The 56,511-nt window shown below is 67.6% G+C and carries 52 protein-coding genes and 1 riboswitch (2 of these 53 only partly in view); of the genes, 22 read left to right on the top strand and 30 right to left on the bottom strand.

Features of this window, described 5'->3' with window-relative positions:
• Positions 1-2,587, bottom strand: partial view of a preprotein translocase subunit SecA gene (gene secA / locus ACIQCS_RS07020; RefSeq protein WP_345851333.1) — the 5' portion only. Its footprint begins 155 nt before the window's first position; only the first 2,587 of its 2,742 coding nucleotides appear in the window; it begins with the start codon at positions 2,585-2,587; its stop codon lies beyond the left edge, outside the window.
• Positions 2,588-2,700: 113 nt separating this feature from the next.
• Positions 2,701-2,961, bottom strand: coding sequence for a hypothetical protein (locus tag ACIQCS_RS07015; protein WP_345851332.1), 261 nt, complete (start codon positions 2,959-2,961; stop codon positions 2,701-2,703).
• Positions 2,962-3,284: 323 nt separating this feature from the next.
• Between ACIQCS_RS07015 and ACIQCS_RS07010 the strand changes: the two genes are divergently transcribed.
• Entirely contained in the window at positions 3,285-4,265 is a 981-nt protein-coding gene (locus tag ACIQCS_RS07010) for a right-handed parallel beta-helix repeat-containing protein (RefSeq protein WP_345851330.1), read from the top strand.
• A gap of 107 nt (positions 4,266-4,372) precedes the next feature.
• Here ACIQCS_RS07010 and ACIQCS_RS07005 read toward each other — a convergent pair whose 3' ends face one another.
• Together ACIQCS_RS07005 and ACIQCS_RS07000 are read right to left on the bottom strand one after the other, a co-directional pair.
• Entirely contained in the window at positions 4,373-4,678 is a 306-nt protein-coding gene (locus ACIQCS_RS07005) for a hypothetical protein (RefSeq protein ID WP_345851327.1), read from the bottom strand.
• A 71-nt stretch (positions 4,679-4,749) separates the two neighbouring features.
• Positions 4,750-5,541: an energy transducer TonB gene (locus ACIQCS_RS07000; RefSeq protein WP_345851326.1), complete on the bottom strand. Its 792-nt coding sequence runs from the start codon at positions 5,539-5,541 to the stop codon at positions 4,750-4,752.
• A gap of 56 nt (positions 5,542-5,597) precedes the next feature.
• Between ACIQCS_RS07000 and argJ the strand changes: the two genes are divergently transcribed.
• Positions 5,598-6,824 carry a bifunctional glutamate N-acetyltransferase/amino-acid acetyltransferase ArgJ gene (argJ, locus tag ACIQCS_RS06995; RefSeq protein ID WP_345851325.1) on the top strand — a complete coding sequence of 409 codons (1,227 nt, stop codon included), beginning with the start codon at positions 5,598-5,600 and terminating at the stop codon, positions 6,822-6,824.
• A gap of 138 nt (positions 6,825-6,962) precedes the next feature.
• Here the strand turns inward: argJ and trxA are convergent, their stop codons facing one another.
• The 9 genes from trxA to ahcY all read right to left on the bottom strand — a co-directional run bounded on the left by trxA (position 6,963) and on the right by ahcY (position 23,524).
• Positions 6,963-7,283, bottom strand: a complete 321-nt coding sequence (gene trxA, locus ACIQCS_RS06990; RefSeq protein WP_345851324.1) for a thioredoxin — start codon at positions 7,281-7,283, stop codon at positions 6,963-6,965.
• Positions 7,284-7,337: 54 nt separating this feature from the next.
• Positions 7,338-10,760: a double-strand break repair helicase AddA gene (gene addA / locus ACIQCS_RS06985; protein ID WP_345851322.1), complete on the bottom strand. Its 3,423-nt coding sequence runs from the start codon at positions 10,758-10,760 to the stop codon at positions 7,338-7,340.
• A 146-nt stretch (positions 10,761-10,906) separates the two neighbouring features.
• The gene (addB, locus tag ACIQCS_RS06980; protein ID WP_345851321.1) at positions 10,907-13,840 is read right to left on the bottom strand and encodes a double-strand break repair protein AddB; all 2,934 of its coding nucleotides are present in this window, start codon (positions 13,838-13,840) and stop codon (positions 10,907-10,909) included.
• A 165-nt stretch (positions 13,841-14,005) separates the two neighbouring features.
• Complete coding sequence (locus tag ACIQCS_RS06975) at positions 14,006-14,767, bottom strand: nucleotidyltransferase family protein (protein WP_280281807.1); 762 nt, start codon at positions 14,765-14,767, stop codon at positions 14,006-14,008.
• On the bottom strand, positions 14,764-15,756 hold the full coding sequence (locus ACIQCS_RS06970; RefSeq protein ID WP_345852091.1) for a phosphotransferase: 993 nt from the start codon (positions 15,754-15,756) through the stop codon (positions 14,764-14,766). The genes ACIQCS_RS06975 and ACIQCS_RS06970 overlap by 4 nt, the downstream gene beginning before the upstream one ends.
• Positions 15,753-16,196: a tRNA (adenosine(37)-N6)-threonylcarbamoyltransferase complex ATPase subunit type 1 TsaE gene (gene tsaE / locus ACIQCS_RS06965; protein ID WP_280281806.1), complete on the bottom strand. Its 444-nt coding sequence runs from the start codon at positions 16,194-16,196 to the stop codon at positions 15,753-15,755. The genes ACIQCS_RS06970 and tsaE overlap by 4 nt, the downstream gene beginning before the upstream one ends.
• A gap of 137 nt (positions 16,197-16,333) precedes the next feature.
• Positions 16,334-18,673 carry a HAMP domain-containing sensor histidine kinase gene (locus tag ACIQCS_RS06960; RefSeq protein ID WP_345851318.1) on the bottom strand — a complete coding sequence of 780 codons (2,340 nt, stop codon included), beginning with the start codon at positions 18,671-18,673 and terminating at the stop codon, positions 16,334-16,336.
• Between the two features lie 150 nt (positions 18,674-18,823).
• A complete protein-coding gene (locus ACIQCS_RS06955) occupies positions 18,824-21,793 on the bottom strand; it encodes a TonB-dependent receptor plug domain-containing protein (protein WP_345851317.1) in 2,970 nt (989 codons plus the stop codon).
• A 330-nt stretch (positions 21,794-22,123) separates the two neighbouring features.
• Positions 22,124-23,524, bottom strand: coding sequence for an adenosylhomocysteinase (ahcY, locus tag ACIQCS_RS06950; RefSeq protein ID WP_086129168.1), 1,401 nt, complete (start codon positions 23,522-23,524; stop codon positions 22,124-22,126).
• 140 nt (positions 23,525-23,664) lie between these two features.
• A riboswitch (cobalamin riboswitch) is annotated at positions 23,665-23,862 on the top strand.
• A gap of 108 nt (positions 23,863-23,970) precedes the next feature.
• On the opposite strand from ahcY, the gene metE reads away from it, so the two are divergent.
• From metE to ACIQCS_RS06935, 3 genes are all read left to right on the top strand, one after another.
• Entirely contained in the window at positions 23,971-26,271 is a 2,301-nt protein-coding gene (gene metE / locus ACIQCS_RS06945) for a 5-methyltetrahydropteroyltriglutamate--homocysteine S-methyltransferase (RefSeq protein ID WP_345851314.1), read from the top strand.
• Positions 26,271-27,014, top strand: a complete 744-nt coding sequence (locus tag ACIQCS_RS06940) for a hotdog domain-containing protein (RefSeq protein WP_345851313.1) — start codon at positions 26,271-26,273, stop codon at positions 27,012-27,014. Before metE ends, ACIQCS_RS06940 begins: the two co-directional genes overlap by 1 nt.
• A gap of 147 nt (positions 27,015-27,161) precedes the next feature.
• On the top strand, positions 27,162-27,620 hold the full coding sequence (locus ACIQCS_RS06935) for a hypothetical protein (protein WP_345851311.1): 459 nt from the start codon (positions 27,162-27,164) through the stop codon (positions 27,618-27,620).
• Positions 27,621-27,679: 59 nt separating this feature from the next.
• On the opposite strand, the gene ACIQCS_RS06930 is transcribed toward ACIQCS_RS06935, so the two are convergent.
• The gene (locus tag ACIQCS_RS06930; RefSeq protein WP_345851310.1) at positions 27,680-28,240 is read right to left on the bottom strand and encodes a YqgE/AlgH family protein; all 561 of its coding nucleotides are present in this window, start codon (positions 28,238-28,240) and stop codon (positions 27,680-27,682) included.
• 103 nt (positions 28,241-28,343) lie between these two features.
• On the opposite strand from ACIQCS_RS06930, the gene ACIQCS_RS06925 reads away from it, so the two are divergent.
• The 4 genes from ACIQCS_RS06925 (at position 28,344) to ACIQCS_RS06910 (ending at position 30,941) form a co-directional block, all read left to right on the top strand.
• A complete protein-coding gene (locus ACIQCS_RS06925) occupies positions 28,344-28,826 on the top strand; it encodes a peroxiredoxin (RefSeq protein WP_345851309.1) in 483 nt (160 codons plus the stop codon).
• A 77-nt stretch (positions 28,827-28,903) separates the two neighbouring features.
• On the top strand, positions 28,904-29,158 hold the full coding sequence (locus ACIQCS_RS06920) for a hypothetical protein (protein ID WP_345851308.1): 255 nt from the start codon (positions 28,904-28,906) through the stop codon (positions 29,156-29,158).
• 111 nt (positions 29,159-29,269) lie between these two features.
• Positions 29,270-30,715 (top strand): AMP nucleosidase, encoded by a 1,446-nt coding sequence (locus tag ACIQCS_RS06915; protein WP_345851307.1) that lies wholly within the window; start codon positions 29,270-29,272, stop codon positions 30,713-30,715.
• 94 nt (positions 30,716-30,809) lie between these two features.
• Complete coding sequence (locus ACIQCS_RS06910; RefSeq protein ID WP_256924113.1) at positions 30,810-30,941, top strand: hypothetical protein; 132 nt, start codon at positions 30,810-30,812, stop codon at positions 30,939-30,941.
• A 116-nt stretch (positions 30,942-31,057) separates the two neighbouring features.
• Here ACIQCS_RS06910 and ACIQCS_RS06905 read toward each other — a convergent pair whose 3' ends face one another.
• The 5 genes from ACIQCS_RS06905 to ACIQCS_RS06885 all read right to left on the bottom strand — a co-directional run bounded on the left by ACIQCS_RS06905 (position 31,058) and on the right by ACIQCS_RS06885 (position 35,469).
• The gene (locus ACIQCS_RS06905; protein WP_401530407.1) at positions 31,058-31,798 is read right to left on the bottom strand and encodes an SIMPL domain-containing protein; all 741 of its coding nucleotides are present in this window, start codon (positions 31,796-31,798) and stop codon (positions 31,058-31,060) included.
• A 19-nt stretch (positions 31,799-31,817) separates the two neighbouring features.
• Positions 31,818-32,390: a hypothetical protein gene (locus tag ACIQCS_RS06900; RefSeq protein WP_345851304.1), complete on the bottom strand. Its 573-nt coding sequence runs from the start codon at positions 32,388-32,390 to the stop codon at positions 31,818-31,820.
• Positions 32,384-34,219, bottom strand: coding sequence for a M2 family metallopeptidase (locus tag ACIQCS_RS06895; RefSeq protein WP_345851302.1), 1,836 nt, complete (start codon positions 34,217-34,219; stop codon positions 32,384-32,386). The genes ACIQCS_RS06900 and ACIQCS_RS06895 overlap by 7 nt, the downstream gene beginning before the upstream one ends.
• 61 nt (positions 34,220-34,280) lie before the next feature.
• Entirely contained in the window at positions 34,281-35,045 is a 765-nt protein-coding gene (locus tag ACIQCS_RS06890) for an alpha/beta fold hydrolase (RefSeq protein WP_345851300.1), read from the bottom strand.
• Complete coding sequence (locus tag ACIQCS_RS06885; protein WP_345851298.1) at positions 35,026-35,469, bottom strand: GFA family protein; 444 nt, start codon at positions 35,467-35,469, stop codon at positions 35,026-35,028. The genes ACIQCS_RS06890 and ACIQCS_RS06885 overlap by 20 nt, the downstream gene beginning before the upstream one ends.
• A 97-nt stretch (positions 35,470-35,566) precedes the next feature.
• Between ACIQCS_RS06885 and ACIQCS_RS06880 the strand changes: the two genes are divergently transcribed.
• The 3 genes from ACIQCS_RS06880 to ACIQCS_RS06870 are packed head-to-tail and all read left to right on the top strand — an operon-like array spanning position 35,567 to position 38,733.
• Positions 35,567-36,013: a MarR family transcriptional regulator gene (locus tag ACIQCS_RS06880; protein ID WP_345851296.1), complete on the top strand. Its 447-nt coding sequence runs from the start codon at positions 35,567-35,569 to the stop codon at positions 36,011-36,013.
• Positions 36,006-37,109: an HlyD family secretion protein gene (locus ACIQCS_RS06875; protein ID WP_345851295.1), complete on the top strand. Its 1,104-nt coding sequence runs from the start codon at positions 36,006-36,008 to the stop codon at positions 37,107-37,109. The genes ACIQCS_RS06880 and ACIQCS_RS06875 overlap by 8 nt, the downstream gene beginning before the upstream one ends.
• A 1-nt stretch (position 37,110) precedes the next feature.
• Complete coding sequence (locus ACIQCS_RS06870) at positions 37,111-38,733, top strand: DHA2 family efflux MFS transporter permease subunit (protein ID WP_345851294.1); 1,623 nt, start codon at positions 37,111-37,113, stop codon at positions 38,731-38,733.
• Here the strand turns inward: ACIQCS_RS06870 and ACIQCS_RS06865 are convergent.
• On the bottom strand, positions 38,657-40,045 hold the full coding sequence (locus ACIQCS_RS06865) for a DUF418 domain-containing protein (RefSeq protein ID WP_345851293.1): 1,389 nt from the start codon (positions 40,043-40,045) through the stop codon (positions 38,657-38,659). The genes ACIQCS_RS06870 and ACIQCS_RS06865 overlap by 77 nt on opposite strands.
• 154 nt (positions 40,046-40,199) lie before the next feature.
• Here ACIQCS_RS06865 and ACIQCS_RS06860 point away from each other — a divergent pair, with 154 nt between their 5' ends.
• On the top strand, positions 40,200-40,850 hold the full coding sequence (locus ACIQCS_RS06860; RefSeq protein WP_345851292.1) for a hypothetical protein: 651 nt from the start codon (positions 40,200-40,202) through the stop codon (positions 40,848-40,850).
• Between the two features lie 124 nt (positions 40,851-40,974).
• Here ACIQCS_RS06860 and ACIQCS_RS06855 read toward each other — a convergent pair whose 3' ends face one another.
• Both ACIQCS_RS06855 and ACIQCS_RS06850 read right to left on the bottom strand, forming a co-directional pair.
• Positions 40,975-41,445 (bottom strand): GFA family protein, encoded by a 471-nt coding sequence (locus ACIQCS_RS06855; RefSeq protein WP_345851291.1) that lies wholly within the window; start codon positions 41,443-41,445, stop codon positions 40,975-40,977.
• A 1-nt stretch (position 41,446) separates the two neighbouring features.
• Positions 41,447-42,475 (bottom strand): aspartate-semialdehyde dehydrogenase, encoded by a 1,029-nt coding sequence (locus tag ACIQCS_RS06850; protein ID WP_345851290.1) that lies wholly within the window; start codon positions 42,473-42,475, stop codon positions 41,447-41,449.
• Positions 42,476-42,636: 161 nt separating this feature from the next.
• Here ACIQCS_RS06850 and ACIQCS_RS06845 point away from each other — a divergent pair, with 161 nt between their 5' ends.
• The 3 genes from ACIQCS_RS06845 (at position 42,637) to ACIQCS_RS06835 (ending at position 44,687) form a co-directional block, all read left to right on the top strand.
• Entirely contained in the window at positions 42,637-44,079 is a 1,443-nt protein-coding gene (locus ACIQCS_RS06845; protein ID WP_345851288.1) for a patatin-like phospholipase family protein, read from the top strand.
• Between the two features lie 56 nt (positions 44,080-44,135).
• A complete protein-coding gene (locus ACIQCS_RS06840; RefSeq protein WP_345851287.1) occupies positions 44,136-44,372 on the top strand; it encodes a hypothetical protein in 237 nt (78 codons plus the stop codon).
• 87 nt (positions 44,373-44,459) lie between these two features.
• Positions 44,460-44,687, top strand: coding sequence for a hypothetical protein (locus ACIQCS_RS06835; RefSeq protein ID WP_401530400.1), 228 nt, complete (start codon positions 44,460-44,462; stop codon positions 44,685-44,687).
• 52 nt (positions 44,688-44,739) lie between these two features.
• Here the strand turns inward: ACIQCS_RS06835 and ACIQCS_RS06830 are convergent, their stop codons facing one another.
• On the bottom strand, positions 44,740-46,962 hold the full coding sequence (locus tag ACIQCS_RS06830; protein ID WP_345851283.1) for a S9 family peptidase: 2,223 nt from the start codon (positions 46,960-46,962) through the stop codon (positions 44,740-44,742).
• 195 nt (positions 46,963-47,157) lie between these two features.
• On the opposite strand from ACIQCS_RS06830, the gene ACIQCS_RS06825 reads away from it, so the two are divergent.
• Positions 47,158-48,648, top strand: coding sequence for a S41 family peptidase (locus ACIQCS_RS06825; protein ID WP_345851281.1), 1,491 nt, complete (start codon positions 47,158-47,160; stop codon positions 48,646-48,648).
• A gap of 84 nt (positions 48,649-48,732) precedes the next feature.
• Here the strand turns inward: ACIQCS_RS06825 and ACIQCS_RS06820 are convergent, their stop codons facing one another.
• A complete protein-coding gene (locus tag ACIQCS_RS06820) occupies positions 48,733-49,596 on the bottom strand; it encodes an OmpA family protein (protein ID WP_345851280.1) in 864 nt (287 codons plus the stop codon).
• Positions 49,597-49,742: 146 nt separating this feature from the next.
• Entirely contained in the window at positions 49,743-50,210 is a 468-nt protein-coding gene (soxR, locus tag ACIQCS_RS06815; RefSeq protein ID WP_345851278.1) for a redox-sensitive transcriptional activator SoxR, read from the bottom strand.
• 79 nt (positions 50,211-50,289) lie between these two features.
• Here soxR and ACIQCS_RS06810 point away from each other — a divergent pair, with 79 nt between their 5' ends.
• Together ACIQCS_RS06810 and ACIQCS_RS06805 are read left to right on the top strand one after the other, a co-directional pair.
• The gene (locus ACIQCS_RS06810; RefSeq protein ID WP_280278625.1) at positions 50,290-50,667 is read left to right on the top strand and encodes a VOC family protein; all 378 of its coding nucleotides are present in this window, start codon (positions 50,290-50,292) and stop codon (positions 50,665-50,667) included.
• Positions 50,668-50,751: 84 nt separating this feature from the next.
• The gene (locus ACIQCS_RS06805) at positions 50,752-51,204 is read left to right on the top strand and encodes a PA2169 family four-helix-bundle protein (RefSeq protein ID WP_345851277.1); all 453 of its coding nucleotides are present in this window, start codon (positions 50,752-50,754) and stop codon (positions 51,202-51,204) included.
• A 178-nt stretch (positions 51,205-51,382) separates the two neighbouring features.
• Here the strand turns inward: ACIQCS_RS06805 and rplS are convergent, their stop codons facing one another.
• Genes rplS through ACIQCS_RS06785 form a run of 4 tightly spaced genes read right to left on the bottom strand, consistent with a single transcriptional unit; the run spans position 51,383 to position 53,158 of the window.
• The gene (gene rplS, locus ACIQCS_RS06800; protein WP_086129120.1) at positions 51,383-51,769 is read right to left on the bottom strand and encodes a 50S ribosomal protein L19; all 387 of its coding nucleotides are present in this window, start codon (positions 51,767-51,769) and stop codon (positions 51,383-51,385) included.
• Positions 51,766-52,503, bottom strand: a complete 738-nt coding sequence (trmD, locus tag ACIQCS_RS06795) for a tRNA (guanosine(37)-N1)-methyltransferase TrmD (RefSeq protein WP_345851276.1) — start codon at positions 52,501-52,503, stop codon at positions 51,766-51,768. Before trmD ends, rplS begins: the two co-directional genes overlap by 4 nt.
• Positions 52,500-52,874, bottom strand: a complete 375-nt coding sequence (locus tag ACIQCS_RS06790; RefSeq protein WP_345851275.1) for a type II toxin-antitoxin system VapC family toxin — start codon at positions 52,872-52,874, stop codon at positions 52,500-52,502. The genes trmD and ACIQCS_RS06790 overlap by 4 nt, the downstream gene beginning before the upstream one ends.
• A complete protein-coding gene (locus ACIQCS_RS06785; protein ID WP_345851274.1) occupies positions 52,871-53,158 on the bottom strand; it encodes an AbrB/MazE/SpoVT family DNA-binding domain-containing protein in 288 nt (95 codons plus the stop codon). Before ACIQCS_RS06785 ends, ACIQCS_RS06790 begins: the two co-directional genes overlap by 4 nt.
• Positions 53,159-53,242: 84 nt before the next feature.
• Between ACIQCS_RS06785 and ACIQCS_RS06780 the strand changes: the two genes are divergently transcribed.
• From ACIQCS_RS06780 to ACIQCS_RS06770, 3 genes are all read left to right on the top strand, one after another.
• Positions 53,243-54,145: an NAD(P)/FAD-dependent oxidoreductase gene (locus ACIQCS_RS06780; RefSeq protein ID WP_345851272.1), complete on the top strand. Its 903-nt coding sequence runs from the start codon at positions 53,243-53,245 to the stop codon at positions 54,143-54,145.
• A 114-nt stretch (positions 54,146-54,259) separates the two neighbouring features.
• Positions 54,260-54,907, top strand: coding sequence for a hypothetical protein (locus ACIQCS_RS06775; protein ID WP_345851271.1), 648 nt, complete (start codon positions 54,260-54,262; stop codon positions 54,905-54,907).
• Complete coding sequence (locus ACIQCS_RS06770; RefSeq protein WP_345851270.1) at positions 54,904-55,812, top strand: hypothetical protein; 909 nt, start codon at positions 54,904-54,906, stop codon at positions 55,810-55,812. The genes ACIQCS_RS06775 and ACIQCS_RS06770 overlap by 4 nt, the downstream gene beginning before the upstream one ends.
• A 53-nt stretch (positions 55,813-55,865) precedes the next feature.
• Here the strand turns inward: ACIQCS_RS06770 and ACIQCS_RS06765 are convergent, their stop codons facing one another.
• A protein-coding gene (locus ACIQCS_RS06765) for a TIGR04222 domain-containing membrane protein (protein WP_345851268.1) crosses the window boundary here: on the bottom strand, positions 55,866-56,511 show its 3' portion. 182 nt of this gene lie beyond the right edge of the window; only the last 646 of its 828 coding nucleotides appear in the window; the start codon falls outside the window, past its right edge — the gene reads right to left on this strand; its stop codon occupies positions 55,866-55,868.

Genomic DNA, 56,511 nt, shown 5'->3' with positions numbered 1-56,511 from the left:
TCAGCCCGGCCGCGCCGCCGTCATAGTCATAGGTATCGTCCTCGCCGGTCAGCGGATCGATATGGGTGGTCAGGAAATCGGGCAGCTGCGGCAGCTCGGGCGCCGGCTCCATGCGGAACTGGGCAAAGGCGAGCGTGCGGGTCACGTCCTCGCGGATCTGGCCGAGCATGCGCTCGAACATCGCGAACGCCTCGTGCTTATACTCGTTGATCGGCGTCTTCTGGGCATAGGCGCGCAGGTGCACGACCTGGCGCAGCGCGTCGAGCATCGCGAGATGCTCCTTCCAGTGATGGTCCAGATTCTGCAGCAGGATCGACTTCTCGATCTGGCTCCAGGTCTCGGGCTCCAGGTCGACGGCCTTGGCCTCGACCAGCTTGTCCGCGGCCTCGCGGACGCGCTCCTCGACCATCTCCGGCTCGATCTGCGCCTCGTCCCGGATCCACTGCTCCACCGGCGCATCGACGTTGAGGGTGCCGAGCACCTTCTCCTTGAGCTCCTCAACCTTCCACTGCTCGGGATAGGAGCCGTGCGGGCAATATTCGCCGACGATCGCGTTCACCGTCTCGGCGCGCATGTCGGTGACGACGTCGCCCACCGTCTCGGCGTCCATGATGTCGGCGCGCTGCTCGTAGATCACCTTGCGCTGATCGTTCATCACGTCGTCATATTCGACGACCTGCTTACGGATGTCGTAATTGCGCGCCTCGACCTTGCGCTGCGCAGTCTCGATCGCCTTGCTCAGCCATTTGGAGCCGATCGCCTCGCCATCGGCGATGTTGTTGCGCATCATCTTGGCGAACAGCGTGTTCGAGCCGAAGATGCGCAGCAGGTCATCGTCCAGCGAGAGGTAGAAGCGGCTGAGGCCCGGATCGCCCTGGCGGCCCGAGCGGCCGCGCAGCTGGTTGTCGATGCGGCGGCTCTCGTGGCGCTCGGTACCGAGCACGAACAGGCCGCCGGCCTCCTTCACCTTCTGCTTCTCCGCCGCGATCTCCGCCTTGATCTGCTCGATCGCGGCTTCCTTGGCCGGCCCCTCTTCCATATCGGCGAGCTCGTCATGGACGCGGAACTCGAGATTGCCGCCCAGCTGGATGTCGGTGCCGCGGCCGGCCATGTTGGTGGCGATCGTCACCGCGCCCAGCCGGCCTGCCTGCGCCACGATATGCGCCTCGCTCTCGTGATGGCGGGCGTTCAGCACCGCGTGATCGACGCCCTCGCCGGTGAGGAACTCCGACAGCATCTCCGACTTCTCGATCGAGACGGTGCCAACCAGCACCGGCTGGCCCTTGGCGGCATGTTCCTTGATTCTCTTGGCAATCGCCCGGAACTTCTCGTCGAGCGTCTTGTAGAACTCGTCCTCCTCGTCGACGCGCTGCACCGGCAGGTTGGTCGGGATGGTGACGACGTTCATCTTATAGATGTCGAAGAATTCGGGCGCCTCGGTCGCCGCGGTGCCGGTCATGCCGCCGAGCTTCGGGTACATGCGGAAATAGTTCTGGAAGGTGATCGAGGCGAGCGTCTGGTTCTCCGGCTCGATGTTGACGCCTTCCTTCGCCTCCACCGCCTGGTGCAGGCCGTCCGACCAGCGCCGGCCGTCCATCATGCGGCCGGTGAACTCGTCGATAATGACGACCTTGTCGTCCTTCACGATATAATCGATGTCGCGCTTGAACATCACGTTCGCGCGCAGCGCCTGGTTCAGGTGGTGGACGACCTGGGTGTTCTCGAAATCGTAGAGATTGGCGCCCTGGAGCAGCCCGGCGGCCTCAAGCATGCGCTCGACCTTCTCGGTGCCGTCCTCGGTCAGCACGATGGTGCGCTGCTTCTCGTCCTTCTCGTAATCCTCGGGCACCAGCTGCTTCACCACCACGTCGACACCCATATAGAGCTCGGACTTGTCGTCGGTGGGGCCCGAGATGATGAGCGGCGTGCGGGCCTCGTCGATCAGGATCGAGTCGACCTCATCGACGATCGCGAAGTTGAACGGGCGCTGCGTCATCGAGACGCGCTCATACTTCATGTTGTCGCGCAGATAGTCGAAGCCGAACTCGTTGTTCGTGCCATAGGTGATGTCCGAGCCATAGGCCTCGCGGCGCTCATGGTCGGAGAGGTTGGGCACGATCACGCCGACGGTGAGGCCGAGGAACTTGTAGACCTGGCCCATCCACTCCGCGTCGCGCTTGGCGAGATAGTCGTTGACGGTGACGACATGGACGCCGTCGCCCGGCAATGCGTTGAGATAGGTCGCCAGCGTCGCGACCAGCGTCTTGCCCTCACCGGTGCGCATCTCGGCGATCTCACCGCGGTGAAGCACGATGCCGCCCACCATCTGCACGTCATAATGGCGCTGGCCGAGCACGCGCTTGGCCGCCTCGCGCACCGTGGCGAAGGCTTCCGGAAGCAGCGCGTCCAGCTTCTCGCCATTGGCGAGCCGTTCGCGGAACTTCACCGTCTGGCTCGAAAGCTCGTCGTCGCGCATCGCCGAGATCGCCGGCTCGAAACCGTTGATCTTGTTCACGATGCTGCCGAGCGACTTCACATAGCGATCGTTCGAGGAACCGAAGAGGGTCTTGGCAAAACCGCCGAGCATGGATTTTCCAGTCTGTGTCTAGGGTGGTCGGACAGGCGCGCCGCCACGGCCGGCGCCCGTTTGAATGCGAGAACGGAAGAACGGCCGCCGGGTTCAGCGAACCGCGGAAAAGCTCATTCGAGCCGGCGCTCGAAGGGCAGGTGCAACGCGGCGGGCGCGTTCCGCACGGCCGCGAGCGGAAGAACCCTTTCGGGCCGCAGCAGCGGCACGGGGAGCGCGGGCGCCGCGCGACGGGCCGGAAGCACCGCCGCCTGTGCCGCCTGGGCGGCCTGGACCACCGCCACGCCCTGCATCTGCCGAAGTCCACCGCGATCGGCCGAACCGGCACCGGTCAGGCTCGCGAGGAAGGCAGTGAGGAGAAGCAGCAGTTCCAAAATAAGGCCTTGTCATGGGGCGCCGCACGGCACCGCGACCAGCGACATAATTATTGCCAGGCGGTTCGTCCAATCAAAGTTGATCGTCCCGTCCAATACCGACTCGGTAGGCTGGCCCCCGGTTTCGTGCTAATATGGGCATCGGGGCCGCCAAGGCTTGCGTATCGACGCAAGCGATAATCGACAAATAGTTGCGCTGCCACGGCTGGCAGCGCGCAACGAGGCGACGATCCATGGCGGTCCGTCTCGAATGAGCTTTCTGTCGCCTCCCACCCCGGGAGACGGCCTGTTCCGCGCAAAATACTCTAGTTCTGGAGAGCAGCATGATCTCAATCCGCAAGCATTTGCCGGCGCTGGCCCTGGCCACCGCGGTCTTCGGCATCTTCTCCGCCGCCCCAGCGGCGGCGCAGGCGACGCGCACCTGGGTCTCGGGCGTCGGCGACGACGTCAACCCGTGCAGCCGCACCGCGCCGTGCAAGACCTTCGCAGGCGCGATTTCGAAGACGGCCACGGGCGGCGAAATCAATTGCCTCGATCCGGGCGGCTTCGGCACGGTGACCATCACCAAGTCGATCACCCTCGATTGCACGGGCACCTTCGGCAGCGTCCTCAATTCGGGGGTCAACGGCATCATCATCAACGACAGCGCCTCGGCGACGCCGAACACGGCCAAGGTGGTGCTGCGCGGCCTGTCGATCGACGGCGCCGGCGTCACCCAGGGCGTCAACGGCATCCGCTTCCTTTCAGGCGCGTCGCTGGTGGTGGAGAATGTCTTCATCTCCAACCAGGGCAGCGGCTATGGCATCTCGTTCCAGCCGGCGGTGAGCGGCTCGCTCTCGGTCAGCCACTCGGTGATCGCGAACAACGGCACTCCCGCCGCGGGCGGCGGCATCCTGGTGCAGCCGACGGGCTCGGGCACCGCACGCGCCACCATCGACAATGTCCAGCTGTTCAACAACGGCGACGAGGGCATTCGCCTGGACAGCACGGGCAGCAACGGCGCGGGCGTGTTCGCCGAAATCTCGAACAGCGTGCTTTCGGGCGCGGACGGCGGCCTCAACGTGGTTGCTCCTTCCACGCTGGTCGTCGGCACGATCGTCAACAGCCAAATCTACAATAATGGCGGCATCGGCATCAATTCGCAGAGCGCCCTGGCGCGTGTCGAAGCCTCGGGCAACACCATCTCGGCCAACGGCATCGGCGTCTCCGCCTCGGGCGGTGCCGGCCTGACGAGCTATGGCGACAACCGCCTGAGCCGCAACACCGTCGATGGTACCTTTACCGGCACCGTCGCCAAGCAGTGACGAAAAGGGTCCCCGGCCGGGCTTCGGCCGGGGACCTTCCTTCCGGATGCCGCAGCGCGGCCATCCGATCCGGGCAAAGACAGCCTATGCCACCGGGCCCGGGAAGATCATTGCGCCGGCGCGGGGCCCGCGACGAACTCCACCGCCGCCGATCGCGATTCGGGCGCCTTGCCCTTCTCCGCCCGCAGGGTAACGGTCGAAACCTGCTGGCAGGCGACCTTGTCGATACCCGGGCTGCCGCTCGACTGCTCGAGCGTGCAGGCCGAGACCGCGCCCTTCTCGTTGAAGTCCAGATGAACGATCGGCGCGTGGTGATAGCTCGCGGGCAGCTTCTGCACGGTGATCGTCATGATGGAAGCCGGCACGGCCGACACGGTCTGGCCGGCAAGGGCCAGGAGGGTAGCGAAAATCATCGAATATGCCTTTCGAGTCTTTGGCGACCCGCCATTGGTAACGCGTCGCCCCGCGCTGTCCATCACCCGGCTCAGGGCGTGCGCGAAATCGCTACCTCCATCGTGCCCGTGGTGGCACGCGGCTTCCCCGCGGCATCGAGCGGCGGCACATAGGGGCCGGGGCCCCAGCTGCACGGGCTCGGCATGAAATCCAGCACCCCCTCCTGCCCCGTCGGGACGTCGCGGCAATTCTCCACCTTGCCGCTCTCGGCGATGTCGAACTGAATCTGCCGCCGCGCCACCATCACCTGCCCCGCCTTGGCATGGAAGCGGGCAGGCCCGGCCTCGCCGCCGAAATAGTTGGCCAGCTCCATCGTCACGGTGCGCGGCGCGCCCGTGCCGCCGATCGCCGCGAGCAGCATCGCGGGCATCTCCTTGCCATAGGATGAGCAGGGCTCCCCGATCTTCTCGGTCACATGGCCCTCATATTTCTCCTCGCAGCCCAGCACGGCGCCATCGCCCGCCAGGCGGATGATCGCGGCGCTGTGCGACCAGGCGATCGGCTCGGGAACGGCAGCCGGCAGCTTCCAGGTGATCTGGCCGCGATAGTGCAGGTCGGCCTGGGGCGTGCTGAACCGCGCGCGCTGGGTCAGCAGCGTGCAGGTGGTGGCATCGAGCGTGCCGGAGCCCGAGGGCTGGGCGATCTCGCACTTCCCGACCGCGCCATCGCGGGCAATCGTCAGGTCGAAGCGCACCGTGCCTTCCTCGCCGTTGCGGAGCGCGGCCGCCGGATAATCGTCCTCCGTCACCCATTCCTGGACGTTGAGCGGCTTCACCCGCGGCGCATCCTGCGGCGCGAGCCCCGCCAGCATCACCAAAAGCATTTGATCTTTCCCCCTGCTTGCCCGAAGCGGACGCCAGCTTAGCAACAGGTCCTTGCATGTCCATCGAACGCTCCCCGCTTGCGCTTCCCTTTCCCGCCCTGCCGGCGATCCCCGGCGTCACCGCGCGCGTCGCCCGGGCGCGATACAAGAGCTGGGACCGCTGCGACCTGACCTTCATCGAACTAGCGCCGGGCACTTCGGTGGCGGGCGTGCTGACCGGCAGCAGATGCCCCTCGCCCGAGGTGGAATGGTGCCGCAAGGCGCTGCCATTGGGCGAGGCGCGGGCGCTGGTGGTGAATGCAGGCAATTCCAATGCCTTCACCGGCAATCGCGGCCGCGCCGCGGTGGAAGCGATCGCCGCCCGCGCCGCCGCGCATCTCGGCTGCCGGCCGTCCGACGTGTTCGTCGCCTCCACCGGGGTGATCGGCGTGCCGCTGCCGATCGACAAGGCCGAAGCGGGCCTCGACAGCGCGTTCACCGCCGCGCCCTGCAGCTGGGAAGATGCCGCCGCGACGATCATGACCACCGACACCTTCGCCAAGGGCGCGGTCACGCAAGCCGTGGTGGGGGGCAGGACCGTCAGCCTGATCGGCATCATCAAGGGATCGGGCATGATCGCGCCGGACATGGCGACCATGCTCGGCTTCCTCTTCACCGATGCCGCGGTCGACCCGGCCTTCCTGCAGGCCGCGCTTGGCGATGCCAACCGCAAGAGCTTCTCGTGCATCACCGTGGACGGCGATACCTCCACCAGCGACACGGTGCTCGCCTTCGCCACCGGCAGCGCGGGCAATGCAGTGCTGGCAAGCGACGAGGACGACGGCGCCGACGCCTTTCGCGCCGCGCTCCAGGATCTGTGCCACCAGCTCGCCCAGCTCGTCGTCCGCGACGGCGAAGGCGCGCAGAAGCTCATCGAGATCACCGTCGAGGGCGCAGAGAGCGATGCGAGCGCGCACCGCATCGCCATGTCGATCGCCAATTCGCCGCTGGTGAAGACCGCGATCGCGGGCGAGGATGCCAATTGGGGCCGCGTGGTGATGGCAGTGGGCAAGGCTGGCGAGCCCGCCGAGCGCGACCGGCTCGCCATCCGCTTCGGCACCACCCAGGTGGCGCGCGACGGCCTGGCGGTGGAAGGCTATGACGAGGCACCCGTCGCCGCGCACCTGAGGGGCCGCGAGATCGAGATTGGCGTCGAACTGGGCCTTGGCGAAGGCCGCGCCACCGTATGGACCTGCGACCTGACGCACGGATACATCTCGATCAACGCGGATTACCGGAGCTGAGCCGGCGGGGAGGCGGAGGCCCCGCCGCCTGCCCGGATGCGAACGCAGTTACTAGCCCCCGCCATCCCCGCCCTCGCGGGAATGGCGATGGAGACAATCCAGCGCCAGGATCTCAGGCAGCGCCGGACGCGCCCGCGGTCAAAGCGAGCGCTCCACCCATTGCTTGATCGCGCTCTTCGGCATCGCGCCGACCTGGGTTGCCGCCGGCTGGCCGTCCTTGAACAGGATCATGGTGGGAATGCCGCGCACGCCGTATTTGGTCGGCGCGTCGGGATTCTCGTCGATGTCGATCTTGATGATCTCGACCCTGTCGGCCAATTCCTCGGCCAGTTCCTCGAGCGCCGGTGCGATGATCTTGCACGGCCCGCACCATTCCGCCCAGAAATCGACGAGCACGGGCTTGTCGGCCTCGAGAACGTCTGCGGAAAAGCTGGCGTCGTTGGTCGCCTTGGTGGCCATGATCAAACTCCTGATACGATATCGGCCGCTAATCTATGATCGCACCTCGCAGGGTCAAGCGCGCAAGCCCAAGCTTTGCTCCATATCCGTGAAGCCCGGCTTGTGGGCCAAGAGCAGATCGGCCGGCAGGAGATGGAGCACCGGCCCCGCCGCATAGAGCAGACCAGCCTCGATCACGCGCCCCGGAAAGATCACCGCCAGCGCAGCGGCATAGGCCGCCATCTGCCTGAGGTGATAGGGAGGGATCTCGGCCAGGGACGCCGGTGCGCGGCGGCCGGTCTTGAAGTCGACCACCCGGGCATGGCCGGGCGTCACCACCAGCCGGTCGACCGTGCCCGAGACGACGAGCCCATCCCCCACCACCGCGGCGATGGGCGCTTCCCCCAGCGACATGGGGCCGAACAGCTCGGCGAAGCGCGGATCCTCGGTGACCGCCAGCGCCGCGGCGACAAGCTCGGCGCGCCGGGCCGGATCGCCGACGCCCCCCGCCCCGGCCAGCCAGCGCTCCGCGGCGGCGGCGCGCTCGGCGGGGCTGACCGACGGCAATCGCTCGAAAAGGGAATGGAGCAGCCGGCCGCGCTCGGCGGCAGCGCGCAGCGCGGGCGTGGGCGGCGGATCGGCCACGGCATCGTCGCCCAGCGCGGAGGGTGCCAGCGGGCGCGGCGGGCGGGCCTCCTCGGGCGCGGGGCGGCGGGCCCAGCCGGGAAGCGCCGCCGCCTCGGCGGGCTCCGATGCCGGACGGGACCGGGCCGGAACCGGCGCCTGGGGCTGCAATCCCTTGAATTCGCGGACCTCCCCCTCGGCCACGCCCAGGGCATCGAGGGCGGCGGCGCTGGCGGCATACCAGCTCTTCTGCGGGGGGACGCCCTTGGCCTGGGGGCCCAGGGCACCGGCGATGACCAGCCGCTCCTCGGCTCGGGTGGCAGCCACGTAGAACAGACGCCAATGCTCGCTGAGCTCCCGCGCATCGGCATTTTCGAGGACTTGCCCCAGCACCCCCCGCTCGGCGGCGCGAGGCCGGAAGATCGGCAGCTTTCCGGAAGCGGCAGACGGTTCCCAATGCAGAAAGTCGCGCGGGGACCGCGTCGGGTCGACGGTGGCGTCGGCGAGGACGACCAGGGGCGCCTGCAGGCCCTTGGCACCATGCGCGGTCATCACCCGCACCGCCGCCTGGGGTTGGGCCGCATCGCGGACGATCTCCACATCGCCGCGATCGAACCAGTCGAGGAACCGCTGCAGGGAAGGCGTCGCGACCTTTTCGAAGTTGAGGGTCGCATTGAGCAGCTCCTCGATCGGATCGCGCGCTTCCTCACCCAGGCGGCGCAGCAGCTTGCGGCGGCCATCCAGGGGACCGGAGAGCAGTTCCTCCAGAAAGCGATAGGGCGTGGCGATGTCCGCGCGGGCGAGCAACGCATAGAGCGGCGCCAGGCGCTCCTCTGGCTGGGTCTTGCGCAGATGGCGCCACAATCCGCCGCCCTTGCGGACCGCGGCGTCCATCAGTTCCTCCTGGGTCCAGCCGATCAGCGGCGAGACGAGCAGCGACGCCAGCGACAGATCGTCCTCGGGCTGGAGTGCGAAGCGGATGGCGGCGAGCAGATCCTGCACCGCCAGCGGCGCGTTCAGGCGCAGGCGATCGACGCCCGCCACCGGCACACCCTCGGCATAGAGCCGCGCGACGATCAGCGAGGCGAGCTCGCCGCGACGCTTGACCAGGATCATCACGTCCTCCGGGGCAAGCTTGCGGCCCTTGCTCTCCAGGTCGAGATTGCCGATCCAGCCCTTGATTGCCCGGGCGATGCGCCTGGCCAGTTCGCGGGTTGCATCGCTGACCCACTCCTCCTCGTCCGCCTCGCTGCCGCCTTCGGTGACCGGCGGCCACAAGGTCACGGTGCCTGGACCCGGCACTTCGCTGGCATGCGGCTCGGCGTCGGAAAGCTCGCCCATGCCCGGCCCCGGCAGCGCGCCGATCGCGGCGTCGACGAACTCCAGCACCGGCCGGGTCGAGCGGAAGCTGTGCGTGAGCGACAGCTCCTCCACTTCGCGCGGCTCCACCTCGAAGCCCGGATCGGGATGGATGCGCGACCTGGCGAGGAAGCGCTCGAACGCGGCGCGGAAGAAGATCGGGTCGGTGCCCTGGAAGCCGAAGATCGCCTGCTTGTAGTCACCCACGGTGAACAGGGTGCGGACCGTCTCCGCGCGCGCGCCCTCGCCGACGAAGAACTCGTCCGCGATCGCGCTGACGATCGCCCATTGCTGGGGATTGGTGTCCTGCGCCTCGTCGATCAGGACGTGCTCGGTCGCGGTATCGAGCTTGAAGCGCACCCATTCGCCCATGCCCGGCTCGGCGAGCAGGGCCACGGTGCGGTGGATCAGGTCGTTGAAGTCGACCGCGCCGAGCCGGCGTTTGGCCCGCGCATAGGTCTCGGCATAGACCCGGCCCGCTTCGAGCCCCGAAGCGAGCAGGTCGGCATAGGCGGCCTGGGTCTTCATGCCGAGCAGTTCGGTGCAGGTCTCGTAGAGGCGCATCGCATAATCGGCATAGGCCGGATCCTGCGGCGCCTGCCCCTTGCCGAAGGAGCGCGGCTCGCCCTTGGCGGTGGCCCAGATCGAATGGAGATCGGCGAGACCGGCGGCGCGCGCCTCGGGCGATCCGGACAGCCAGGCGGCGGCGATGTCGGCCCGCTCCCGGCCGCGCGCAGTGTCCCAATCGGCATTCATCACCGTGAGCGCCCGCAAGCTGCCGAGATCGAAGGCATCGTCTGCACAGCGCCGGGCGATCTCGGCGTCCACATCGCCCTCGGGAAGTCCGAGCGCCTCACGCAGGAAAGGCTGGACCAGGATCGGCAGCTCGGCCAGCGCCTCGCCTTCGCGCGCGCAGGCCTTGAGGAAATCCTCGGCCTTGCCCTCGCCCAGCCGCAGCGACAGCGCGCCGACCGCGTCGACGATCCAGCCGCGCCCCTCGCGCTCGGCATCGACCAGCATCTCGGCCAGCGCCTCGCGCGCCAGCACTGCTTCCTCGCGCTGGTCGAGCGGGCGGAAGCCGGGGACGAGCCCCGCCTCCATCGGGAAGGCGGCGAGCAGCGACTGGCAGAAGCTGTGGATCGTCTGGATGCGGATGCCGCCGCCGGGCGCGTCGAGCACCTTGGCGAAGAGCTGGCGAGCCTTGCCGATCATTTGCGGCGTCGCGGTCTCGCCCAATGCGGCGAGATCCGCACGAAGGCTGCCCTCGTCGCTGCGCACCCATCGCGCCAGGCGGCTCGTGATGCGCTCCGACATCTCCGCCGCGCCGGCCTTGGTGAAGGTAAGGCAGAGGATCGCTCCCGGATCGGTGCCGTTCAGCAACAGGCGCCAGACGCGCGCCGCGAGCACCTGGGTCTTGCCGGTGCCCGCCGAAGCGGACAGCCAGACGTGCCGCTCCGGATCGCTTGCCCGGCTCTGATTGCCCTTCAAGGGGTGGAGGGGGCGGACTTCAGACATTTGCCGCGTCCGTCCTCATCCCTGCTTCCACATCCGCCATCCCCGCGCGGGCGGGGATCCAGAGCCAAGCGGGACCGGCCGAGCGGAGTAACCCTGGATCCCCGCCTGCGCGGGGATGACGGGATGGGGCATGCGAGATCACAGCCTCACTCACGGCCATACCATTCGTCGCGGCGCATCAGCTGGTCATATTCGGCATAAGGCGCATATTCCGGCACCAGCTTGGCGGTGAAGGGCTGGTCGCCGGTCAGCCACGCGCGGACCGCTTCGGCGAAATGATGCGCGGCGATGTCGACGAACTCCTCGGCCGGGATCGGCTCCTTCTTCTTCGGATCCACGGGGCTGTCGACATAGCCGAAGCCGCCGGTGCGCGGGGACCGGGCGAGCGACCAATATTCGAAGGCCCGCGCCGTGCCCGCGATATCGGCGAACCCGCCCCGCTCGGCGATCAGGCCGAGCAGGCCGAGCTGGAGGCTGAACCCGGCGCGCACGGCGCGGGTGCTGGGCGGCTGGCCGGTCTTGTAGTCGACGATCGCCAGGCCGCCATCGGGCAGGCGGTCGATCCGGTCGAACTTGCCGCGCAGCGTCACGCCGGCGAACTCGACCTCGCCGTCACGCTCGACCGCAAGCACCTTGCGCTCCGGATTCTCGGCGATCTGGCGGGCGATCCAGTCGATCGCCTCCATCAGCCGGGGCTGCCAGAGCGCGCGCATCATCGGATGGGTGCGTTCGTCCACCAGCATCGCCTCCGCACGCGCGCGGAGCCTTGCCGGATCGCAGCCATCGAGTTCGAACCATTTCTGAAGAACGTCGTGCACCGCAGTGCCGCGCCACGCCGCGCTGGGATCGGCATCGACCGGATCGAGCGGCATGAGCTTGAGCATGCGGCGCGCGTAAAAGGCATAGGGATCGGCCTTCAGGCGATCCACCTCGGTCACCGAGATCGCCTTGGGACGGTCCCCCATCGGCGGCGAAGGCTCGGGGCGCTCGGCCGGTTCATGGACGCCGGGATCGTCGATCGCGCGCAGCCAGACGGCGAGATCCTCGGCGCGATCCAGGCCGCCAGACAGCGCTTCGAGCCGCAGCCAGAAGCGCGAGGCGATGGTCGGCGCGGTGGCGTCGCGCCGGGCGCGGGTGAGCAGCACCTCGGGCGCACCCAGCGCGCCGGCCAGGTCGTGCGCCGCCAGGCCGATGCGGCGCTCCAGGCCGGGCAGGCCCAGCTCGGCGCGGATGCGCGGCGCCAGCCAGGGATCGGGCGCCGGCAGGCCCGGCCACACGCCTTCGTTGAGCCCGGAGAGGATCATCAGGTCGGCGGTCTGCAACCGCGCTTCGAGCTGGCCGAGAATGGCGAGGCGCGGATGGCCGCCCTGGGGCGGGCGCACCGCGATCTGGTCCATCAGCGTGCGCAGCATCGGCGCGAGCATGTCCGGATCGGCGCGGCGTGGGCCGTCGCCGGCTTCGCGCTCGAGATCATCGAGCAATGTCGCGGCGGCGCGCCCCTCGGCCCGGCTCCACAGACCGTCGCCGCCAAGCGCCTGGGCGGCCTCGCGCAACGCGGCGAGCAGGACGGGGATCGGCTGGGGCCCGCCCCCGCAAGCGCCCTCGAGCGGCTCCAGCAGCGCCCGAGCCGCCGGCCACCATTGCGCGGCGGCCTGGCGGAGGGGGCCGTCCCTGCCCTCCTGCTCCGCCAGATGGCGATCGATGCCGGTAAGGTCGGGTGCCGGGCGCGGCCCGCGCAGCGCGCGATCGAGCAGGCGGGCACCTTCCAGCCATTCGGTGCGCGCCTCGGGCATCACCAGCGGGTGCTTGAGGAGCGTGAGCAGCGGCAGCGGCGCGAAGCGCTGGGCGGCGGCATCGGCCAGCGCCAGCAGCAGCGTGCCCGGCGGCAGGATCGAGAGCGGCTGGCCGGCGGAATCGTCGATCGCGATGCCCCAGCGCGCGCAATGCGCGGCGACGCGGCGGGCGAGCGCACGATCGGGCGTGACCAGCGCGGCGGTGCGGCCGGGAGTCTCCAGCGTCTGGCGCAGCGCCAGGGCGATGGCCTGGGCCTCTTCCGCCGGCGTGGCGACTTCGAGGGCGCGGACGCCATCGAGCCGGCGCTCGCGCTCCGGCAGCGTGGTCCAGCCATGGGTCAGCTCGGGCGGCTGCATCGCCGAGGCGATCGCCTTGCTGCGCGAGGGCGCCGCGTCATGCTCGCTGGCGGCGCGCCAGGGATCGAACTCGCTGCGATGGACGCCCATCCGCTCCAGCAGGAGCTTGAGGTGGAATTGCGGGTGCGTCTCGAGATTGCGGCGGCGCCGGCCGGTGACCGGGTCGGGCGCATGCGGGCCGAGCATCTCCCATTCGGCATCGGAGATCGCGATGGCGAGGTCGGGAAGCACCACCATGCCCCTGGGCAGGCTCGCCACCATCCGCTGGAGCCGGGCAATGGCCGGCGCGCTCGCGGTGATGCCGGCGGCGCAGACAAAGCCCTGGGGCGGGCTCGCCTTCCAGCGCCTCGTCACCTTGTCGATCAGCAGGCGGCGGCGATCGGCGAGGTCGATGCGGCCGAGGCGGGCGAGCTCCCTGGGCCAGCGTTCGAGCACGATCTCGAACAGCTTGAGCGAGCGCTCCCAATGGGCGGAGAGCTCCGGCCCCAGGTCCAGCTCCCGGAGCCGGCGGGGCGAAACTTCCTCGATGAGCAGCTGGTCGAGCGTGGCGGCGAGATCGCCGGCGAGGCGGACGGCCTCGGCGGCGTCGTGGCGGGGCTCGGCCTCCTGGATCAGGCGCGCGAGGATCAATTGGCGCTGGAGCGGCTGGACCGCGGGCGGCACGAGGTCGGGATCGCCGGCCGCATCGAACACCGCCTCGTCCAGCTCGGGATCGCCGACCGCGACGAGCCGCGGCAGGAGCAAGCCGCCACCGCTGGCGCGGACAAAGGCGTCCTGGATCGCCCTCTTGGCACGGTTGTTGGGGAGCAGGACCAGCCCGCGTGCCAGGCCCATCGGGTCGCCGCCGAAGCGCCGGATCAGCCCGTTCGCCAGCGCGTCCGCAAAGGCGCGGTGCGGGGGGATGGTGTAGAGGCGGAGGGCAGTGGGCATGGGTGGGTCAGGCTTAGCCGTAATCGTCATCCCGGCGAAAGCCGGGATCTCAGGCGATGGCACAGGGAAGGCGCCGCACGGGATTCTGATTTTCGCCCGGATGACGGATCAAGGCGGCGGGCTTGCGACCTGGCATCCCGGCTTTCGCCGGGATGACGCTTCGCGTCACATCTCGGCCAGAACCTCTTCGGCTTCCTTCACCGCCGATGGCGTGCCGACATCGAACCACAGGCCCTGATGGACCACGCCCCACAACCGCCCCTGCTCCATCGCGCGGTTCCAGAACAGGTTGGTCGAGAACGGCCCCTCCGGCCAGTCGCGGATCGCGCGCGGGTGGAGGATCTGGGCGCCGGCATAGACGAAGGGCGCAAGGCGGCCCGGCTTGCGGCGCTCGGTGATGCGGCCCAGCGGATCGAGACGGAAATCGCCCTGTCCCCGATGGCTGAACGCACGCGCCAGCGGCACGAGCAGCAGCAGCGCGTCCATCTTCTCGTCGTTCCAGGCGGCCGCCAGCGCATGGAGCGCGTCGATCGGCCCGTCGACCCAGAGCGTGTCGCTGTTCACGGTGAAGAAGGGCTTGTCGCCCAGCATCGCCCGCGCCTGGACGATGCCGCCGCCGGTCTCCATCAACTGGGCGCGCTCGTCCGAGATCAGCACCTCGATATCGCCGGCCCGGGCCTTCAGATGCGCCTCCACCTGGTCCGCGAGATAATGGACGTTGACCACCGCGCGCTTGATCCCGGCGTCGCGCAGATGGTCCATGGTATGGTCGAGCAGCGGCTTACCGGCGACTTCCACCAGCGGCTTGGGACGCGTGACGGTGAGCGGGCGCATGCGCTTGCCCAGGCCTGCGGCCATCACCATCGCCGTCTCCGGCATGGCCACGTCCGGATTGGGGCGCAGCGAATAGGTGGCGGACTGTTTCATGCGCCGGCGCCGGAACCTGCGATCGTCAGCGGATCACCGCGCATGTCGGCGGGGATATTGGCCTCGAACCAGTCGGCGACGGGCTTGAGCGCGGGATGCTGCAGGTCGCGGTTGAGATAAGTCCAGACGCGCGGGCACAGGCCCGGATAGCGCGGCTTGCCGTCGCGCCTCCACAGCCGGGTGAAGATGCCGACGATCTTGGCGTTCCGCTGCGCGCCCAGCACGTGATAGGCCACGTCGAAGGCGTCGCCCGCGCCGGTGATGCGCTTGTAGCGATCGAGCATCGCGGTCTCCAGCGTCTCGGGCACGTCGCGGCGCGCGTCCTGCAGCAGCGAGACGAGGTCATAGGCAGGGTGGCCCGCCAGCGCGTCCTGAAAGTCGAGAAGGCCCAAGGTTTCCGCGCTACCGTCGATCAGCATGATGTTCTCGACATGATAGTCGCGCAGCACCGTCACAGGCGTGTGACCCGCGAGCACCGGCGCCAGCACCTGGTCCCAGGCGGCGCGATAGCCGTCGAGATCGACATCCAGGCCGACCGCCGGGCAGTACCATTCGGGAAGCAGGCTCACCTCGCGCTGATATTCGGCATGGCTATAGGGCCGCAGCTCGGCCGCGGCGGGATAGCTGGCGAGGCGGATGAGCAGGTCGATCGCTTCCTCGTAGAGGCGCAGCTCGCTCTCGGGCGCGGCATCGACCGTCTCGCGCATGCGGGCGTCGCCGAAGTCCTGGATGAGGACCAGCCCCTCGGTCAGGTCCTCGTGCAGGATCTCGGGCGCGGCGAAGCCGTTGCCGGTCAGCCAGCGCGCGACGTTGATGAAGGGGCGCGGATCCTCGTGCGGCGGCGGCGCATCCATCAGGATCGCGGTGCGATCATGCTCCACCACGCGGAAATAGCGCCGGAACGAGGCATCGCCGGCGAGCGGGCGGATCTCGGCGCCGCCCCAGCCGGCGGCTATCAGGAAGTCGGGCGCCGCGGCGGGCGGATTCATGTCGGGAACCATCGGTCCTTCCATGCCGCCGGCACTTTCGCTGTCAAGGCGCGCGCGCCGTCCGGTGCCACATCCAGGGACAGCCACAGCGCATCCTGCCATGCCGCCTCCCCCAGCCGCTCGGGCCATTCGACGATCAGCAGCGAATCGATTCGGGCATCGTCCAGACCCAGTTCCGCCGCCTCGGAGGGATCGTCGAGCCGATAGAGGTCGACATGGAGCACCGGGAAGCGCACCTCGGGCGGGTCATAGGGCTGGACGATCGCGAAGCTGGGCGACGGCGCCTCGCCCTCCAGCCCGAGCGCGGCGAGCAGCCCGCGCGCGATGCTCGTCTTGCCCGCGCCCAGCGGACCGGACAGCGCGATCACGTCGCCCGGGCGCGCCAGCCCGGCCAGGCGACGGCCCAGTTCGAGCGATTCTTCCGGCGAGCGCAGCAGCATGGCGTTCCTTTATCACCCGCGCCGGGATTGAACACTTCCTTGGGGATGAGCGGCGAGAACAGGACTTCGAACGCTGGCGAGCCGGAGTGCCCGGTGAGGATTAGACCTGTGCGCTCCCTTCCAGGGAGGGGAATGGATTATTTCCGCGGCAGCTCCACCGTCACCAGCGTCCCCTCGCCCGGCTCCGAGATCAGCTCGATCCGGCCCCGATGCGCCTCGACGAACTGCCGGGCGAGCGGCAGGCCGAGCCCGGTGGCCCGCTCGCCGCCCCGGGCATTGCCGAACTGGGCAAAGCGATCGAACGCACTCGCCGCCGCCTCGCGGCTCATGCCCGGGCCATTGTCCGAAACGATCACCCGCGCGACTCGCTTGTTGCCGTCGAGATGCAGCAGCACGCGCCCCTGCTCCGGCGTCGCCGCCACGGCATGGCGCAGAAGGTGCTCGATCACCTGGCGGATGCGCCGGGCATCGCCGGTGATGCTGCCCGCGCTGCCGGCATCCTCGACCACCAGCTCGATCCCCTTGGCCCTGGCGAGCGGCGCCACCGCCTCGGCGGCATTCTGCGCGGCGATCTCGATGTCGACCGGAGCCGTCTCCAGCGGCGCTCCCTCGCTCTGGGTCAGGTCGAGCACATCGTCGATCAGCAGGCCCAGCCGCTCGACCGAGACCAGGATCGCCTCGGCATATTCCCCGCCGCTCGCGCTCAGCGGGCCGGCAAAGCCGCCGTGCAGCATCTCGGCAAAGCCCTTGATCGAGGTGAGCGGCGTGCGCAGCTCGTAGCTCATGTTCGCCACGAAGGCGGTCTTCACCCGATCGGCCGCTTCCAGCGCCTCGTTGCGGTCACGCAGCGCCCGCTCGGCGCGGTGGTGATCGGTGGTGTCGAGCATCGTCACCAGGGCGTTGCCGTCGGGCAACGGCACTGCGGTGATGTCGAAATGCCTGCCATCGGCAAAGGCGATGCTGGAGCCGCGCGACTGGCGATCCTGCGCGGCGATGCGGATCAGATCGCCGATCACTTCGGCGCGCGCCGACTTGGCGAGCCGCGGCCCGGCGGCGCGGACCAGCTGCTGCACCTGCGGATGGCCGTCGAGGAAGGCATCCTCGAAATCCCAGACCTGGCGGAACTTGCGGTTCCACAGCTGGAGCCGGCCCTTGCCGAACACCGCGACCGCTTCGGCCAGGCTCTCCAGCGTGGCGGTGCGCACCTGCTGCATCTCGCCATGCTCGCGCTGCAGCTCGAACTGCTGGGTCTGGTCCTCGAACAGCAGCAGCAGCCCGCCCTCGGGCAATGGCTGGGCGACGACGCGCAGATGCGTGGCTCCCAGGCTCCACGTCTCCTCCACGGCATCGGGCGAGACGAACCATTCGCGCCGCTCCGCCTTCCAGGCCGGATAGTCGCGAACCTCGGGCAGGCGATTGGCCTCGCGCATCCGATCGAGCACGCGATCGAATTCGGGCCGGTCGGCCAGCCATTCGTTCTTCACCGCGAACATGCGGCGGAAGGGCTGGTTCGAGAAGATGAGGCTGCGATCCGCCCCGAACTGGGCCACGCCGGCCGAGATCCGGTCGAGCATCGCGCGCTGGGCCGCGGCGAAGCGCTTCAGGCCGCCCCGCGCCTGCTCCAGCTCCTCGATGTCCACCGCGAAGCCCGCGACGCCGCCAGTGGGCAGCGGCATGTCGTGCAGGCGCAGCATGCGACGCTTGCCGCCGATCGTCGCCGGCATCGCCGCGGTCTGCGGCTCGCCGGTATCGCGCGCGATCGCGGCATTGGCGAGCGGCCCGCCCAGCCCGACGCCCTCGACCAGCTCCAGCCCGCGCGCGACCACATCCTCGGCATCCTTGCCCTCGACTGCCTGGACATAGGCCGAATTGACCATGAGCAGGCGCAAGTCGCCGCCGCGATACCACATCGGCATCGGCGCGGCCTCGATCAGGGCGGTGAGCGCATCGAAGGCGGCGCGCAGGCGCGTGGCCTCGCGCTGAAGGCGATTGATCTCGGCCTGGCTCTCGGTCGCATCGAGGAACCACAGCACCACGCCGCCCGGCGCGTTGACGGCCTGGGGCGCGCGCTCGCCGATCACCAGCAGGGCACGCTCCGAGCCGCATGCCCGCACGGAGAGGCTGAACGGCTTGCCCGCCTTCTGCGCGGCGGCGACGCGCACGCCGAGCGCATCGGCATCCTCGGGCAGCAGCCCGGCCCCGTCCCCGCTCAATTCGGCCAGCTCGCGCGGCAGTTCCTGGAAGCCGAGCCAGTCGCCCAGCCGGCGCGGCAGCTCGATACGGCCATCGGCGCGGACCAGCATCGCCTGGGCCGGCGATCCGCTCACCAGCGCGGAGAGGCGGGCATTGGCATCGGCGATCGCGGCGGCCTCGGCACGGGCGCGCAGGCCCAGATACAGGGCCCAGACGGCACCGATCAGCAGCAGCGCGAGGACCGCTCCCGCGACGACCGCGGATGCCTGGGAAATGTGGATCAAGCCGCGTCCCCGCAGCTTCTGCGCACTGTCATGGCGCAACCTTTAGGCAATGCATCGCCGGTCGGAAAGGCTGCATCCTGCCCGCGCGCAAACGAAAAAGGGGCCCGGCAAGCCGGACCCCTTCGTTCTCCCATCAACCGGAGTTGACGATCAGAACTTCACGCTCGCCGCGATGCGCGCATAGCGGCCGAGAATTCCCGAATAATAAGTGACGGTGCCGCCGCCGGCCGGCGCCGGATAGGGCGGCTTCACGTTGAACACGTTGTCGACGATCAGCTTCAGGCTGAACTGGTCGTTCACACGCGTGCCGACCGTGGCGTTGAACAGCCACCAGTCGCCCACGCCCATGATGTTGCGGGCATTGGGCGCCTCGTCGACGTCATACCGGCTCTTGCCGAAATACTGAGCCTGGACGAGCGCGTTGAAGCCCTTGCTCTCATAGGTGAAATTGGCCGTGCCCGAATGGTGCGGATAGCCGATCTCGCCCGCAAGATGGTTGACGTCGCCGGTGCCGACGCGCTGCTCCAGCTTGTCGCGGTAGAAATAGTTCACCGAGAGACCGATCACGCCGGCATTGTTGAGCCCGACGCGCTCCAGCGGCAGGCGATAGGCGCCGGTGACCGTCAGACCCGAGGTCTTGTACGACGCCGCGTTGTAATAGCCTTCGCGGATCATCGTGATCTGACCGTTGGCATCACGATCGACAAGGCCGCAGAAGCTGTTCGGATAGCTGGGCGAGTCATAGCAGGCATTGAGGATGTCATCGCCGCCGAGCGAGGTGATCGCGTCGGTCAGCTTGATGTCCACCCAGTCCACCGCCAGCGTGAAGCTGCGCGCGAAGCTCGGCTGGATCACCGCGCCCACGGTCCAGCTATTCGCCTTCTCGTTGCTCAGCCCCGGATTGCCCGAGACTGTCACCGGCACGGTGAAGTCGCTGTAGTTCGACGTGAAGTTGGTGGTGTCGATGCCCGCCGCGGTGCAGTTTGCCTTGCGGACGGCCGGGTTCGGGCCGCTGCCGACATAGCGCGTGTCACACGGATCGCTGCCCACGTCGAAGGCCCGCGAGGTCGGGTTGAACGCCTCGGTGATGGCCGGCGAGCGGATCGACCGCGTGAAGTTGCCGCGGAACGTGATGTCGCGGACGAAGCCGATGCGGCCGCCCGCGGTCCAGGTGAGATCGCCGCCCGACAGCGAGTTGTGCACCCAGCGCGCCGCACCGTCGAACTCGACCGTCTTCAGCCAGCTCAGGCCGTTTTCCGGCGTAACGAACGGCACGCGAAGTTCGCCGAACACTTCGTTGGTATTGAACGAGCCCTTGATCGGATCGATCGGAATGATGCGGCCATATTGGGTGCGCGTGCCGTCACCATTGTCATGGCCGTAATAGTAGGAGCCCGGATCGAACTTGGTCGATTCACGGCGATGCTCATAGCCGAGCGAGACGCTGACGTCGTTGCCGAACAGCGAGAACACCGGGCCGGTGACGTTCGCGTTGAACACCAGCTGATCGTTGGTCGAGACCGGACGGGCGATCGCGAAGATATAGTCCTTCGCGGCCTGGCTCGCCTGGCCGACGCCGAAGATGTTCAGCGGCGCGCAGGTGCTGCTGATCGTCTGGGCGGGCGAGTTGGTGTAGCCCGGACGGCACACGATGTTGCCGTTGACGTCCTGCACCGCGTCGAGCGCGTTGAAGAAGTTGTCGTTGACCAGCTCGTAGTTCTTGCCGACCGTCTGCGAACGGCCGTAGTTCGCCGACACTTCCCACTGGAACTGGCGGCTGCCGAGCGAGAAGTCGCCCGCGAAGCCACCGACGAAGCGATAGGTTTCGACATTCGCCTCGGCGCGGCCGGTGGTCAGGTCGGAAAGCGCGCGCCCGACATAGAACTGGGTCGCACCCGCCGGCAGGTTGGCCGCGATCGTCGCGCGGTCGGCCGGGTTCAGGAACGGATTGTTGATCGACAGCAGCAGGTTGCCGTCGGGCGTGCCGGCGGCATCGAACAGCGCGGTGTTGTAGTTGGGCTGGTCGATCAGGTTGACGCCCTTGTTGTGCGAATACCAGGCCTCGCCGAAGAAGCGGATATGGTCGGTCAGCTCATAGTTGAGCTGCGCGTTGACCAGGTAGCGCTCCGAGCTGGTGAGCAGGTTGCTCTGCGCCGGCAGGTCGAAGCCGTTGCCGCCGCTGCTGATGAAGCCCTGGCGCATCACCGTGCCGAGGTTGAGCGGGACGAGGCGGCCATTGGGACCGAACTGGAGGAGCTGGCCGCTGGCATCGCGAATGCCCGAGCGCGAGGCGAGGAAATCGTCGTCGCTGAACGGCACGCCGCCCGAAGTGAAGGCGGTGTAGCGCTGCGACGGATAGAGCACGCGCTGGAAGGGCGAACCCAGCGAAGCCGGCGGCGTGCCGAAGAAGTTGCCCGCCGCGGTGATCGCCCGGTCGGCCGAGGTGAAGCCGGTGGTCTTGTTGTACTCGCCCGCGATCACGATGTTGCCGCGGCCGCCGGCGAAGTTCTTGCCGGCCAGGATGTTGATGCGCGCCTCGGGGGCATCGCCTTCCTGCGAGATGCCGTACTGGCCGCCGATCTCCAGGCCCTCATAATCCTTCTTGAGGATGACGTTCACGGTGCCCGCGATCGCATCCGAGCCGTAGATCGGCGCGCCGCCGATGGCGACGGTCTCGATGCGCTGGACCAGCGTGGTCGGGATGTTGTTGAGGTCGACCTGGCTGCCCGGCGAGACCGGGCCGAAGATGCTCGCCGTGTTCGACGAGACGAAGCGGCGGCCGTTGACCAGCACGAGCGTGCGCTGCGTGCCGAGGCCGAAGAAGTCGACAAAGGTCTGCGCCGGGCCGAACGACGACTGCGCGCCGACCGCGCTGTTGCCCGGCGGGCCGAAGGACGGAATTTCACGCAGCGCCTGGCCGACATTGGTGTAGCCGCGCGACTCGATCTGGGCGGCGCCGACCACCTGGGTCGGCTGCACGGTGTCGAACTCGGGGCGCGCGATGCGCGAGCCGGTCACGACGATCGTGCCCTCGGCAGCGGCGGGCTGATCGTCCTGGGCAGCCGGGGCGTCCTGCGCCTGGGTCTGGTCGGAAGTCTGCGCGGCCGCCGGGGTGGCCATCAGAGCAAGAGCAAGAACCGCGGCAGACGCGGTCAATGACAAGCGGTCGTGCTGGGGGGAGAGAAAACGACGCATGCTACATCCCTTTAGAAAAAGACTGTCCCGTCCTCGGAATCGATTGTTGCTAGCTTTTGTCCGAAGCAGGATCAGGACGTAGGAAACGGTGGGTTAGTTGCGGGTCCACAACGCTTTCTCTCAGTGCGTTGCATAATTACAACAATGTTACAGTAACGAAGACCTTAACGAAGAGGGCCGCGCTCCCCCAGGGAGCGCGGCCCATTCTCGTTCTCGCACGATCCCGCGATAGGATCAGTAGCGCCCGCGATAGGATCAGTAGCGATAGTGATCCGGCTTGAACGGCCCTTCCACCGGCACGCCGATATAATCGGCCTGCTTCTTCGAGAGCTTGGTGAGCTTCACGCCCAGCTTCTCGAGGTGCAGCTCGGCGACCTTCTCGTCGAGGTGCTTCGGCAGGACGTACACGTCGTTCTTGTACGTGTCCGACTTGGTCCACAGCTCGATCTGCGCCAGCGTCTGGTTGGTGAACGACGACGACATCACGAACGACGGGTGGCCGGTGGCGTTGCCCAGGTTCACCAGGCGGCCCTTCGACAGGATGATGATCTGCTTGCCGTCCGGGAACTCGACCAGGTCGACCTGCGGCTTCACTTCAGTCCACTTGTAGTTCGACAGGCCCGAAATCTGGATCTCGCTGTCGAAATGGCCGATGTTGCAGACGATCGCCATGTTCTTCATGCCGGCCATGTGCTCGGCGGTGATCACATCGGCATTGCCGGTGGCGGTCACGAAGATGTCCGAGCGGGTGACCGCCTCTTCCATCGTGACGACTTCATAGCCTTCCATCGCCGCCTGCAGCGCGCAGATCGGGTCGATCTCGGTGACGAGCACGCGCGCCCCGCCGTTGCGCAGCGACGCGGCCGAACCCTTGCCGACGTCGCCGAAGCCCGCGACGGTCGCAACCTTGCCGGCCAGCATCACGTCCGTGCCGCGGCGGATCGCGTCGACCAGCGATTCCTTGCAGCCATAGAGGTTGTCGAACTTCGACTTGGTGACGCTGTCGTTGACGTTGATCGCCGGGAAGGGCAGCTCGCCCTTCTTGGCGATGTGATAGAGGCGGTGCACGCCGGTGGTGGTCTCTTCCGAGACGCCCTTGATGTTCTTCACCGTCTCGGTGAGGTAGCCCGGCTTGCGCTTGATGAATTCCTTCACCGCGCGCTGCATCTCGACTTCCTCGTCATTCTCCGGCTCGCCGAACGACTGGCCGGCCTCGAGCTTGGCGCCCCACAGCGCGAACATGGTCGCGTCGCCGCCATCGTCGAGGATCATGTTGCAGGTCTCGTCGCCCCAGTCGAAGATCGAGCCGACATAGTCCCAATATTCGGCCAAGCTCTCGCCCTTCACCGCGAACACCGGCACGCCCGAGGCGGCGATGGCGGCGGCGGCATGGTCCTGCGTCGAGAAGATGTTGCAGGTCGCCCAGCGGACCTGCGCGCCGAGCGCGGTCAGCGTCTCGATCAGCACGGCGGTCTGGATCGTCATGTGGAGCGAGCCGGTGATGCGCGCGCCCTTGAGCGGCTGCGACGCGCCGAACTCCGAACGCAGCGCCATCAGGCCGGGCATCTCCGTCTCGGCGATATTGATCTCGGCGCGGCCGAAATCCGCCAGAGTGATGTCCTTAACGACGTAATCCTTGTCGAGCACGGTAGCCACGAGCTGTCTCCAGATGTGAATCGATTGCGCGCCGGGAATCGCCGGCCGCGATGCGGGCGCCCTAGCCGCTTCGCCGGGCAGGTGCAATTCCAAATATAAAGATATCTTTATATGACCCTTGACGGCGGCCGCGGACAAGCGGATGCTTGGGGTGTCGAGGTTCTTCCGGCCTGCCCGGAAGCTAAGACGGGAAGCCGGTGCAAGTCCGGCGCTGCCCCCGCAACTGTAAGCGGCGAGCGGCGATCCACCCAAGTCACTGGGGCCTTACCGCCCTGGGAAGACGGATCGTCCGCGCTGACCCGCAAGCCAGGAGACCTGCCTTTGACGCGATAACGTCCACCGGCGGGGTGCCCGGTCTGGCCGCTTGCATGCCGCGGACGGGCGACCGTCCGGGCCTGCCTGTGTCCAAGCCGGTCTCCCCCGTCCTTCATCGGGGTATGAAGACCATGACCGTCACTGTTGCCACGCTCGGCTTTCCGCGGATCGGCCCGCGGCGCGAGCTCAAATTCGCGCTCGAGAAATTCTGGAGCGGCAAATCCACCGAGGCGGAGCTCCTCGAAGCCGCCGCCGGCCTGCGCGCCGCGGCCTGGGCCCGCCAGGCCGCACTCGGCGCCGACTGGCTGCCGAGCAACGACTTCTCCTTCTACGATCACGTGCTCGACACCAGCCTGATGCTGGGCGCCGTTCCCGAGCGCTACGGCGTTGCCGCCGGCACCGCCGATCTGGGCACCTATTTCGCGATGGCGCGCGGCACCACGGGTGACGACGCGGGCTGCGCGCACGGCCATGGCCATACCGCCCAGGAAATGACCAAGTGGTTCGACACCAACTACCACTATATGGTCCCCGAGCTGGCCGCGGGACAGAAGCTCGCCCTCTCCTCCTCCAAGATCGTCGACGAATATCGCGAGGCCAAGGCGCTCGGCTACGAGACGCGGCCGGTGCTGCTCGGCCCCGTCACCTGGCTCAGCCTTGCCAAGGGGCGCGACGTGGATCCCTTCGCCTTCCTGGACGATGTGCTCGGCCTCTATTCGGCGGTGCTCACCCAGCTCGCCCATGCCGGCGCCGAGTGGGTGCAGATCGACGAACCGATCCTGGCGCTCGACCTGGATGAGCGCCAGCGCGCGGCGGTAACCCGCGCCTATGCCAAGCTGCCGCGCCTGGGCCTGAAGATCATGCTCGCCACCTATTTCGGCGGGCTGGAGGACAATCTCACCCTCGCGGTGAACCTGCCCGTCGCCGGCCTGCACCTGGATCTAGTGCGGGCGCCGGACCAGCTCGATCGGATCCTTGTCGCCGCGCCCAAGGGCCTGCTGCTCTCGCTCGGCGTGATCGACGGCCGCAACATCTGGCGCGCCGACCTCGAGGCGCTGCTCGACCGGATCGAGCCGATCGCCGCCATGCGCGATATCGTGCTCGCCCCGTCCTGCTCGCTGCTCCACGTGCCCGTCGACCTCGCGCTCGAGCCGAAGCTCGACGACGAGATCAAGCAATGGCTCGCCTTCGCGGTGCAGAAGATCGACGAGCTGGTGACGCTGAAGGACGCGCTGAACGGCGGCCGCGACTGGGTGGCGGAAAAGCTGGCCGCTTCCGGCCGGGCCGCGGCGGCGCGCACGGTCTCGCCGCGCATCCACGATCCGCTGGTCGCAGCCCGCGCCGCATCGGTCAGCGAAGCGATGCGCAGCCGCCAGTCGCCCTATGCGGCCCGCGCCGCGGCGCAGGCGGCGGTGCTGGCACTGCCGCCCTTCCCCACGACCACGATCGGCTCCTTCCCGCAGACCGCCGAGGTGCGCCATGCCCGTGCCGAGCATAACCGCGGCAACCTCGGCGATGCCGCGTACGAACAGTTCCTGCGCGAGGAGACCGAGCGCACCGTCCGCTGGCAGGAGGAAGCGGGCCTCGACATGCTGGTGCACGGCGAGTTCGAGCGCAACGACATGGTCCAGTATTTCGGCGAGCAGCTCGCCGGCTTCGCCTTCACGGTGAACGGCTGGGTCCAGTCCTATGGCTCGCGCTGCGTGCGCCCGCCGATCCTCTATGGCGATGTCTCGCGCCCCAGGCCGATGACGGTGGCATGGTGGCGCTACGCCCAGTCGCTCACGGACAGGCCGATGAAGGGCATGCTCACCGGCCCCGTCACGATCCTCAACTGGAGCTTCGTGCGCGACGATCAGCCGCGCTCGGCCTCCTGCGCCCAGATCGCGCTGGCGATCCGCGACGAGGTGGTGGATCTCGAAAAGGCCGGCTGCAAGGCGATCCAGATCGACGAGGCGGCGCTGCGCGAGGGCCTGCCGCTGCGCAAGCGCGACTGGCAGGCCTATCTCGACTGGGCAGTGGATTGTTTCCGGCTCACGGCCGCGGGCGTGGGCGATGCGACGCAGATCCACACGCACATGTGCTATTCGGAGTTCAACGATATCCTGCCGGCGATCGGCGCGATGGATACCGACGTGATCTCCATCGAGACGGCCCGCTCGCAGATGGAGCTGCTCGAGGGCTTCGCCGCCTATCGTTATCCGAGCGCGATCGGGCCGGGCGTCTACGACATCCACGCGCCGCGCGTACCCTCGGTCGACGAGATCGTCCAGCTCATGCGGCTTGCCCAGGCGCATCTGGCGCCCGAGCAGCTCTGGGTGAATCCCGATTGCGGGCTGAAGACCCGCAAATGGGAGGAAGTGCGGCCGGCGATCGACGCGATGGTCGCGGCGGCGCGGACCTTGCGCGTCCGCGTGGCGGAGCCGGCCTGATGGCGGGTGTCGTCCGCCTCATCGACATGGTGTTCCCGGGCGACACCAACCACCATGGCACGCTGTTCGGCGGAGTCGCGCTCGCGCACATGGACAAGGTGGCGTTCCTCGCCGCCTCGCGCCATGGCCGGGCGCCCTTCGTCACCGCCGCCTCGGAACGGATCGACTTCGCCGCCCCCGCGCTGAAGGGCGAACTGATCGAGGCGACGGGCCGGGTGGTCCGCACCGGCACCCGCTCGCTCGACGTCGAAGTCGAGCTGCTCGCCGAGGCGCTGCTCAGCGGGGAGCGGCGGCTGTGCACGCGCGGCCGCTTCACACTGGTGGCGCGCGAGGGAGCGGCAGCCCCCCTGCCGCCCCTCGCCCCATCCCCGACAGGCTCCGAAGCCGAACCGGAGGGCGTGCTGGTGATGGCCGACATGGTGTTCCCGCCCCAGACCAACCATTACGGCACGCTGTTCGGCGGCGATGCGCTGCGCATGCTCGGCAAGGCCGCCTTCATCGCCTCCACGCGCGACACGCGGAAAGTGATGGTGATGGCCGCCTCGGACCGCGTCGACTTCACGACGCCGATCCATGAGGGCGAAATGGTCGAGCTGGCCGCCCGCATCATCATGCGCGGCAACCGGTCGCGGCGCGTGCGGGTGGAGCTGTGGGCGGAGGATCTGCTCAGCGCCCGGCGGCGGCGCGCGGCTTCGGCCGAATTCGTGATGGTCGCCACCGCTTCGGCGCAATTTGGCGAGTGACGAATCTCCCGGGACAAGGCATAGGGCGCTTCGCGTCCAAACCGTAGTGCGAGCCATCCCATGTTCCGCCTCATCGCGTCCGCATCGTTGCTTGCGATTGCCCTTGCTCGCCCGGCGTCCGCGCAGGAAGGAGGGGCCTCCCAGGACGTGAACAGCGTCGGCGTGGTGCCACCGCGCGGCATGTCCTTCGAGAATGCCCAGGCGATGATGATGATCATGCGGGGCGCCAGCAAACAGGTCCGGGACAATTGCTGGAGCCTCGGCTGCGTGCTGATCGTCAACGATACCAGCGGCTATGACGTGGTCGGCTTCTACCTCGACGCCGCCAAGCCCGGGCAGAACCCGCGCTGGAGCCACAACCAGTTCGCCGAACCCCTCTGGCCGAGCAAGGCGACGCTGCGTTTCAAGACGGGCAGTGCCGACACCTGCAGCATGCCCGTCCGCTTCGTGCTCCGGCATCGCGAGACTCGCGAGAAGACCGAGATCAGCGGCACCTCCAGCTTCTGCACCACGCCGCACCAGGACACGCTGATCCGCATCAAGATGCTGGAAGGCAAGGTCTATGTCCGTGGCGACGACGAGCCGGACCCCGACGCGAAGCACTGAGCGCGGCACGGGGCGGTAACCGCTCGGACCGCGCGCCCATGCCGCCTCGATCCCGCGCCTCAGGCGGTACCCGCGCTGTTCGCCAGCAGCCGCGGATCGATGCCCGCCCCGGCAAAGGCCACCGTCCAGCGATCCTCGGCATCGATATCGTAGATCAGGTCGGGCGTGCCGACGGTGTTGAACCAGCCATGGCGCGCCATCTCGCTGTCGAGCTGCCCCTCGCCCCAGCCGGCATAGCCCAGCGCGACCAGCCACCGGGACGGCCCCGTCCCTTCCGCGATCGCACGCAACACGTCGATCGTGCCCGAGAGCGACCAGCGGCCGCCCACGTCGATCGTGTCCTGCCCGCCCCAGTCGGGCGAGTGGAGCACGAAGCCGCGGCGCGGCTCCACCGGTCCGCCGAAATGCACCGGCGTGTCGGGCGCGACGCCGGGCGCGATCTCGAACTGCTCGAGCAGGTCGTGCAGGGTCAGCCCCTCGATCGTGTCGCCGATGCCGATGCCGAGCGCGCCCTCCACATCGTGCGCGCACACCGCGATCACCGCGCGCTCGAAGCGGGGATCGCCGATGCCGGGCATCGCGAGGAGAAACTGGCCGGTGAGGAAGCGCGTCGAGTCCATGGCCGATCAACGTAGCCGCACCGTTTCGGCTCCGCCACGCTTGAAAATCATGGCCGGGGAGCCGATTGGGGCAGGCGACTCAATCATTCCCGAGGAGAGTAGAATGACCATCCAGGTTGGCGACCGCATCCCCAGCGTCAATTTCGTCAAGGTGACCGAGGGCGGCCCCGAGCAGATCGGCTCGGACGATTTCTTCGCCGGCCGCAAGGTCGCGCTCTTCTCGGTGCCGGGCGCCTTCACTCCCACCTGCTCGGCCAAGCACCTGCCGGGCTTCGTGGAGAAGGCCGAGGAGATCAAGGCGAAGGGCGTGGACGAGATCGCCTGCACCGCCGTCAACGACGCGTTCGTGATGGGCGCCTGGGGCCAGGCGAGCGGCGTGGCCGGCAAGGTGACGATGCTCGCCGACGGCAATGGCGACTTCCCCAGGGCGCTGGGCCTGACCATGGACGGCTCGAAGTTCGGCATGGGCACGCGCGGCCAGCGCTTCTCGATGCTGGTGAACGATGGCGTGGTCGAGCAGCTGCACATCGAGGCACCGGGCCAGTTCGAAGTCAGCTCGGCCGAATATCTGCTCGGCAAGCTGTGATCTGAACATGGCGGCGTAACGGAACCGCCGGGGGCTCGCCGGAGTTGATCCGGCGAGCTTTTCAGAAAGGGACCGACATGGCCGACACCGAAACTGGCAACGCAATTCCCGAGACGATCGAGGAAGCCAAGGAAGAGGCGAAGGGCTTCCTCGCCCAGGCCCAGGAAGCGATCGGCGACGCGGTGGACGCCACCGTCGCCGCCGTGAAGGAACACCCGATCGCCGCGGCGGGCATCGCCGCCGGGGTTGCCGCCGCGGTGGGCGGTGCCGCCTATGCCGCCACCCAGCTGGGCGGCGACAAGGAGCCGGCGGCCGCCAAGGCGAAGAAGTAAGGCAAAATCCCCTCCCCACGGGGAGGGGCGGCCTGGGCCGGGCCTTGCCCTGGCCCATGGTCTTGCCCCCATGGTCTTGCCAGCGTCATCTTTGCGCTCTAGCCCTGCAAGATGACTCAAGCTTCCGATATCGTCGCCGATCTCGAGCGCCTCTACAGCGCCTCGGTCGAGCGTCTCAAGGCCGCCCTCAACCGCTATATCAACGACGGCACGCCGCCGAGCCCGGAGGATCGGGCCGATGGCAGCTTCGCCTATCCCGAGCTGCGCCTCACCTATCGCGGCGGCGAGGAACGCGGCCGCCCCACCCCGCGCCGCTCCTTCGGCCGGCTGGTCGAGGAAGGCGAATATCGCATCTCGGTCACTCGCCCGGCGATGTTCAGCCGCTACCTCACCGAGCAGCTGACCTTCCTGATCGAGGATTATGACGTCGAGGTCCATGCCGTCACCGGGCGGCAGGAGATCCCCTTCCCCTATGTCCTCGATCCCGGTCATATCGCCAATATGGACCAGATCTCGGTCACCGAGCTGGGCCGCCATTTCCCGGCGACCGAGCTGGCGCATATCGGCGACGAGATCGCCGACGGGCTGTGGATGTCGACCGACGACACGCGCCCGCTCGCATTGTTCGACGCGCTGCGCACCGATTTCTCGCTGGCCCGGCTGCGCCATTATACGGGCACCCCGGTGGAGCATTTCCAGCAATATATCCTGTTCACCAACTATCACCGCTATGTCGACGAGTTCGTCCGCTGGGCGGTCGACCAGCTCGGCGAGGGGAGCCGCTTCACCGGCGTCTCCGGCGCGGGCGGCATCCTGGTCGAGGCGGGCGACGATACCGATCGGCTGCTCAACGACACCTCGGCCTGGCGCCGGCACCAGATGCCCGCCTATCACCTGATGGCGGCCGACGGATCGGGCATCACCCTGGTCAATATCGGCGTCGGCCCGTCCAACGCCAAGACGATCACCGATCACCTGGCCGTGCTGCGCCCCGAGGCATGGCTGATGATCGGCCATTGCGGCGGCCTGCGCCCCAGCCAGCGGATCGGCGACTATGTCCTCGCCCATGCCTATCTGCGCGACGACCACATCATGGACGATGTGCTGCCGCCGGAAATCCCGATCCCGGCGATCGCCGAAGTGCAGCTCGCCCTTGCCCGCGCCGCCGAAACGGTCTCCGGCCAGTCGGGCGAGGAGCTGAAGCAGCGGCTGCGCACCGGCACCATCGTCACCACCGACGACCGCAACTGGGAGCTGCGCTATTCCAAGTCGGCGCTGCGCTTCTCGCTGAGCCGCGCGGTGGGCATCGACATGGAATCGGCCACGCTGGCCGCGCAGGGTTACCGGTTCCGCGTGCCCTATGGCACGCTCCTCTGCGTCTCGGACAAGCCGCTCCACGGCGAGCTCAAGCTGCCCGGCCAGGCCAACCGCTTCTACGAGCGCGCCATCGCCGAGCATCTGAAGATCGGCATCGAGACCTGCGAGGAACTGCGCCGCGAGGGCCCGCGCCTCCATTCACGCAAGCTGCGCGCGTTCAACGAGCCGCCCTTCCGATGAGCGTCCCCGCGTCGTCCCCGCGCCGGCGGGGATGACGCATGGGGAAGCGACCTGTGCTAGACTGCGTGAGTTGAGCCCTTTGCGGAGACGAACCGTGATCGATCCCGAGGAAACGCAGGAAGAACCACCCCGCGCGCACCAGCCCGACGGCACCGACAGCTCGGCCGAATGGGACGCGCAGATCGCCGACGAGAGCATGATCCCGGACAGCGATCCGCCGGCCTGAACTTCCAGCCGTCATCCCGGCGAAAGCCGGGATCTTGTGGGACTTCGGGCCCCTGCCTTCGCCTGAGATCCCGGCTTTCGCCGGGATGATGGTCAGGTCGCGGATTCACGAAAGGGTCAGCGGCTGAGCTGGAATTCCACCGACAGATTGGCGTTCACGGTCACCATGTCGGATGCGGCGCCCTGCTTGCCGGCGAACATGCCGATGAGCTGGAAGAAGAAGCTCATCGATCCGGCGACGATATCCTGCTTCTCGCTGATCCGTGCGAGCGTGGCGCGGCGCAGGCCCAGCGTAGCGGCATAGGCGGCCGCCTCGGCGCGGGCCTTGGTCAGGGCATCGGCCTTGGCCTGGCGGGTCGGCCCGACATAGTCGTCGAGCAGCGCGATCACGTCGTCGTCCATCTTTCCGTCATTGGCCTCGGCGACGGGCCCGGCGGCAGTGGCCGCCGCGCGGGTGGGTGCATCGAAGAAGATCGTCTCGCTCGCCGTCGATTGCGGCTTCTCGTTCCCATCGCCCGTGTCGAGCGTGAAGCTGGGCTTGCCGTGCCCGGTAAAGGCGCCGAAAAGGCTGGCGAGCGGATTGGTGCTGGCGCCTTCAAGCGGCTGGCCCTCGCGAATGCCCTTCGCGGCAAGCGCCTGGACCAGCCTGGCCCGGTGGGTGGCGAGCGCCGCTTCCGCGGCCTTTTCGTCCGCCCCCTTGCCGGTGACCTTCACCGAGAAGCGAAAGCGGTTGGCCGGCACCTTGACCTGGCCAGTGGCGACGATCTCCACCGTCACCGGGCCGTCCGCCGGTGCCGACTGGGCCATTGCCGTTTCCGGCGCGAGCATCAGGGCAAGTGCAAAGGCATATTTCATCATGGCTCTTCCCTCCGATTGATCATTCGACCCGGGCACCCGGGCAGGCATCGACGCGAACCGCCCGGCCGGTTGCGAAATCCAGGCGGAAAGCCGCGCGCCGCGAGAGAAAGCTGCCTTCCTTCCGGCCGGGCGGCAAGCCGCTTTCCTCGGCAAGCACACAGGTGGCGGCCCCGAGTCTGCCGAACTGGATCAGCCGGTTCTCGATCGTGCCGATCCGGCCGAACCCGGCCAGCCCATGCTCGATATCCGCCTGAATCCGGTCGCGCGGCCCAGCCTCGCGGGGGCCGAGCGTGCGAACGGCAATGCGCGCGAAATGGATGGTGCGCTCGACCAGTACCACCTTGCCGATATCGGGCCGCCACCGGACTTCGAGATAGCGTTCGAAGCGCATGAGCGGACGGCGCTTGATGCCCGGGGCCCGCAGCCAGGCGGTGGTCTGCATCCCCTCGCCATCCGGGTCCGTCGCCCTGGCCGATATCGTCCAACGCCCATCGGGCGAGCGCACGCGCCCGCCCTGGAAACCGTCAATGCCCGGCACGGCCGGCGCGGCACCGGCCAGGGCCAGCGCCGCGACCAGGCAGGCCTTCACCATCCCTGGGGCTGGCCCTTGTTCTGCTGGTCGAGCCACTTCTTCAGCGGCGCGAAATATTCCGCCATCGCCTTGCCCGAGATCTCGCGCGTGCCGGTGAATTCCTGCAGCGCGTCGGGCCAGGGCTTGGCGGCGCCCATCCGGAGCATCTTGTCGAGCTTCGCGCCCACTTCCTTGTTGCCGTAGAAGGAGCAGCGATGCAGCGGCCCCTTCCAGCCGGCCTGGTCGCACGCCGCCTTGTAGAACTGGAACTGGAGCACCCGCGCCAGGAAATAGCGGGTATAGGGCGTGGTCGCCGGGATGTGGAACTTGGCACCCGGATCGAACTTGCTCTCGTCGCGCGCCACCGGCGGGACGATGCCCTGATATTGGAGGCGCAGTCTGTCCCAGCCGGCCTGATAGCCGTTCGTCGGGATCTGGCCGGAGAACACACCCCAGCGCCATTTGTCGACGAGCAGGCCGAAGGGCAGGAACGCCACCTTGTCCATCGCCTGGCGGAGCAGCAGGCCGGTATCCTTGTCGGCGCTCGGCACCTGGCTCTTGTCGAGCAGGCCGATCTGCACGAGGTAATCGGGCGTGATCGACAGGGCGATGAAGTCGCCGATCGCCTCGTGGAAGCCGTCGTTCGCGCCGTCCAGGTACAGCGCCGACTGCTTGTTGTAGGCGCGCTGATAATAATTGTGGCCCAGCTCGTGATGGATGGTCACGAAGTCGTCGGCATTGACCTTGATGCACATCTTGATGCGCAGGTCGTCGACATTGTCGATGTCCCAGGCCGAGGCATGGCACACCACTTCGCGGTCCGCCGGCTTCACGAATTGCGAGCGTTCCCAGAAGCTTGCAGGAAGCTCCTTGAAGCCGAGCGAGGAGTAGAAGCCCTCGCCCGCCTTCACCATCTTGTGCGAGTCATAGCCCTTGGCCTTGAGCAGCTCGCCCACGTCATAGCCGACGCTGCCCGATCCCGGCGGGGCGACGATGTCGTAGATGTTGCCCCATTCCTGCGCCCACATATTGCCGAGCAGATCGGCGCGGATCGGGCCCTTGTCGGCCTGGACCGCGTCGCCGTACTTCTGGTTGAGCTTGTGGCGCACATAAGTGTGCAGCGCGACGTAAAGCGGCTTGAGGTCGTTCCAGATCTTGTCGGTCATCGCCGCGAAGGCATCCGGATCCATGTCGTAGCCCGAACGCCACATCGCGCCGACATCGGCATAGCCCAGGCCCTTGGCGCCTTCATTGGCGATGCCGACCAGCTTGGCATAGTCGGGCCGCATCGGCGCGCCGACATTGTCGTTCCAGCTGACCCACATCTCCTTCAGCCTGGCGGGATCGCGCTCCTCGCCCATCGCGGCCTCGATATCGGAGCCGTTGATCGGCTTGCCGTTCAGCATGCCCTTGCCGGCACCGTACATGCCGGTGATCTTGGCCGAGAGCGCCGCCAGCTCGTCCGCCGCGCCGGCACGCACCGGGGCGGGCAGCACGATCTTGTTGCGGAGCATGCCGAGCTTGCGGCTGGTGTCATAGTCGAGCCCGGCGACATTGGCGAACTTCGCCGCGCCCAGCGCCAGATCGACCTGAAGCTTGGTGAGCGCCGCGCCTTCGCGAGCGGTCAGCGTCTCGGTATCGGGCGTGATATAGGTCTCATAGACCCATTCGGCGCGCGAGGCGACGACGCCCTGGGCAAAGAGCTTGGCCTCGGCATCGGCGACGAAGGCCTTGGCGTCGGCGGCGGTGGGCGCGGCCTGGGCGGTTTCACCGTCGCGGTCGCGCGCGCCGAGCGGCGCGGCGGCGAGCAGCGAGGCGAGCGCGAGCATCGAGATGCCGGTGCGGATCATGTACGGAATTCCCCTCGGATTTTCTGGATGGCGGGGACGATGCGCGCGCCCCGCCAGTCGGTCAAGCCGCGAAGAAGTCGGCGATCGCACGCCCCAGCTCGGGCCGGGTGACGGCGCTCATATGGTTGCCGGGGACCTCCACGAAGGTGGCGTGCGGCAGCATGTCCGCCAGCTCGTGCGCCGAGCCGTTATGATCGTCCTCGGCCCCGGCGACGACCAGCGTCTCCTCGGTGAGCCGCGCCAGATGCTCTTCCTGCGTGTCGACAAAGGTGTCGAGGATCGGCAGCAGCGCGGCGGGATCGGCCTTGGTGGTCTTGAGGAAGGCCTCGGTCAGCCATTCGCTCGAGCCGCGCTCGAAGCTGCCGAGATTGGTGAGCACCCGGCGGAAATAGGTGCCCGTGCGCGAAGCTGCGACGATGCCCGCCAGCCCCATGCCGGCCAGCATCACCTTGCGCGGCGTGGCGCCCCCATCGACGATCATCCGCACCGTGGTGCGCGCGCCGAGCGAATAGCCGCCCAGGTCGTAATCGGCGAGGCCGAGATGCGCGACCAGCGCCAGCGCGTCGCGCATCGTCACGTCGGGCGGATAGCTGGCCGCGTCGTGCGGCGCCGCGCTCTGCCCATGGCCGCGCAGATCCGGCATGATCACCCGGAAACCCTTCTCCGCCAGCTTCGCGGCATGGCCGTACTTGATCCAGTTGACCTCCGCGGTGGAGGCATAGCCGTGGATCAGCATCGCGTCCCGGCCCTGCCCCATCTCGGTCCAGGCGAGCTCGACGCCGTCGAAGCTGCGGAAGCGATGCGTTTCAGTCGGGAAGTTTGCCAACGGAGTCCATCCAGCGCTTGACGAGTTGGGGATTGTCGTCGGTCCGGTATCGAGTGAGGCCGGTTGTGTCGAGCCACTGTTCGTGCATGCTCTCCACGCCGAAATGATGGACCGGGCGGAAACGGTGGGGCGCGTCGAAGCTGCCCACCGTCAGGTCCATGTTCGCGCTGTCCGGGAACTCGAAGCTGAGCGGCGTGCCGCAGTCGCCGCAAAAGCCGCGGACGGCGATCGGGGACGCGGCGTAGCGATCGGGCTCGCCTTCCCAGCGCACATCGGCCTTTTTCAGGTTCTTGAACGCGATCGAGACGCCGCCCGTGGCACGCTGGCACATGCGGCAATGGCAGAGATAGGCATTGTCGTCCGCCACCCGCGCCACATAGCGCACCCGTCCGCACTGGCATCCGCCGGTCATTTCCTCCGCCATGGCTCGCCCTCCTGTTTCGCGCGTTGCAATTGGTGCGTCGCACAATGCAATCACGTTGCCGATTGAAATCTATAAGTATGCTTATTATGTGCTGCGCATGACCGAAAGTCTGGGCTTCCTTCTTAGCGATGTCTCGCGCCTGCTGCGCCGCCGTTTCGACGAGCGGGCGCGCACCAGCGGCGCGAGCGTGGCGCAGTGGCGGGTGCTCAAGATCCTGGCGCGCAGCCCCGGCCTCAACCAGGGCCAGCTGGCCGAGGCGCTCGAGGTGGAGCCGATCACCGCCTGCCGGATGATCGACCGGCTGGAGGAGGCCGGCTTTGTCGAGCGCCGCCGCGATCCCGCCGATCGCCGCGCCTGGCGCATCCACCTGACCGACAAGGCCGCGCCGGTGCTCGACGAGCTCCACGTGCTCGCGGCCCATCTGATCGAAGAGACGCTTCAGGGGTTCAGCACCCGGCAGCGCGAGGAGCTTATCGCGGCGCTCGAGAGGCTCCGCGCGAACCTTACCACCGTTCAAGAGGGCAACGAGGCCGCACATGGCTGACGCAGATCCGAAGATCGAAAAGTCCGAAGAGACCAAGATCACCATCCCGACCGAAGGCACCACCGTGCCCGAGGCGCCGGCGGCCAAGCCGAAGCGCAGCCTGCTGCGCCCATTGCTGATGTTCGGCGTGCCGGCGATCCTGCTCGCGGTCATGGGCTATTTCTACTTCACCGGCGGCAACAGCGTCTCCACCGACAATGCCTATGTCCAGCAGGACAAGAGCTCGGTGTCGACCGATGTGGCGGGCCGCATCGTCGAAGTGGGCGTGAAGGAGAACCAGGCGGTCAAGGCCGGCGACCTGCTCTTCCGCATCGATCCCGCGCCCTATCGGATCGCCGTGTCCCAGGCCCAGGCCGCGATCGCCGCGGCACAGGTGCAGCTCAACACCGACCAGGTGAGCTATCAGGGCAAGGGCGCGGACATCCAGGCCGCGCACGACGCGATCCAGAACGCCCAGGAGAATTACGACCGCCAGAACGCGCTGATGAAACAGGGCTTCACCACCCGCGCCAATTTCCAGGCGGCCCAGCACGCGCTGGAGCAGGCCCGCGCCCAGCTGCAGAATGCCCAGGCGAACGCCGCCGAGGCCCGCGCCAAGATCGCCACCGGTGCGGCAGTGCCCGGCGAGAACCCGGCGATCGCCGCCGCCCGCGTCCAGCTCGCCAAGGCGCTGCTCGACCTGCAGCGGACCGAGGTGCGCGCGCCGGTGAGCGGCATCGTCAGCCAGACGCAGAGCCTGCAGGTGGGCCAGCAGATGATCACCGGCCTCGCCGCCGTGACGATCGTCTCGGACCGGCCGGCCTGGGTCGCCGCGAACTTCAAGGAGACCGATCTCAACAAGATGCGGGTCGGCCAGTGCGCGGTCGTCAGCCTCGATGCCTATCCGGGCCTGAAGCTGAAGGGCCATGTCGAATCGCTCGGCGCCGGCACCGGCTCCGAATTCTCGGTGCTCCCCGCCCAGAACGCCAATGGCAATTGGGTGAAGGTCACCCAGCGCGTGCCGGTGCGCGTCGCGATCGACGACAAGAGCCCGCGCGCGCTGATCGCCGGCCTCTCCGCCGATGTGAAGGTGGTGTTCAAGGGCGCGTGCAACTGAAATGGCGACGGCAGCCCCCGGCCGCGCCACCAGGGCGGGTGAGGCGTCTCCCCCCACGCCTCCCCGCCCGCAAGCTGCCCCTCCGGGCGGCGGCGGCGGGGCCGCCCTCCCGGTAAAGTACAAGGGCCTGCTCACGCTCGGCGTCATGATGGCGACGATCATGCAGATCCTCGACACGACGATCGCCAACGTCGCCATCCCGCACATGCAGGCGTCGCTGGGCGCCACCCGCGACACGATCAACTGGGTGCTGACGAGCTATATCGTCGCCTCGGCCATCGCGATCCCGATCACCGGCTGGCTCTCCGACCGGATCGGCTCGCGCAACCTGTTCCTGATCGCCACCGTCGGCTTCGTCATCGCCTCCGCCATGTGCGGCGCGGCGCAGACGCTGGAGGAGATGGTCGCCTTCCGCATCCTCCAGGGCATCACGGCGGCGTTCCTCAACCCCCTGAGCCAGACGGTGATGCTCGACATCAACGCGCCCAAGGACCAGCCCAAGGCGATGTCGATCTGGGGCATGGGCATCATGGTCGGCCCGATCATGGGCCCGCTGATCGGCGGCTATCTGACCGACAATTTCAACTGGCGCTGGGTGTTCTACGTGAACCTGCCCGTCGGCGTGGTGTGCTTCGCCATCCTGTGGTGGCTGCTGCCCTCGCGCCCGATCCGCAGGCGCTCGTTCGACATCTTCGGCTTCACCCTGCTCTCGCTGGGCATCGCCTCGCTCCAGCTGATGCTCGATCGCGGGCAGGACCAGGACTGGTTCTCCTCGACCGAGATCTGGATCGAGATGCTCGTCGCGGTGATCGCGCTGTGGATGTTCGCCGTCCACCTCTTCACGGCGAAGAACCCGATGTTCGAGCGCGAGCTGTGGAAGCATCGCAATCTGGTGACCGGCATCTTCTTCATGCTGGTGATCGGCCTGGTGATGATGGCGACGATGGCGCTGCTGCCGCCGATGCTCCAGAATCTCTACGGCTATTCGGTGTTCCAGACCGGCATGCTGCTGATGCCGCGCGGCTTCGGCGTGGTGATCACCATGTTCGTCGGGGCGCAGCTGATCCAGCGCGGCTGGCTCGATCCGCGCTGGTCGGTGGGCATCGGCCTTACGATCGCCGCCGTTTCGCTATGGGAGATGTCGGGCTGGACGCTCGAGATGGGCAGCACGCCCTTCATCGTCTCGGGCTTCGTCCAGGGCCTGGGCCTGGGCCTGGTGTTCATGCCGCTGAACGGCCTCGCCTTTGCCGGCCTGCCCCCGCATTTCCGCACCGAGGGCTCGAGCCTGCTCAACCTGACCCGCAACATCGGCGCCTCGGTGGGCATCTCGGCGGTGAGCGCGATCCTTGCCCAGAACATCCAGCGCAGCCACCAATATCTGGGCGAGCATGTCACCGCGACGACGATGAACGGCCTGGGTTCGCTGGTACAGGGCATGGGCCAGCAAGGCGCGATGATCACCGGGCTGGTCGACGCCGAAGTGAACCGGCAGGCGGCGATGATCGCCTATCTCAACGATTTCTGGCTGATGGCGATCGTCACCGCGGTCAGCGTGCCGCTGGTGGTGCTGCTCCAGAAGCCGGGCGGGAAAGTGGAGAACGACCCGGCCGCGGCGGGGCATTAGTCTCCGTCCGCACCATCGGCTGCCACTGCACATAGGCCAGGCTGCGCCACGCCCATTCGAGCGGGCCGCTGACGAAATGGCGCATCCACAGATTGGCGAAACCGATCAGCAGGACGATCCCGACCGTCGAGATCGCCGCCATCTGCGCCCAGCCGAACCTGCCCCACAGATCAAAGCCCCAGGGCGCGAACAGGATATACATCCCCACGATCTGCTGAAGGAAATAGAGCGAGAAGGCCATGCGGCCGGGCGCCTTGAACACGCCCAGCACGGCGGCGCCCGCGCGGCGCTTCACCAGCAGGTTGACCAGCGCGAGATGGCCGAGCCCGATCGCGATGCGCGCGAACTCGCCCGTGATCCACAGGCTCCGCGGACCGGGCGCGAAGCTTAGCGTCTCGGCCAGCCCGATCGCGCGGGCGGTGAGCCCGAAGCCATAGCCGGCGACCAGCAGCCACAGATAGAAGCGCGCGCTCCTGAGCCCCTGGATCACGCCCCATTTCCACAGCGCGACGCCGATCAGCATCGTGCAGAACGCCTCGAACACGTCCCAGAGCAGCCATTCGTCGGCGAGATAGCTCCAATAATGCCAGGCGTTCTTCGCATAGGGCAGCCAGCCGCCCTGATGCGCCTGGCGCTCGCGGGCGACGGCGGCGGGATCGGGCGCGTGCACGGCCAGCCGGCGCCATTCGGTGCGCGCAGCGGCATCGGCGGGTGCCGGTGCCTCCCCTGCTCGCGCCCTGGCTTCGGCCGCCTCGACCCGCTGGGACAGCTCCGTGCGTGCGACATATTCGCGCGCGCCATATTCGGGGATGCCGAGCCCGGTGAGCACCGCCCAGCCCAGCCCCAGCGCGACCAGCGTCTTCGGGCCCAAAGTGCGGAACGGGAACAGGAACAGCGCGGCGAGCGCATAGATGTGCAGGATGTCGCCGGGCCAGAGCAGCACGAACACGTCGAACAGGCCGAAGGCGAGCAGCCACAGGTTGCGCCGGTAATAGAGATCGGCGACCGCCACCGGTCCATCGTGCGCCATTGCCTTGCGGGCCAGCACCATCATGCCAGCGCCGAACAGGAATTCGAGCAGGCAGCGCTGCGTCCCCGCGAAGAACAGGTTCACCGCCACCCAGGCATCGCGGTCCGCCGGCGTCCAGCCGATCAGCCGGACGTCGGCGGAGAAGGTCCAGACGCTCGCCGCCATATAGGGCACGTTGATGTAGAAGATGCCGAGGATCGCCAGCCCGCGCAGCATGTCGAGCACGTCGATGCGCGCCTTGCCGCGCACGGGCGCCAATCCGGCATTGCTCGTTTCGACCACCGTGCGACCCACCCGAGAGAAGCCGCCCTTCTAGCGCGGATCGGTCAATTCCCGGTAAAGATGCCGTTCGCCCTACGGTTTGCGCTTCGCCGCACCGTCTCGCTCAAGGCGCCGATCCCGGCTATGATCGGGCAACGGGAAGAGGGGAATGCACATGCGGATCAAGATACTCGCCATGGTTTCCGCCGCGCTCGCGCTGGGCGCCGCCGCGCCGCCGCGCCCCGCCCCCATCGAGCAGCTCGACGTGGCGCTGCACGAGCTCACGCCCGGCGGCGCGCAGTTCACCCTGGCCACCATCCCGGCCGGGGAGCGCGGCGTCTTCGCCCGCGCCCGGGTCGATCGCATCGAAGTGGATCCGGACGCGCTGGCGCTGGTCGAGGACCGGCAGAGCGCCCGGGCGCTCGCCGCGCTGCTGCTCAGCTATTATGCGATGCCCGATCCGGACCGGGTCTCGCACGGACCGTCCCGGATCGGCAGCATGGCCGCCGCGGCAGGCATGATCCTGCTGGGCACCCAGGTGATCGATCCGATGGACGACAAGTCGTACAGCCGCGAGGATCGCCAGCGCAAGATCGGCGGGCTCGGCTGGTTCCCCCCGGCCCGCATCGAGACCGGTGACGGCCCCATTCGCGCCTCGCGCCTGGTGGCGATGCTGAACCAGGCCGGCGGCTGCTCCGGCCCCCTCGCCGACCTGCTGGCCGATGCCGAGAAGCTGGGCAATCGCGAGGCGGCCAGCCTGGCCCGCCGCGTCCGCAAGGATCTGGGCCGCTCGATCTACCCGCCCGACTATAGCTGCGACGGCTGAGGCCCCGCCGGGCGGCCCCTTGGGGCGGGCAGGGCCCAAACAAGTATTTGATATTCTGCCGTCATCCCGGCCTTGAGCCGGGATCCCGCTTCTTCTTCCGTCCGTAAGGCAGCGAGACCCCGGCTCAAGGCCGGGGGGACGAGTCATTATTCGACGACCTCTTGGGAAACAGCAGCGCCACGAACTCTTCCATCGGGGCGCTTTCGGGCCATTGCGGCACATCGTCGGCAATCACGATCCAGGGCTGCTTGCGCTTCGCCCAGATATGCGCGCGCGGGACGAGTCCGTCGCTGCGATCGAGCGTGCCCGCGCGGAGCATCGCCACGTCCGGCCAGGCGCTGTTGCGATTGTAGATGCGGGTGTGGCAAATACCGCAGACGAACTGGCGCGATAGCGATCCGCCGGTGTTGGTGAAGCTATATTCGACCATCGGCCCGGTGGCCGCCAGCGCATCCGCGCGCACCGGCGCCTGCTGGGTGAAGGCGCTGCCCGCCCAGCTCTGGCATTTCAGGCAATGGCAGCAATAGACGGTCGGCAGATCGTCCATCGCCAGCGTGTAGCGGACGGCGCCGCAGCGGCAGCCGCCCGCGATCACGTCAGGCCGCCTTTTTGAGGTGGCGGCGGCCGAGCAGCTCGGCGATCTGGACCGCGTTCAGCGCCGCGCCCTTGCGCAGATTGTCCGAGACGCACCAGAGCGACAGGCCGTTCTCGACCGTCGGATCCTCGCGCACGCGGCTGATGAACGTCGCATATTCGCCGACGCACTCGATCGGCGTGACGTACCCGCCGTCCTCATGCTTGTCGACGAGCATCACGCCCGGCGCCTCGCGCAGGATGTTCTTCGCCTGCTGGGCCGAGATCTCGTCCTCGAACTCGATGTTGATCGCTTCCGAATGGCCGACGAACACCGGCACGCGCACGCAAGTGGCGGTGACCTTGATCTTCGGATCGAGGATCTTCTTGGTCTCGACCACCATCTTCCACTCTTCCTTGGTCGAGCCGTCGTCGAGGAAGCTGTCGATGTGCGGGATCACGTTGAAGGCGATCTGCTTGGTGAACTTCTTCGGCTCGGCCTGGTCGCCGACGAAGATGTTGCGGCTCTGCTCGAACAGCTCGTCCATGCCCGCCTTGCCCGCGCCGGAGACCGACTGATAGGTCGCGACCACGACGCGCTTGATCTTCGCGGCGTCATGGAGCGGCTTCAGCGCCACCACCATCTGCGCAGTCGAGCAATTGGGGTTGGCGATGATGTTGCGCGCCTTGTAGCCGTCGATCGCCTCCGGGTTCACTTCGGGCACGATCAGCGGCACGTCCGGGTCCATGCGATAGAGCGACGCATTGTCGATCACCGTGCAGCCCGCTGCGGCGAACTTCGGCGCGTAGAGCTTCGAGCCTTCCGAGCCGATCGCGAACAGCGCGATGTCCCAGCCCGTCGGATCGAAATGCTCGATGTTCTGGACTTTGTAGGTTTTGCCGGTCTCGCCGAAGTCGATAATATCGCCGGTCGAGCGCGACGACGCCAGCACGGCGAGATCGTCGATCGGGAATTCCCGCTCGGCCAGGATGTTCAACATTTCGCGCCCGACATTGCCGGTGGCGCCTGCGACGACGACACGGTAGCCCATCACATACTCCAGGGTGGAAACTGGGGCCGCGCTACGCCTATCGGTGCGGGTGCGCAAGCAAGCGCTGCTTGTTTCACGCCATGGCTCCGCTTTGGGCGATTTCGTCGGAGACATGTTTCACGCAATTTTGTTACGCACCGACAAAAGAGCGGAGGGGAACGATGCGTCGCATATTGACGATCCTGCTGATGGGGCTGAGCCTGGGCAGTTGCGCGGTGAAGGGCGCGCTCAAGCTCGACTGCGCCAATTTCGCCGCGTTCATCCATCCGATCGAGCTGACGCCGCTGGAGCGCCAGATCCGCGCGCTCGACCTGGAAACGCTGCCCCCCGCCCAGCGGGAGCTCGCCAACCGCCTCGCCGCCGCGGAGATCGCGCGGCTACGGGACGATCCCGCCTTCCTGGCTGCGCCCTCCGCCCCCGAACGGCCGATCCTGCTGCTCTCGGGCGGCGGCCAATGGGGGGCGTTCGGCGTGGGCCTGATGAACCAGCTGGCCGAGAACCGGCAATTCCCCGATTTCGCCGTGGTGACCGGGGTGAGCACCGGCGCGCTCCAGTCGCTGTTCGTCGGCGCGGGGCTCGACCGGCAGGACGGCGAAGGCGCGGCGATCCGCCAGGCGCTGGCCGCGGCCTATTCACCGGCCAGGGAGAGCGACATCGTTGATCGCGAGGGGCTGCAGGCGATGGCCGCGATCAACGGCGCGCTGGCCAATCTCAAGCCGCTCAGGCGCCGCTTCGAGCAGCGCATCTGCCCGGCGATCTACGACCCGAACTCCCCCGCGGGGCGGGCGGGCACCTGCATCGTCAAGACGCTTCGCGATGCCCGGAGCCGCAAGGTACTGCTCGGGCTGATCGAGGCGAATTCGGGCGAGTTCGGCTATATCGACGTCCAGGAACTGCTCGCCCCCTATGGCGACGGCCCGGCGGACCTCGCCCGGGCCACGCAGTGCCTGGCGGGCGCGGCGCTCGCCTCGGCCGCGGTGCCGGTTTTCTACCAGCAGGTCCGGGTCGGCGGGAAAACCTATTATGACGGCGGCGTGCGCCAGTCGGTGTTCCTCGCCTCGGTCGCCGATGCCCAGCGGCTGGCGGGCGCGCTGGTGCGCAAGGAGCGCGCGCAGTTGCTCGGCCGCCGGCCCGAGGCCGCGCCGCCGGTGCCGGGCGAAATCTACGTCATCCGCAACGGCCCCACCTGGCTGCCGCCCGACCAGCCAGTGATGCCGGGCCATCCCGCCGATATCGACACCCATGCCGATGCGCTGCGCGCCGTCCAGCGGAGCGAGGCGATCATGGTCAACCAGCTCGAGATCGGCTCGATCGCGGCACTGCGGCTCAGCCGGCCGGGCGGCGCGATCTGGTTCGTCAGTGCGGACGGCTATCGCAACTATACGCCGACCTATGACGCCGGCATCCGGTGCGGGCCGCTCAAGGAAGCGGCGCGCGGGGCGATGTTCGTCCCGGCCTTCATGCGCTGCATGATGGACTATGGCCGCAACCGCGCCACCGGCGGCGAGCCCTGGGTGGACCTGTGCCACTATGACGGCACCGAGACGCGCGCGGTATGCGGGCGGCCCGACGGGACGATGCCCGGTGCCGTGGGGCGGCGCTAACCTATCTTTGCCATCCGGGGACTATGCGCGGAACATTCGAGGAGGAGGAAACGACCATGACCGACGAAAGCGAAGACCAGCTGGCGATGGTTTCGGGCCGCGGCGCGATCCGCGTGCGTATCCACGGCGCGAGCGGCGACGAAATAGTGAGACTGATGGAGGATACCACTCGGTTCCTGCGCAGCCACGAACCCCTTCAAGGGCCTCATGATGCTGAAGATCTGGAGCTGAGTTTCAAGCGCCCCGATATCGGCGATTTCGTCATCGTCAGCGCAACTTACAGGAGCAGGTAGGGGGCGAGAAACCGCGGCCGGCGGCGAAAGCGCCCGGCCGCCATGGGACGGCGCCAGCGCGAAACATTCAAGGAGGAGGAAGCGACCATGACCGACGAAAGCGAAGGCCGGCTGGAGATGGTTTCGGGCCGCGGCGCGATCCGCGTGCGGATCCAGGGCGTGAAGATCAACGAAGCGGTGCAGCTGCTGGAGGATACCGCCCGGTTCGTGCGCAGCCAGGAGCCCCATCTCGTCGGGGCTGATGAGGATGAGCTGGAAATGATGTTCAAGCGCACCGCTCTCGGCGATTTCGTCATCGTCAGCATCGGCAGATGACGCGGAACGGCGGCCGGCGGCGAACTCGCCCGGCCGCCGCCGATGAGACGACCTAGTTCTTCGCCCCGGTCTTCCGCTCCAGGAAGTCGAGGATGGTGTTCCACAAGTGCACGCTGATGCCCGGGCCGCCGACCTTGTGGGTGTGGCCGGGGTAGAACATCATCTCGAACGGCACCTCGGCGCGCTGCAGCGTCGCCGCCAGCGCGGTGCTGTTCTCGAACACGACATTGTCGTCCGCCATGCCGTGGATCAGCAGCATCGGATCGGCGATCTTCGCAGCCTCGCCGATATTGTCCGAGGCCTTATAGGCTTCCGGCACCTTGTTCGGATCGCCCATGTAGCGCTCGGTATAATGGGTGTCGTACAATTCCCACTTGGTCACCGGCGCGCCGGCCACGCCCGCGGCGAACACGCCCGGCGCCTTTTCCAGCAGCTTGAGCGTCATATAGCCGCCATAGGACCAGCCATAGGTGACGACCTTGTTCGCATCCACATAGGGTAGCGTCTTGAGATAATTGGCGCCGGCCACCTGGTCCTCGACCTCGACCGAGCCCATCGCGTGCCAGATCTGGCTCTCGAAATCGACGCCGCGATTGGCCGAGCCGCGATTGTCGAGCTGGAACCAGATATAGCCGCGCGAGACCAGATATTGCGGGAGCGCGCCACCCCAGGCCTTGCTCACCTGCTGCGCGTGCGGGCCGCCATAATGCTGGAAGAATACCGGGTATTTCTTCCCCGGCTCCAGCTTCGGCGTGATCATCTCCCAGTGCAGCACCGAGCCGTCGGCCGCCTTGATCGTGCCGAAGCTGCGCTCGCGATGCGCCGCGAGATAGGCATTGTAGGGATGGTCCGCGGCAGTGACCGCATTCTCGTTCACCCAGGCGATGCGCTTGCCCGACGCATCCGCCAGATAGGTCTGGGCGGGCTGGTTCGGGTTCGAGCGCTTGACGATCGCATGCGTGCCGGAATCGTCCATCACCGCTTCGTTCCACCAGCCGGCTTCGGTGAGGCGCGTCACTGCCCCGCCCTTCCGATAGTCGACCGAATAGAGGTGCCGCTCGAGCACGCCGCCCTTGTTGCCGAGGAAGAAGACGCGCCCCCTGGCCTCGTCCACGCCGACGATGTCGGGAGTCACTTCCCAGTCGCCCTTGGTGATCTGGGCGAACTTGCCCTTGGCGAAGCGATAGAGATGGCCATGGCCGTCGCGCTCCGACCACCAGAGCAGGCTGCCGTCGGCGAGCGGGGTAAGCGCCTTGGAGAGGTTCACCCAGCTCCTGGCGCGCGCCTTCTCGCTGAACAGCAAGGTCGACTTGCCGGTGGCCGGATCGACCTGAAGCAGGTCGAGCACGGTCTGCTCGCGATTCTGGCGCTGGACGTAGAGCGTCTTCCCGTCCTGCGACCAGTCGACCCGGGCAAGATAGATATCGGCATCGGCACCGAGATCCACGCTCACCTTGTGGCCGCCGCCCGGATCCATCACATAGAGCGCGACCTTCGCATTGGGCGTGCCGGCCTTCGGATAGCGCTGCTGGAAGATCTGGGTGCCCTCGGCACCGATCGCGGCGCGAGTGACGATGCCCACCGGCGCCTCGTCGAAACGCTCGACCGCGACATATTTGTCGTCCGGCGACCACCAATAGCCTTTGAACCGCGCCATTTCCTCCTGCGCGACGAACTCGGCCTCGCCCCAATGGACGGTGCCCTGGCCATCGTCGGTGATGGCACGCGGTTCGCCGCCGGCCTGGCCCATCACGACCAGGTTCTGGTCCTGCACCCAGGACACATAGCCGCCGGCCGGACTGACCTCCGCATTGAGCTTGGGGCCGGGCCTGGCGGGCAGCCTGGCGATGCTGCCGTCGAGCCCGGCGCGATAGATCTCGCCTTCCAGCGGCACGAGCACCGACTTGCCGTCGGGCGCCCAGTCATAGGCGACGATGCCCTTGCTGCCGCCGATGCGCGCGCGCTCGCGCTGCATCTTCTCGGCCTCGGAAAGCACGGCCCCGGTGCCGACCTTCTTCGAATCGACGAGCATCCGCCATTCGCCGGTGCGCGTGTCCATCGCCCACAGGTCGAACCGTTCCTTCTCCTCGGCGCGGTTGCGCAGGAGCGTCAGGAACTTGCCGTCGGGCGAGAGCTTGGCCAGGCGCGGCTGCGGCCCGTTCAGATCGGGGCTGGCGAAGACCCGCTCGAGCGTGAGCCCCTTTGTCTGCGCCAAGGCGTCATTCGCCATCAGCGGCGCTCCCAGCATCGCAAGCCCGACCAGCCATTTCCGCATAGACCCCATTCTCCTTGAGGCAGCGTTATTGCGGGGGAACGCAGCGCGGTAAAGCCTGGGGGCGCGGCGAACTTCATGAATCTTGCGTTCGCCGGCAATAAAACCACAAGGCGATGTTTCATTTCGTTCGCGGCTCGCGCCGACATCGGACGCGTCCGGTTGATCGGGCCGCGGGACATTGATTACGATGCCGAAATGCAGATCAGACTGACCTTCGCCATGCTCCTGGCCTTCGCCGCGCCGGCCTTGACGGCTTCCCATGCCGCGCCCGCCGCACCCGCGGAATCCGGCCCGTCCGCGACCGTGGCGCCGGAAATTGTCCGCTCCGACCTCAAGCTTCTCTACGAAACGCTGCAGGAGGCGCATTTCGATCTCTACGTCCATCGCTCCAGGGCCGAATATGACAAGCTCTACCAGACGCTCCGGGACTCCATCCGGGGGCCGATGCGCTCGGTCGCGGTCGCGACGATGTTCCAGAAGTTCGTCGCCTATGGCAGGATCGGCCATGCGCGCGTCGATGCCCCGGTGGTCGAGTTCGTCACCTATCTCCACGGGGGCGGGACGCTGCTGCCCTTGTTCATCCGCGTCGACGGCAACCGGGTCCTGCTGACCGAGCCGGCGGAGGACAGCGGCAAGCTGCGCGCCGGCACCGAGATCATCGCCATCGACGGCAAACCCGTCCACCAAGTCCTGGATCATCTGAGCAGCTATGTCTCGGCGGAACGGCCATATATGGCCCATGCGCAGATGGAGGAGAGCTTTCCCGCGCTGTTGTGGCTCGATCGCGGACAGGTCGCATCGATCGAAGTGACGGCGATCGTCGCCGGGCGGCCCTTGACCCTTGCCGTGCCCGCGGTGACGCTTGCCCAGCGCCGCGCCCTGGCCGCGAAATATCCGACCGGAAGCTTCGCCACCGAATTCTCGGCCCGCGAATACAAGCCGCTCGGAAACGGGGTCGCCTATCTCCGGCCGGGCCCGTTCTTCAACACCGAGGAGCCGGCGGCCGGCTCCACGCCTTCCTACCAGGCGGCGTCGTTCATGGCCTTTATCGACGACAGCTTCCGCAAGATCCTGGCGAGCGGGGCCACGGACCTGATCCTCGACCTGCGCAACAATCCCGGCGGAGACAACAGCTTCAGCGACCCGATGATCGCGTGGTTCGCCACCCGGCCCTTCCGGTTCACCGCGTGCTTCACCCTGAAGGCCAGCGCCGCCACCAAGGCGGACTATGCCCGCCAGCGCGCGGCCGGAGCGCCGATCGATCCGTCCTTCGCCGGCCAGATGGATGCGGAGGCGCGTGCGCCGAACGGCACCCGCTACAAATATGATCTTCCCCTCGTCCAGCCGCACGGCGAACCCCGCTTCCACGGACGAGTATGGGCGTTGATCAACCGGCACAGCTATTCGAACGCGACCTCCGTCGCCGCGCTCATTCAGGACTATGGCTTCGGCAAGGTCATCGGAGAGGAAACTGCGGACGTGGCGTCCAACTTTGCGTCCGTCCAGTCCTTCACCCTGCCGGGCACGCAGATCGTGGTGACGTATCCCAAAAGCCATTTCCTCCGGCCGAACGGCAAGGACGATGTCTCCGGCGTGACCCCGGACATCGCGATCGCGCGACCGCCGATCGGCGCTGCGGAAGACCTGGTCCTGCAGCAGGCGCTTGCGCGCGTTCGGCAGCGCTAGGAGCGATCGCCCCGCCGGGCGACCTCCGCGCGCGGCGGCAAATTCGGGGCCGGGAGCGCCGTTGCCGCTCCCGGCCCTCGCAACTTACAGGCCGTCGACGCTCTTGCTGACCAGGACGTTCACCGCGACGCGGCGGTTCTGCGCCTTGCCTTCGGGCGTATCGTTGCTCGCCGCCGGATCGGCCTTGGCCATGCCCGTCGGAGTCAGCATGCGGTACGGCTTCCAACCGCAGACCTGCTGCAGATAGTTGATGACGCGGCCGGCACGCTTCTCGCTGAGCTCCTGGTTGAAGTCGTCGCTTCCGGTCGAATCCGTGTAGCCGACCACCAGCAGCAGGGCATTCTCCGTCTGTCCCGCCGAGTTCGCGGCGGTGCAGAGCTCGGCCTTGTCCTGCGCGGAGATATCCGTCTTGCCGACATCGAAGTGCACGTTCGTCGTGCTCTTGACGTTATACTTGTCGATGTCCGCCATGCGGCCGCGCAGCGCCTCCGTGGCCGCGGCCTGTTCCTCGAAGCGCTGGGACGTTCCGCTCTGGATCATCGTCGCGGTCCTGAGGTCGTTCTTCCGAAGACTGATCTGGCTCGCCACCAGCACACCGTCCGCTTGCATCGTCTTGACGGTGACCGGCAGTCCGTTGAGCAGCGCGTTCGGGGCAAGCTTGCTGCCACCGAACAGGCCGCCTCCCGCCTTGACCCGGGTCATGTCGGTGATGGCGATGGTCGTGCTGGCGCCATCGGCGGTGGTAACCTTCATCCTGTCGCCGGAACGCGCGGTGATGACGCCCTTGATCTCGGGCCCTTCGGTCATCGCGGCCGGGGCCGGACCGTTTACGACAATATTGGGATCGGGCACGTTCTGCTGCTGCTGCGCATATGCGCTGCCCGATGCCGATATGGCCAGCATGGCGACCAGGAAGCGAACCCCCTGCTTTTTGGAAATGACATGCATTGAGCAACCTCCTTCAAATTGCCCCCCACCGGTGTGCCTTGCGTGTTCGCGCAAAGCTGTCCGCCAGATGAACGAGCCCGGAGGCACCTCGGGCCGAGCGGATGGTTCGAGCGCGGCGTGCGACGAGCCGATGCGGCAGCCCTGCCCTAATCCAGTCCCAGCGCCACCTTGCGCGACACCAGGATGAAACGCGGGCCGGCGCCATTCGCTCCGGCGCGGTCGTCCGGATTGTAGAGCGCGCACTTCCCGAGGCTCAGGCAACCGCAGCCGATACAGCCGTCAAGATCGTCGAGCGTGCGCTGGAGCTGGGCCATCTGCACTTCGATCCGCTGGCGGATGCCGCTGCTGATCCGCGCCCAATCCTCGCCGGTGGGCGTGCGCCCCTCGGGCAGCTTGCGCAGCTCCTCCGCGATCTGCGGCAAGGTGAGACCCAGCTGCTGGGCGATCAGCGCGAAGGAGATGCGGCGGATGTCCGAGCGCAGGAACCTGCGCTGATTGCCGCGCGTGCGGATCGGATGGACGATCCCCTTCCCTTCGTAGAAGCGCACGGCCGACACCGCGATGCCGGTACGCGCCGCCAACTCGCCGATCGTCAGAAGCTCGTTCCCGCGCACCTCGATTTTCCCGCTTGACCTCAACCTAGGTTGAGGTTGTAGCTGCTCGCGGCATGGCATCCAACCGGAAAGGAAATCCATGTCCCAGCCCTATATCGAGCATGTAAACGTGACCGTGCGCAGCCCCGAGCGCGCGGCGAAGCTGCTCGGCGACCTGTTCGACTGGCATATTCGCTGGGAAGGCCCGGCGCGCGACGGCGGCCGCACCATCCATGTCGGCGACGACCGCACCTATCTCGCAGTCTACACGCCGCCCGAGACGCCCGATCAGGCGACCTTCGAGAAGGGCCGGCCGCTCAACCATGTCGGCATCCTGGTCGACGATCTCGACGAGATCGAGCGCCGGGTGGTGAAGGCCGGGCTGATCCCGTTCAACCATGCCGATTACGATCCCGGCCGGCGTTTCTATTTCCTCGACCATGACGGGACCGAGTTCGAGATCGTCAGCTACGCCTAAACATCTGACTAACCATCAATTTCCTGAAACCCACGGACGGTGCGCCGGGTTTTTCGCCGCAAGGATTTGCGAGGAGAGCCCAGCGTGACCACCAATCATGACGTGTCCAAGCTCGACGACCTGATCGTCACCACGATCGACAGCGTGCGCGGCTATGAGCATTCGGCCAGGCACGCCGATGCCGGCCGCTTCGCCCGCTTCTTCACGGACATGGCGGGGGAGCGCCGCCGCGTGATCGACGCGCTTTCGGCCAAGAGCCGCGAACTGGGCGGCACGCCGGCCGAATATGGCTCGACCGCGGCGACGATCCATCGCCGGGTGGAGGATCTGCGCCGGGTGCTGGGCGGCGGCGACGAAGCGATCCTGAGCGAGATCGAGCGCGGCGAGGACTATCTGAAGGAAGAGTTCGATCGGGTACTGGCGGACGAGCGCATGTCGCCAGGCGCGATGGGCGTCGTCCGGGAGTGCTATGCCTCGGTGCTCCGAGGCCATGACACGGCCAGGAAGCTGCGGGACCTGCTGCAGGCAGCGGACTGAACCCGGAACGCGCGCGGTGCCCCTTCGCGCGGATGCCTTGTTTCGGCGACGATCGAAGCCCCGGGACGGCGTCTCATACCCGCTTTCCCAACCACGAAAGCGGGGCGCGGATTTGCATGAAAAAAGGGCGCGGTAGCCATCGCCACCGCGCCCTTCCCGTACCTTTCGAAGCCGGAGCTTACTCGGCGGCGACCGCCTCGGTGCGGACGTCGCGGCGCTCGGCGATACGCGCCGACTTGCCGGTGCGGCCACGCAGATAATAGAGCTTCGCGCGACGCACGACACCGCGGCGAACCACTTCGATGCTGTCGATGTTCGGCGAATAGAGCGGGAAGACGCGCTCGACGCCCTCGCCGAACGAAATCTTGCGGACAGTGAACGAAGAGCCCATGCCCTTGTTCGAGCGGGCAATGCACACGCCCTCATAATTCTGCACGCGGGTGCGCTCGCCTTCGACGACCTTCACGCCGACCTTGAGAGTGTCGCCCGGGCGGAACTCCGGAATCTTCTTCGCCGCGTTGAACTTGGCGATCTGCTCGGCTTCGAGCGTCTGGATCAGGTTCATTTCACATCGTCCTGTTTACGTCGCCGCGCGCCAGAGGGAGATTGGACCCGAGCGCCCTCATGGCGCTCCCAAAGGTCCGGCCTCCGTAGCCGTGTGTCATTCTCCGCCTGAGCGCGTCGCCAGGCCTCGATCTTCGCATGATCCCCCGATCGCAGCACTTCGGGGATCGTGCGCCCTTCCCATTCGACAGGTCGGGTATATTGCGGATATTCGAGCAGCCCCGTCTCGAAGCTCTCGTCCATGCCGCTGGAAGGCGCGCCCATTACTCCGGGAATGAGGCGAATGCAAGCGTCGAGAAGCGTGAGCGCCGCCATCTCGCCGCCGGAGAGGATATAGTCGCCGATCGAGACCTGCTCGATCGCCCGCGCCTCGAACAGGCGCTCGTCGATCCCCTCGAACCGGCCGCACAGGACCACCGCGCCGGTGCCCTCCGCCAGCGCGCGAACGCGGTCCTGGGTCAGCGGCTTGCCGCGAGGCGTCATCGCCAGGATCGGCCGGCCGGGGGCAATGCTGTCGAGCGCGGCGGCCACCACGTCGGCGCGCATCACCATCCCCGCCCCGCCGCCCGCTGGCGTGTCGTCCACCGAGCGATGCCTGTCGGTCGCGAAGTCGCGGATCTGGACGGTCTCCATGCTCCACAGCCCCTCGCGCAGCCCCCTGCCCGCCAGCGAGATGCCGAGCGGGCCGGGAAACATCTCCGGGTAAAGCGTCAGGACGGTTGCGGCGAAGGTCACAGGGTCCAGTTCTCGATCTTCAGTTCGGGAATATCGGCGAAATCGCGCTCGTTACTGGTCACCAGCGTCAAGTCCAGCGCCAGTGCGTGCGCGGCAGCGAGCCGATCGAAGCTGCCGCGTCGGAACGGCAAGCTTGCATAGGCACGAGCGGCGGCTTCATCGAAGGGCAGCAGCTCCACCTGCTCGATCAGCCCATCGAGAACCTCGGGCGGTGGCGGCCGGCCTCGGTGGGATCCCAATGCCAGCTCTGCGAATACCACGACCGAAACGCCAAGGTCGCCAGCATCGCAATCGGCAATTCGCTGCGCAAGGATTTTGGAGCCGCCCGCCAGCATGAGGATGCAGATGTTGGCGTCGAGTAGATATTTCACGCATCGCCCTTCTGCCATCCAGGCCAATCGGGATCGTCCCAAATCCGCGGCGAATTCTCAAACTCCCGCTCCTCGCGAGTCAGCGGCTTCAGCCAGGGGGCCTTGCCCCAGAATTTGCTGATGTCGACCTTGCGCGGGAGGGACTCTGCGGGCTCGAGCACGAACTTACCGCTCTCTTCCCGAACGCGCATTTCGGCACCTTCCTTCAGGCCCAGCGCCTTGGGAAGGCGCAGAGCCAGCGAATTACCCGATTTGAACACCTTGGCGCGATATTCCTCGCCCATTGCCGCCTCCTGTATATACGAGATGTATATACACACTGCCTGCCGGTCAAGGAACGATCCCCGCCCCCGGCGGTTGCCCCGCCGATGGACGATTGCATCATCATCGGCGCCGGCCCTGCCGGCCTCACCGCGGCGATCTACCTGGCGCGGTTCCACCTGGCCATCCGGCTGTTCGATTGCGGATCGAGCCGGGCGGCGCAAATCCCCTGCACCCGCAACCATGCGGGGTTCCCGGACGGCATATCGGGCAAGGAACTGCTCGGGCGGATGCTGGCCCAGGCGGAGCGCCATGGCGCGGTGCGCGAAGGCGCGGAGGTGACCGGTCTCGGGCGCATCGGGAGTGGCTTCGGCGTGCGCGTGGGCACGCGCGCGTTGGCGGCGCGCACGGTGCTCCTCGCCACCGGGGTGGTGAACCACCGGCCCGACATGCCGGCCGCGCTGCACGACGCGGCGCTCGCCCGGGGCCTGCTGCGCTATTGTCCGATCTGCGATGGTTATGAGGTTACCGACAAGCGCATCGGGGTGATCGGCACGGGCGGGCACGGGATGCGCGAGGCGATGTTCCTGCGCGCCTACAGCGCCGATGTGACATTGATCGCCCCCCAGGCGCATGCGCTTTCGGCCGAAGAGGCCGGAATGCTCGACGCCGCCGGAATAGCGCGGGTGGAGGGGCCGTGCGGCGGTCATGCGATCGAAGGCGATCGGATCGCGCTCGATACCGCCAGCGGGCGGATGGCCTTTGACAGCATCTATCCCGCGCTGGGCTCGACGATCCGCTCGGGGCTGGCGCTCCAGGTCGGCGCGCGAGCCGATGGGAACGGGTGCCTCGAAGTGGACGAGCATCAGCGGACCTCGGTCCCCGGCCTGTTCGCCGCGGGCGACGTCGCGCGCGGGCTCGACCAGATCAGCCATGCGATGGGCGAGGCCGGTGTCGCCGCCACCGCGATCCGCAACCTGCTCGCCGGGCAGCGCCCCATGCGGCGCTGACGCATCGTTCCGGATCCGGCCCAATTCGGAACCTATTCGGGATCACCTACTTGCGGGGGGTTCGGCCGCAAGGATAGTCTGCCGCCATTCTCATGCGAGAATAGGGGGAATGTCATGAAATCGACGATCGCGCGCGGGGCAGCCTGCGCGCTCATGCTGTGGTGCGTACCGGCAATGGCGCAGCAGGGGAACGACACGCCGGAAACCAGGGGCAGCGCCGCCGCCGCCCCGGCGGACGACACGCTGGCCACCATATCCCTGCCCGATGCCGACGAGAAGATCGACGTCGCCGCGATCCAGGTGCCGTCGCTCGATGGGAAGCCCGAGCCGGCCGAAGCGGACGACTACGACAAATATTATTATTTCCACCGGGAGGAGACCGGCTTCAAGGAAGCGCTCGCCGATCTGCGCGATTGCGACGGGCTCGCGCGCGGGCTGTCCAGCCCCTATTCCAACTACGCGCCGGTGCCCTATCCCTATCAGGGGACGATGGGCGGCGTCATCGGCGGCGCGATCGGCAATATGTTGGCCGTGGCGATCTTCGGCTCCGCCCAGGTCCGCGCGCTGCGCCGCGTCAACATGCGCCGCTGCATGTCGTTCAAGGGCTATCAGCGCTACGGCCTGGCCAAGGACATCTGGAAGGAATTCAACTTCGAGGAAGGTTTCGGCAGCATCGAGGAAGGCAAGCGCCAGGCGTTCCTGAAACAGCAGGCCAAGATCGCCTCGGTGATCGCGCCCAAGGGGGAGGCTCTCGGCCGATGAGCAAGCGCCTCCTCTTCGCCGCCGCGCTGGCGGCGGCCGCCCTCGCCCCCGCCGCCGCGCTGGCCCAGACCGCCGCGCCGCCCCAGGGACTCGGCCATGTGAAGGACAAGCCCGAGATCGCGCTCGATCCGGCGACTGCCTATATCGCCGTGCGCAACGCGGACGCGGCATCCTTCTCGTTCATCCGCATCGCCGACGAAGCGAACCTGGCCGACTACAAGGCCCGCCGCGCGGCGGCGTTGGTAAAGGCCCATGCCAAATGGGAGCGTAGGCACGCCACCTGGACCAAGAATCGCGACGCCTATCTCAAGGATGCCCGCAACGGGCGGCCGGCGATCCGCCCGCCGGGCCCCGAACCGGTCGAGCCCAACGACGCGAACCTCGCCTTCACGCCGATCGACGTGGAGAACCTGATCTCGTTCGGCCCGGCCAACCGCTTCTCCAAGACCGCGGCTTCCATCTATATCCAGGGCGTCCGTCCGGGCCGCTACGCCTTTTACGGACCGATCATGACCGCCGGCGACGGCAGCCATATCGGCATCTGCATGTGCATGGGCACGTTCGAATTCGAAGCGAAGCCGGGCCAGATCACCGATATCGGCACGATGATCCTCATGTTCGATGTGGAACGCGGCAAGGCCAGGGCGGCGGGCAAGCCCCTGCCCCGCACGACGATCGACCTGCCGGAAGCGGTGACCAGCGTCAGCTGGCGGCTCCCGGCAGCGGGCGACAGGATCGATCCGCGCCTGGCCAGCTACACGATCGTCCCGGCAGAGCTGCATGCCGGCCGCCGCGTGCCCAATTATCTGGGCCTGGAGATCGATCGGGTGATGCCGATCGACGGGGTCCTCGCCTATCGGCGCGACAAGGTGATCGACGTCAGATCGGGCGCCACCCTGCCCTGACGTGAAGAGGCCGGGCGATCCCCGCGGATCGCCCGGCCTCCTTCCCCGCGCGCTCAGCTCCCGCAACCGCCGCAGCCACCGCCGCCGCAGCCACTACCGCCGCTGCCGCAACCGCTGCCGCCGCTACCGCTATCGCCCCCCGAGCTCGCCGCACGCATCTGGTGAAAGCCGCCCCAGTCCGAGCCGACCAGCACCACCGTGCCGAACAGGGCCACCGCGAGATCGGTCTCGCCGCCGGCAGGAGCCCGGCGGAGCCTTTCGCTCCGCATGCGCGCCTCGGCGAGCGCTTCCTGCCCCGCGCGCGTCCGGCGATCGAGCGCGGCGAAGCGGATCAGCGCGAGGATCCCGGTGACCACCAGCAGAGCGGTGAGGTAGCCGACCGGCTTGCCTCGCGCCTCGCCGACCAGCAGCTTGGTATAGCCGAAGCCGAGCAGCAGGAAGTAGGGCAGCGTCTGGAAGAAGCGCATCTGCAGCGCGTTCCACCCGTCCATCAGCAGCCCGGCATCGACCAGCCGTTCGCGGATGCCCTCGCCATGCTTGCCCACGGCGCCGGCGACCCGGTCCCAGCTCGCCCCGTCGGGCAGCGCGAGCACGCTGCGCTCGACCGGAGTGCCGCCGCCGAACTGGCTGGGCGTGAACTTGTTCTTGCCCGCCATCGCCAGCTGGCGGGTCGAGAGCAGCCGGGCGGCAACCGTCTCG

Origin of the sequence: Sphingomonas sp. NPDC092440 (genome assembly GCF_044754985.1) — a bacterium.
GTDB lineage: Bacteria > Pseudomonadota > Alphaproteobacteria > Sphingomonadales > Sphingomonadaceae > Sphingomonas.
Note: the sequence above shows the minus strand (reverse complement) of the source record. Positions and strands in the feature narration are given on the sequence as shown.

Coding starts and splice junctions, on each gene's coding strand:
- ACIQCS_RS07010 (WP_345851330.1), top strand. CDS start 3,285: ATGATCTCAATCCGCAAGCATTTGCCGGCGCTGGCCCTGGCCACCGCG.
- ACIQCS_RS07005 (WP_345851327.1), bottom strand. CDS start 4,678: ATGATTTTCGCTACCCTCCTGGCCCTTGCCGGCCAGACCGTGTCGGCC.
- ACIQCS_RS07000 (WP_345851326.1), bottom strand. CDS start 5,541: ATGCTTTTGGTGATGCTGGCGGGGCTCGCGCCGCAGGATGCGCCGCGG.
- argJ (WP_345851325.1), top strand. CDS start 5,598: ATGTCCATCGAACGCTCCCCGCTTGCGCTTCCCTTTCCCGCCCTGCCG.
- trxA (WP_345851324.1), bottom strand. CDS start 7,283: ATGGCCACCAAGGCGACCAACGACGCCAGCTTTTCCGCAGACGTTCTC.
- addA (WP_345851322.1), bottom strand. CDS start 10,760: ATGTCTGAAGTCCGCCCCCTCCACCCCTTGAAGGGCAATCAGAGCCGG.
- addB (WP_345851321.1), bottom strand. CDS start 13,840: ATGCCCACTGCCCTCCGCCTCTACACCATCCCCCCGCACCGCGCCTTT.
- ACIQCS_RS06975 (WP_280281807.1), bottom strand. CDS start 14,767: ATGAAACAGTCCGCCACCTATTCGCTGCGCCCCAATCCGGACGTGGCC.
- ACIQCS_RS06970 (WP_345852091.1), bottom strand. CDS start 15,756: ATGAATCCGCCCGCCGCGGCGCCCGACTTCCTGATAGCCGCCGGCTGG.
- tsaE (WP_280281806.1), bottom strand. CDS start 16,196: ATGCTGCTGCGCTCGCCGGAAGAATCGCTCGAACTGGGCCGTCGCCTG.
- ACIQCS_RS06955 (WP_345851317.1), bottom strand. CDS start 21,793: ATGGCCACCCCGGCGGCCGCGCAGACTTCCGACCAGACCCAGGCGCAG.
- metE (WP_345851314.1), top strand. CDS start 23,971: ATGACCGTCACTGTTGCCACGCTCGGCTTTCCGCGGATCGGCCCGCGG.
- ACIQCS_RS06940 (WP_345851313.1), top strand. CDS start 26,271: ATGGCGGGTGTCGTCCGCCTCATCGACATGGTGTTCCCGGGCGACACC.
- ACIQCS_RS06930 (WP_345851310.1), bottom strand. CDS start 28,240: ATGGACTCGACGCGCTTCCTCACCGGCCAGTTTCTCCTCGCGATGCCC.
- ACIQCS_RS06925 (WP_345851309.1), top strand. CDS start 28,344: ATGACCATCCAGGTTGGCGACCGCATCCCCAGCGTCAATTTCGTCAAG.
- ACIQCS_RS06920 (WP_345851308.1), top strand. CDS start 28,904: ATGGCCGACACCGAAACTGGCAACGCAATTCCCGAGACGATCGAGGAA.
- ACIQCS_RS06915 (WP_345851307.1), top strand. CDS start 29,270: ATGACTCAAGCTTCCGATATCGTCGCCGATCTCGAGCGCCTCTACAGC.
- ACIQCS_RS06905 (WP_401530407.1), bottom strand. CDS start 31,798: ATGATGAAATATGCCTTTGCACTTGCCCTGATGCTCGCGCCGGAAACG.
- ACIQCS_RS06900 (WP_345851304.1), bottom strand. CDS start 32,390: ATGGTGAAGGCCTGCCTGGTCGCGGCGCTGGCCCTGGCCGGTGCCGCG.
- ACIQCS_RS06895 (WP_345851302.1), bottom strand. CDS start 34,219: ATGATCCGCACCGGCATCTCGATGCTCGCGCTCGCCTCGCTGCTCGCC.
- ACIQCS_RS06885 (WP_345851298.1), bottom strand. CDS start 35,469: ATGGCGGAGGAAATGACCGGCGGATGCCAGTGCGGACGGGTGCGCTAT.
- ACIQCS_RS06880 (WP_345851296.1), top strand. CDS start 35,567: ATGACCGAAAGTCTGGGCTTCCTTCTTAGCGATGTCTCGCGCCTGCTG.
- ACIQCS_RS06875 (WP_345851295.1), top strand. CDS start 36,006: ATGGCTGACGCAGATCCGAAGATCGAAAAGTCCGAAGAGACCAAGATC.
- ACIQCS_RS06870 (WP_345851294.1), top strand. CDS start 37,111: ATGGCGACGGCAGCCCCCGGCCGCGCCACCAGGGCGGGTGAGGCGTCT.
- ACIQCS_RS06860 (WP_345851292.1), top strand. CDS start 40,200: ATGCGGATCAAGATACTCGCCATGGTTTCCGCCGCGCTCGCGCTGGGC.
- ACIQCS_RS06850 (WP_345851290.1), bottom strand. CDS start 42,475: ATGGGCTACCGTGTCGTCGTCGCAGGCGCCACCGGCAATGTCGGGCGC.
- ACIQCS_RS06845 (WP_345851288.1), top strand. CDS start 42,637: ATGCGTCGCATATTGACGATCCTGCTGATGGGGCTGAGCCTGGGCAGT.
- ACIQCS_RS06840 (WP_345851287.1), top strand. CDS start 44,136: ATGACCGACGAAAGCGAAGACCAGCTGGCGATGGTTTCGGGCCGCGGC.
- ACIQCS_RS06835 (WP_401530400.1), top strand. CDS start 44,460: ATGACCGACGAAAGCGAAGGCCGGCTGGAGATGGTTTCGGGCCGCGGC.
- ACIQCS_RS06830 (WP_345851283.1), bottom strand. CDS start 46,962: ATGCGGAAATGGCTGGTCGGGCTTGCGATGCTGGGAGCGCCGCTGATG.
- ACIQCS_RS06825 (WP_345851281.1), top strand. CDS start 47,158: ATGCAGATCAGACTGACCTTCGCCATGCTCCTGGCCTTCGCCGCGCCG.
- ACIQCS_RS06820 (WP_345851280.1), bottom strand. CDS start 49,596: ATGCATGTCATTTCCAAAAAGCAGGGGGTTCGCTTCCTGGTCGCCATG.
- ACIQCS_RS06810 (WP_280278625.1), top strand. CDS start 50,290: ATGTCCCAGCCCTATATCGAGCATGTAAACGTGACCGTGCGCAGCCCC.
- rplS (WP_086129120.1), bottom strand. CDS start 51,769: ATGAACCTGATCCAGACGCTCGAAGCCGAGCAGATCGCCAAGTTCAAC.
- ACIQCS_RS06785 (WP_345851274.1), bottom strand. CDS start 53,158: ATGGGCGAGGAATATCGCGCCAAGGTGTTCAAATCGGGTAATTCGCTG.
- ACIQCS_RS06780 (WP_345851272.1), top strand. CDS start 53,243: ATGGACGATTGCATCATCATCGGCGCCGGCCCTGCCGGCCTCACCGCG.
- ACIQCS_RS06775 (WP_345851271.1), top strand. CDS start 54,260: ATGAAATCGACGATCGCGCGCGGGGCAGCCTGCGCGCTCATGCTGTGG.
- ACIQCS_RS06770 (WP_345851270.1), top strand. CDS start 54,904: ATGAGCAAGCGCCTCCTCTTCGCCGCCGCGCTGGCGGCGGCCGCCCTC.